General features: G+C 61.6%; 56 protein-coding genes (2 of these 56 only partly in view). 19 read left to right on the forward strand and 37 right to left on the reverse strand.

Annotated features, from left to right (window positions below; genetic code table 11):
* The 9 genes from ACQ4WS_RS07680 to leuS form a co-directional block, all read right to left on the reverse strand.
* Positions 1-190: the 5' portion of a THUMP domain-containing class I SAM-dependent RNA methyltransferase gene (locus tag ACQ4WS_RS07680; RefSeq protein WP_436475090.1), read on the reverse strand. Its footprint begins 1,013 nt before the window's first position; only the first 190 of its 1,203 coding nucleotides appear in the window; it begins with the start codon at positions 188-190; the stop codon falls past the left edge of the window.
* 101 nt (positions 191-291) lie between these two features.
* Entirely contained in the window at positions 292-903 is a 612-nt protein-coding gene (locus ACQ4WS_RS07685; protein ID WP_436475092.1) for a 2-hydroxychromene-2-carboxylate isomerase, read from the reverse strand.
* A 10-nt stretch (positions 904-913) separates the two neighbouring features.
* Entirely contained in the window at positions 914-1,351 is a 438-nt protein-coding gene (locus ACQ4WS_RS07690; protein ID WP_282408301.1) for a CopD family protein, read from the reverse strand.
* Between the two features lie 11 nt (positions 1,352-1,362).
* A complete protein-coding gene (locus ACQ4WS_RS07695; protein WP_436475094.1) occupies positions 1,363-1,968 on the reverse strand; it encodes a DUF4276 family protein in 606 nt (201 codons plus the stop codon).
* Positions 1,962-3,161 carry an AAA family ATPase gene (locus ACQ4WS_RS07700; RefSeq protein ID WP_436475095.1) on the reverse strand — a complete coding sequence of 400 codons (1,200 nt, stop codon included), beginning with the start codon at positions 3,159-3,161 and terminating at the stop codon, positions 1,962-1,964. Before ACQ4WS_RS07700 ends, ACQ4WS_RS07695 begins: the two co-directional genes overlap by 7 nt.
* A 9-nt stretch (positions 3,162-3,170) precedes the next feature.
* A complete protein-coding gene (locus ACQ4WS_RS07705) occupies positions 3,171-4,442 on the reverse strand; it encodes a glutamate-5-semialdehyde dehydrogenase (RefSeq protein WP_436475097.1) in 1,272 nt (423 codons plus the stop codon).
* A 23-nt stretch (positions 4,443-4,465) separates the two neighbouring features.
* Complete coding sequence (gene holA, locus ACQ4WS_RS07710) at positions 4,466-5,482, reverse strand: DNA polymerase III subunit delta (RefSeq protein ID WP_131685764.1); 1,017 nt, start codon at positions 5,480-5,482, stop codon at positions 4,466-4,468.
* 10 nt (positions 5,483-5,492) lie between these two features.
* Positions 5,493-6,092: an LPS-assembly lipoprotein LptE gene (locus tag ACQ4WS_RS07715; RefSeq protein ID WP_436475099.1), complete on the reverse strand. Its 600-nt coding sequence runs from the start codon at positions 6,090-6,092 to the stop codon at positions 5,493-5,495.
* A gap of 2 nt (positions 6,093-6,094) precedes the next feature.
* Complete coding sequence (gene leuS / locus ACQ4WS_RS07720; protein ID WP_436475100.1) at positions 6,095-8,734, reverse strand: leucine--tRNA ligase; 2,640 nt, start codon at positions 8,732-8,734, stop codon at positions 6,095-6,097.
* 150 nt (positions 8,735-8,884) lie between these two features.
* Between leuS and ACQ4WS_RS07725 the strand changes: the two genes are divergently transcribed.
* Positions 8,885-9,673, forward strand: coding sequence for an AraC family transcriptional regulator (locus ACQ4WS_RS07725; RefSeq protein WP_436475101.1), 789 nt, complete (start codon positions 8,885-8,887; stop codon positions 9,671-9,673).
* 40 nt (positions 9,674-9,713) lie between these two features.
* Positions 9,714-10,115: a VOC family protein gene (locus ACQ4WS_RS07730; protein WP_436475103.1), complete on the forward strand. Its 402-nt coding sequence runs from the start codon at positions 9,714-9,716 to the stop codon at positions 10,113-10,115.
* 6 nt (positions 10,116-10,121) lie between these two features.
* Here the strand turns inward: ACQ4WS_RS07730 and ACQ4WS_RS07735 are convergent, their stop codons facing one another.
* The gene (locus ACQ4WS_RS07735; protein ID WP_436475105.1) at positions 10,122-11,027 is read right to left on the reverse strand and encodes a LysR substrate-binding domain-containing protein; all 906 of its coding nucleotides are present in this window, start codon (positions 11,025-11,027) and stop codon (positions 10,122-10,124) included.
* Positions 11,028-11,186: 159 nt separating this feature from the next.
* Here ACQ4WS_RS07735 and ACQ4WS_RS07740 point away from each other — a divergent pair, with 159 nt between their 5' ends.
* Positions 11,187-12,365: an acyl-CoA dehydrogenase gene (locus ACQ4WS_RS07740; RefSeq protein WP_035822683.1), complete on the forward strand. Its 1,179-nt coding sequence runs from the start codon at positions 11,187-11,189 to the stop codon at positions 12,363-12,365.
* Positions 12,365-13,612 (forward strand): CaiB/BaiF CoA transferase family protein, encoded by a 1,248-nt coding sequence (locus tag ACQ4WS_RS07745; RefSeq protein ID WP_436475106.1) that lies wholly within the window; start codon positions 12,365-12,367, stop codon positions 13,610-13,612. The genes ACQ4WS_RS07740 and ACQ4WS_RS07745 overlap by 1 nt, the downstream gene beginning before the upstream one ends.
* 93 nt (positions 13,613-13,705) lie before the next feature.
* On the opposite strand, the gene ACQ4WS_RS07750 is transcribed toward ACQ4WS_RS07745, so the two are convergent.
* The 3 genes from ACQ4WS_RS07750 to ACQ4WS_RS07760 are packed head-to-tail and all read right to left on the reverse strand — an operon-like array spanning position 13,706 to position 15,499.
* Positions 13,706-14,032 (reverse strand): barstar family protein, encoded by a 327-nt coding sequence (locus ACQ4WS_RS07750; protein ID WP_436475108.1) that lies wholly within the window; start codon positions 14,030-14,032, stop codon positions 13,706-13,708.
* Between the two features lie 8 nt (positions 14,033-14,040).
* A complete protein-coding gene (gene dapB, locus ACQ4WS_RS07755) occupies positions 14,041-14,850 on the reverse strand; it encodes a 4-hydroxy-tetrahydrodipicolinate reductase (protein WP_436475110.1) in 810 nt (269 codons plus the stop codon).
* Positions 14,851-14,869: 19 nt separating this feature from the next.
* On the reverse strand, positions 14,870-15,499 hold the full coding sequence (locus ACQ4WS_RS07760; protein WP_436475261.1) for an outer membrane protein assembly factor BamE: 630 nt from the start codon (positions 15,497-15,499) through the stop codon (positions 14,870-14,872).
* A 196-nt stretch (positions 15,500-15,695) separates the two neighbouring features.
* Between ACQ4WS_RS07760 and fur the strand changes: the two genes are divergently transcribed.
* Positions 15,696-16,127 carry a ferric iron uptake transcriptional regulator gene (gene fur, locus ACQ4WS_RS07765; protein ID WP_071075246.1) on the forward strand — a complete coding sequence of 144 codons (432 nt, stop codon included), beginning with the start codon at positions 15,696-15,698 and terminating at the stop codon, positions 16,125-16,127.
* Between the two features lie 60 nt (positions 16,128-16,187).
* Here fur and hrcA read toward each other — a convergent pair whose 3' ends face one another.
* Together hrcA and ACQ4WS_RS07775 are read right to left on the reverse strand one after the other, a co-directional pair.
* The gene (gene hrcA, locus ACQ4WS_RS07770) at positions 16,188-17,204 is read right to left on the reverse strand and encodes a heat-inducible transcriptional repressor HrcA (RefSeq protein WP_436475112.1); all 1,017 of its coding nucleotides are present in this window, start codon (positions 17,202-17,204) and stop codon (positions 16,188-16,190) included.
* 117 nt (positions 17,205-17,321) lie between these two features.
* Positions 17,322-18,047, reverse strand: a complete 726-nt coding sequence (locus ACQ4WS_RS07775; RefSeq protein WP_436475113.1) for an HAD family hydrolase — start codon at positions 18,045-18,047, stop codon at positions 17,322-17,324.
* Positions 18,048-18,288: 241 nt separating this feature from the next.
* Here ACQ4WS_RS07775 and ACQ4WS_RS07780 point away from each other — a divergent pair, with 241 nt between their 5' ends.
* Complete coding sequence (locus ACQ4WS_RS07780; RefSeq protein ID WP_436475115.1) at positions 18,289-18,888, forward strand: hypothetical protein; 600 nt, start codon at positions 18,289-18,291, stop codon at positions 18,886-18,888.
* A gap of 37 nt (positions 18,889-18,925) precedes the next feature.
* A complete protein-coding gene (locus ACQ4WS_RS07785) occupies positions 18,926-19,507 on the forward strand; it encodes a hypothetical protein (RefSeq protein WP_436475117.1) in 582 nt (193 codons plus the stop codon).
* Positions 19,508-19,693: 186 nt separating this feature from the next.
* Here the strand turns inward: ACQ4WS_RS07785 and mmsB are convergent, their stop codons facing one another.
* The 5 genes from mmsB to ACQ4WS_RS07810 are packed head-to-tail and all read right to left on the reverse strand — an operon-like array spanning position 19,694 to position 25,188.
* Positions 19,694-20,596 carry a 3-hydroxyisobutyrate dehydrogenase gene (gene mmsB, locus ACQ4WS_RS07790; RefSeq protein WP_436475119.1) on the reverse strand — a complete coding sequence of 301 codons (903 nt, stop codon included), beginning with the start codon at positions 20,594-20,596 and terminating at the stop codon, positions 19,694-19,696.
* Between the two features lie 23 nt (positions 20,597-20,619).
* On the reverse strand, positions 20,620-21,747 hold the full coding sequence (locus ACQ4WS_RS07795) for an enoyl-CoA hydratase/isomerase family protein (protein WP_436475120.1): 1,128 nt from the start codon (positions 21,745-21,747) through the stop codon (positions 20,620-20,622).
* Positions 21,740-22,525 (reverse strand): enoyl-CoA hydratase, encoded by a 786-nt coding sequence (locus ACQ4WS_RS07800; protein WP_436475122.1) that lies wholly within the window; start codon positions 22,523-22,525, stop codon positions 21,740-21,742. Before ACQ4WS_RS07800 ends, ACQ4WS_RS07795 begins: the two co-directional genes overlap by 8 nt.
* On the reverse strand, positions 22,522-23,682 hold the full coding sequence (locus ACQ4WS_RS07805; RefSeq protein ID WP_436475124.1) for an acyl-CoA dehydrogenase family protein: 1,161 nt from the start codon (positions 23,680-23,682) through the stop codon (positions 22,522-22,524). Before ACQ4WS_RS07805 ends, ACQ4WS_RS07800 begins: the two co-directional genes overlap by 4 nt.
* Before the next feature lie 9 nt (positions 23,683-23,691).
* Positions 23,692-25,188: a CoA-acylating methylmalonate-semialdehyde dehydrogenase gene (locus ACQ4WS_RS07810; protein WP_436475126.1), complete on the reverse strand. Its 1,497-nt coding sequence runs from the start codon at positions 25,186-25,188 to the stop codon at positions 23,692-23,694.
* A 180-nt stretch (positions 25,189-25,368) separates the two neighbouring features.
* On the opposite strand from ACQ4WS_RS07810, the gene ACQ4WS_RS07815 reads away from it, so the two are divergent.
* Positions 25,369-26,754, forward strand: a complete 1,386-nt coding sequence (locus ACQ4WS_RS07815; RefSeq protein WP_436475128.1) for a short-chain fatty acyl-CoA regulator family protein — start codon at positions 25,369-25,371, stop codon at positions 26,752-26,754.
* 1 nt (position 26,755) lies between these two features.
* Here ACQ4WS_RS07815 and ACQ4WS_RS07820 read toward each other — a convergent pair whose 3' ends face one another.
* From ACQ4WS_RS07820 to ACQ4WS_RS07850, 7 genes are read right to left on the reverse strand one after another with little or no spacing between them, the layout of a single operon-like run.
* Positions 26,756-27,811, reverse strand: coding sequence for an adenosine deaminase family protein (locus ACQ4WS_RS07820; protein ID WP_436475130.1), 1,056 nt, complete (start codon positions 27,809-27,811; stop codon positions 26,756-26,758).
* 25 nt (positions 27,812-27,836) lie between these two features.
* The gene (locus tag ACQ4WS_RS07825; RefSeq protein ID WP_436475131.1) at positions 27,837-28,781 is read right to left on the reverse strand and encodes a nucleoside hydrolase; all 945 of its coding nucleotides are present in this window, start codon (positions 28,779-28,781) and stop codon (positions 27,837-27,839) included.
* A gap of 19 nt (positions 28,782-28,800) precedes the next feature.
* Complete coding sequence (locus ACQ4WS_RS07830) at positions 28,801-29,832, reverse strand: ABC transporter ATP-binding protein (protein ID WP_034778812.1); 1,032 nt, start codon at positions 29,830-29,832, stop codon at positions 28,801-28,803.
* Positions 29,833-29,845: 13 nt separating this feature from the next.
* Positions 29,846-30,625 carry an ABC transporter permease gene (locus tag ACQ4WS_RS07835; protein WP_436475134.1) on the reverse strand — a complete coding sequence of 260 codons (780 nt, stop codon included), beginning with the start codon at positions 30,623-30,625 and terminating at the stop codon, positions 29,846-29,848.
* Positions 30,622-31,461, reverse strand: a complete 840-nt coding sequence (locus ACQ4WS_RS07840) for an ABC transporter permease (RefSeq protein WP_436475136.1) — start codon at positions 31,459-31,461, stop codon at positions 30,622-30,624. Before ACQ4WS_RS07840 ends, ACQ4WS_RS07835 begins: the two co-directional genes overlap by 4 nt.
* Positions 31,462-31,482: 21 nt before the next feature.
* A complete protein-coding gene (locus ACQ4WS_RS07845) occupies positions 31,483-32,505 on the reverse strand; it encodes an ABC transporter substrate-binding protein (RefSeq protein ID WP_436475138.1) in 1,023 nt (340 codons plus the stop codon).
* A 57-nt stretch (positions 32,506-32,562) separates the two neighbouring features.
* A complete protein-coding gene (locus tag ACQ4WS_RS07850) occupies positions 32,563-33,678 on the reverse strand; it encodes a porin (protein WP_436475140.1) in 1,116 nt (371 codons plus the stop codon).
* 226 nt (positions 33,679-33,904) lie between these two features.
* Here ACQ4WS_RS07850 and ACQ4WS_RS07855 point away from each other — a divergent pair, with 226 nt between their 5' ends.
* Positions 33,905-34,822: a LysR family transcriptional regulator gene (locus ACQ4WS_RS07855; protein ID WP_436475141.1), complete on the forward strand. Its 918-nt coding sequence runs from the start codon at positions 33,905-33,907 to the stop codon at positions 34,820-34,822.
* Between the two features lie 77 nt (positions 34,823-34,899).
* On the opposite strand, the gene rsmA is transcribed toward ACQ4WS_RS07855, so the two are convergent.
* From rsmA to ACQ4WS_RS07875, 4 genes are all read right to left on the reverse strand, one after another.
* Positions 34,900-35,679, reverse strand: a complete 780-nt coding sequence (gene rsmA / locus ACQ4WS_RS07860) for a 16S rRNA (adenine(1518)-N(6)/adenine(1519)-N(6))-dimethyltransferase RsmA (protein ID WP_326459821.1) — start codon at positions 35,677-35,679, stop codon at positions 34,900-34,902.
* 51 nt (positions 35,680-35,730) lie between these two features.
* Positions 35,731-36,780: a 4-hydroxythreonine-4-phosphate dehydrogenase PdxA gene (pdxA, locus tag ACQ4WS_RS07865; protein WP_436475143.1), complete on the reverse strand. Its 1,050-nt coding sequence runs from the start codon at positions 36,778-36,780 to the stop codon at positions 35,731-35,733.
* A 19-nt stretch (positions 36,781-36,799) separates the two neighbouring features.
* A complete protein-coding gene (locus ACQ4WS_RS07870; protein ID WP_436475144.1) occupies positions 36,800-38,200 on the reverse strand; it encodes a peptidylprolyl isomerase in 1,401 nt (466 codons plus the stop codon).
* 103 nt (positions 38,201-38,303) lie between these two features.
* Positions 38,304-40,547 (reverse strand): LPS-assembly protein LptD, encoded by a 2,244-nt coding sequence (locus ACQ4WS_RS07875; protein WP_436475146.1) that lies wholly within the window; start codon positions 40,545-40,547, stop codon positions 38,304-38,306.
* A gap of 98 nt (positions 40,548-40,645) precedes the next feature.
* Here ACQ4WS_RS07875 and ACQ4WS_RS07880 point away from each other — a divergent pair, with 98 nt between their 5' ends.
* The 5 genes from ACQ4WS_RS07880 (at position 40,646) to ACQ4WS_RS07900 (ending at position 46,115) form a co-directional block, all read left to right on the forward strand.
* Positions 40,646-41,713 carry an aminoglycoside phosphotransferase family protein gene (locus ACQ4WS_RS07880; RefSeq protein ID WP_436475148.1) on the forward strand — a complete coding sequence of 356 codons (1,068 nt, stop codon included), beginning with the start codon at positions 40,646-40,648 and terminating at the stop codon, positions 41,711-41,713.
* Positions 41,714-41,758: 45 nt separating this feature from the next.
* Positions 41,759-42,478 (forward strand): N-acetylmuramate alpha-1-phosphate uridylyltransferase MurU, encoded by a 720-nt coding sequence (gene murU / locus ACQ4WS_RS07885; RefSeq protein ID WP_436475150.1) that lies wholly within the window; start codon positions 41,759-41,761, stop codon positions 42,476-42,478.
* A complete protein-coding gene (locus tag ACQ4WS_RS07890; RefSeq protein WP_436475263.1) occupies positions 42,478-43,800 on the forward strand; it encodes an aminopeptidase P N-terminal domain-containing protein in 1,323 nt (440 codons plus the stop codon). Before murU ends, ACQ4WS_RS07890 begins: the two co-directional genes overlap by 1 nt.
* Positions 43,801-43,809: 9 nt before the next feature.
* Positions 43,810-44,952: an FAD-dependent monooxygenase gene (locus tag ACQ4WS_RS07895; protein WP_436475152.1), complete on the forward strand. Its 1,143-nt coding sequence runs from the start codon at positions 43,810-43,812 to the stop codon at positions 44,950-44,952.
* Between the two features lie 209 nt (positions 44,953-45,161).
* Positions 45,162-46,115, forward strand: coding sequence for a GGDEF domain-containing protein (locus ACQ4WS_RS07900; RefSeq protein WP_436475154.1), 954 nt, complete (start codon positions 45,162-45,164; stop codon positions 46,113-46,115).
* 46 nt (positions 46,116-46,161) lie between these two features.
* Here the strand turns inward: ACQ4WS_RS07900 and ACQ4WS_RS07905 are convergent, their stop codons facing one another.
* From ACQ4WS_RS07905 to ACQ4WS_RS07915, 3 genes are read right to left on the reverse strand one after another with little or no spacing between them, the layout of a single operon-like run.
* A complete protein-coding gene (locus ACQ4WS_RS07905) occupies positions 46,162-47,616 on the reverse strand; it encodes an NAD(P)(+) transhydrogenase (Re/Si-specific) subunit beta (RefSeq protein WP_436475264.1) in 1,455 nt (484 codons plus the stop codon).
* A gap of 8 nt (positions 47,617-47,624) precedes the next feature.
* Positions 47,625-47,939: an NAD(P) transhydrogenase subunit alpha part 2 gene (locus ACQ4WS_RS07910; RefSeq protein ID WP_034778841.1), complete on the reverse strand. Its 315-nt coding sequence runs from the start codon at positions 47,937-47,939 to the stop codon at positions 47,625-47,627.
* A 24-nt stretch (positions 47,940-47,963) separates the two neighbouring features.
* Positions 47,964-49,076 carry a Re/Si-specific NAD(P)(+) transhydrogenase subunit alpha gene (locus tag ACQ4WS_RS07915; protein WP_436475156.1) on the reverse strand — a complete coding sequence of 371 codons (1,113 nt, stop codon included), beginning with the start codon at positions 49,074-49,076 and terminating at the stop codon, positions 47,964-47,966.
* Between the two features lie 412 nt (positions 49,077-49,488).
* Between ACQ4WS_RS07915 and ACQ4WS_RS07920 the strand changes: the two genes are divergently transcribed.
* Both ACQ4WS_RS07920 and mnmA read left to right on the forward strand, forming a co-directional pair.
* Complete coding sequence (locus ACQ4WS_RS07920) at positions 49,489-49,968, forward strand: NUDIX hydrolase (RefSeq protein ID WP_010401817.1); 480 nt, start codon at positions 49,489-49,491, stop codon at positions 49,966-49,968.
* Positions 49,969-49,999: 31 nt separating this feature from the next.
* On the forward strand, positions 50,000-51,121 hold the full coding sequence (gene mnmA, locus ACQ4WS_RS07925; protein WP_436475158.1) for a tRNA 2-thiouridine(34) synthase MnmA: 1,122 nt from the start codon (positions 50,000-50,002) through the stop codon (positions 51,119-51,121).
* Here mnmA and ACQ4WS_RS07930 read toward each other — a convergent pair.
* The 3 genes from ACQ4WS_RS07930 to ACQ4WS_RS07940 all read right to left on the reverse strand — a co-directional run bounded on the left by ACQ4WS_RS07930 (position 51,118) and on the right by ACQ4WS_RS07940 (position 53,082).
* A complete protein-coding gene (locus tag ACQ4WS_RS07930; protein WP_436475265.1) occupies positions 51,118-51,525 on the reverse strand; it encodes a response regulator in 408 nt (135 codons plus the stop codon). The genes mnmA and ACQ4WS_RS07930 overlap by 4 nt on opposite strands.
* A gap of 40 nt (positions 51,526-51,565) precedes the next feature.
* On the reverse strand, positions 51,566-52,339 hold the full coding sequence (locus tag ACQ4WS_RS07935; RefSeq protein WP_034745632.1) for a 5'-3' exonuclease: 774 nt from the start codon (positions 52,337-52,339) through the stop codon (positions 51,566-51,568).
* 71 nt (positions 52,340-52,410) lie between these two features.
* Positions 52,411-53,082 carry a glutathione S-transferase gene (locus ACQ4WS_RS07940; protein ID WP_436475160.1) on the reverse strand — a complete coding sequence of 224 codons (672 nt, stop codon included), beginning with the start codon at positions 53,080-53,082 and terminating at the stop codon, positions 52,411-52,413.
* 164 nt (positions 53,083-53,246) lie between these two features.
* Here ACQ4WS_RS07940 and ACQ4WS_RS07945 point away from each other — a divergent pair, with 164 nt between their 5' ends.
* The 3 genes from ACQ4WS_RS07945 to ACQ4WS_RS07955 form a co-directional block, all read left to right on the forward strand.
* A complete protein-coding gene (locus ACQ4WS_RS07945) occupies positions 53,247-54,299 on the forward strand; it encodes a YjgN family protein (RefSeq protein WP_436475162.1) in 1,053 nt (350 codons plus the stop codon).
* A gap of 1 nt (position 54,300) precedes the next feature.
* Complete coding sequence (locus tag ACQ4WS_RS07950) at positions 54,301-55,314, forward strand: M48 family metallopeptidase (RefSeq protein ID WP_436475164.1); 1,014 nt, start codon at positions 54,301-54,303, stop codon at positions 55,312-55,314.
* A 101-nt stretch (positions 55,315-55,415) separates the two neighbouring features.
* On the forward strand, positions 55,416-55,472 hold the start of the coding sequence (locus tag ACQ4WS_RS07955; protein WP_436475166.1) for an FMN-binding glutamate synthase family protein. Its footprint extends 1,554 nt past the window's final position; 57 of the gene's 1,611 nt are visible here — the first part of the coding sequence; its start codon is at positions 55,416-55,418; its stop codon lies beyond the right edge, outside the window.

Raw genomic sequence — 55,472 nt, forward strand, 5'->3', positions numbered from 1 at the left:
TCAGCACGCGCGAAGCGATGCGCGAATGCAGGTTGATGCGGTAGGAATCGAGCAGGTCGCCCGAGCAGTGTACGCCGCCCGGTACCTGGTTATGGACCTTCATGGTCGAACTATCCTGGGCGATCTCGCCCAGTTCCTCGGCCAGCGCCGCTTCCATGCCGCGCGGGCATGGGCAAAAATATGAAGCCATGGTGTACCTTTTATCCGTTGAAAAACAATTTACTAAAACCCACAAGCAAAAACTGGGGTCAGACCCGCCGGGTCTGACCCCGGCATTAAAAATTAAACTTACTACTCCAGCGCCCGCTCGACAAAATCGAGGCGGTCCTGGCCCCAGTACCCTTCGCCATCGACGATGTACCACGGCGAACCGAAGACGCTGGCGGCGGTGGCCGCCTCCGTATTGGCGTCGTATTCGGCCTGCACGCTGGCCGTTTCCGACGTTTTCAGCAGCTGGCGGCCATCGAAACCGGCATCGAGCGCGATCTGCACCAGGGTTTCCTCGTCGCCGATGTTGCGCTCCTCGGCCCACAGGCCGCGCATGATGGCGTGCGCCAGGTTCAAGGATGCTTCCACGCCGTGCGCCAGGCGCGTGGCGATGATCAGCTTGGCCGAGGCTTCCGGCGACACGGGGAAGAACTTCGGCTGCAAGGTCAATGGCACTTGCAAAAAGGCCGACCAGCGCGCCAGTTCGGCCAGGCGATACGCCTGGCGCTGCGGTGCGCGCTTGGCCAGCGGCAGGCCGCCCGAGACGCTGAAGACCTTGCCCAGATCGAAGGGGCGCACGTCGATCTGCGCGCCCGTCTTCGCGGCGATGGCCAGCAGGCGCGCGTGACCCAGGTAAGTCCATGGCGAGTGGGGCGCGAAGAAGTACTGCACGACTTTGCTCTGACTTGCACTCATCTCGACTCCCTTAGAAAGGCTTGACCACGACCAGCACGACGACGACCAGCAGCATCACCACCGGCACTTCATTAAACCAGCGGAACCAGGTGTGGCTGCGCTTGTTGAGACCTTTTTCAAACTTGCGCAGGATGGAGCCGCAGGCGTGGTGATAGCCGAGCAGCAGCACCACGAACGTCAGCTTGGCGTGCATCCATCCCGGCATCTTCATGCGGCCTTCGCCCCCACCGTACAGCATCCACATCAACGCCAGCCCCAGCACCATCGCCGGCAGCGCCAGCAGGGACATGAAACGGTACAGCTTGCGCGCCATCAGCAGCAGGCGCTCGGTGGCGACCGTTTCCGTCTCCATCGCCAGGTTCACGAAGATGCGCGGCAAATAAAACAGGCCGGCAAACCAGGACATGACGAAGATGATGTGGAAGGCTTTGGTCCAGAGAAAGAGCATGGGAATTATTCTTATGAAATATCAATCAGATGATCAATGAGTTGTTGTGCCGCTGGACAAGATGCCTTTACCTTCTGCGGATCGATCAATCCGATCAATTGAAAGGAATGTCCCCCTTTGCTATAAGATTTTTTAGTGGTATTTTCCGTTGCCCGCCTAAGCGATTCGTACATTGCATTCTTCCCCAAGGATTCAATTGGATTTTGAATTGAAGGCAAGGCGGAAGCATTAAAATTATTGCCGTAATAATTTTGCAAAGCCATTCGATCTGCAAGCAACCAGGCCTCCATTGTTTGAATCATTAGATAAACATGTTCTTCACCAACCTGCAAAGGCTTATCCCATCCATCGCGCTTCTTTAGAAAATCCCATTTCGGAGTATTAGGTGGAACTGGGTCCTCACTATCGATCAGAAGTAAAATCATCTCATCTGGATGACTTTTCAATGCAGAACAAAAATCCTGAAAGGCAGAATTCCTGGAGCCGCAAACCACAGTTTTAGGTTTTTTCCCTTTCAATCCTGCTCTTTCCCAAAAAGCAGAAAATCCTTGTCGAAATTCCGCTTTTTGAGCAGCACCATCACCACCACCCTCAATATAAATTCGTACACTTACCATCGAGTACCACCTAACTCCCCCATTGTCCATAATTGTCCAAGGCGATATTTCGTCAACCAGTCCTCTAAAGTAGCCGATTTAAGGCGCGAAAGCGATGTCTCTCCATTTTTCTTTTCACAAATCAAAACAGATTCAGGGCTATCACTTAAAGAATCAATCAGCACTTCCGAGTGAGTAGTTACAAATAGTTGGCAACGCGTAGAAGCTTCCTTTAATAACTCCCCGATTGTAGGAATAATATCTGGGTGCAATCCCATTTCTGGTTCTTCGATACAAATGACAGCAGGAGGTTGAGGGTGGCATAAAATTGCCAAGAGACATAAATATCTCAATGTTCCGTCGGACAAACGCGTTGCAGGAATTGGCTGTTGAAGTCCCTGATAAGACAGAAAAACTTGAATTTCATTTGAGCCGACGATATCAACAGAAAAACCAATGATATTTTCGTCCAAACGCTCAAGCAATTCCAAAAGCCGTTGTCGAACACCCGAAAAATGGGTATTCATATGACTCAGCACCAATGCTAGATTACCCGCATCCTCTTCCAAAAAAGTTCTTGGCAGATCAGTTTTTTGAGATTTACGGGGCATTGTCCCCCTACCCAGATGCCACTCCCGATATATCTTCATTGAAGAATAATTACTTTCCACATAAGCAAGCTCTGGATACAAATCCGGATCTTTCCTCTGGGAAAGAATAGATTGATCGATAGATATATCTTCTCGTTTAAGAGCACGTGACGGCGGTTTAGCTTCTTTGCTTGTATTTTTCTTTGGGTCAATTGTAGTTAATACAGGCCATCCTCGATTGTATCGATAGAAAAAATATACATCTGCCTGATTAGCTTTTCGCTTTTCCGAATTCTCAATCGACTCATCTATTAATTCCAGCCGCCCTCCGCGCTCGGATAAAATCAGTTGATGCTTAATCGGCATTGAACCCTGAAACGGAGTAAGCCACAATTCAATTTTAGCCTCCGGCTGCACAGTACCCTTCCATAAGAAATCTGATACTGAACCAATTGATGCTGCCAAATTTTTTGGCGCAGCTTGCATAACCGCCAAGCACTCGATTAGATTTGACTTTCCAGAACCATTAGGGCCAATAATTACATTTAGCGAACGTAGTTCTAGAGGCGAATTTTTTTCACCATAAGACAAAACATTTCTCAGATGAATTTTTTGTATTAACATAATTGACCTTTATTTACGTACTTCGCCGTGGCCAAATACCACGTACTTGAGCGATGTCAGGCCTTCCAGTCCCACCGGGCCACGCGCGTGCAGCTTGTCGTTCGAAATCCCTATCTCGGCGCCCAGTCCATATTCAAAACCATCGGCAAAACGCGTCGATGCGTTCACCATCACCGAGGCGGAATCGACTTCGCGCAGGAAGCGCAGCGCATCGCTGTAGTCTTCCGTGATGATGGATTCGGTGTGCTTCGATGAATACTGGTTGATGTGGTCCATCGCTTCGTCGATGCCGTCGACCACCTTCACCGACAGGATCGCGGCAAGGTATTCCGTGGACCAGTCTTCCTCGGTGGCGGGCACCAGATGCGGATACGCAGCGGCGGCCAGGATCGCATGGCTTTCCGGATCGGCGCGCAGTTCCACCTGCTTGCTCAGGTACAGTTCGGCCAGCTGCGGCAGCACGGTAGCGGCGATGGCGCGCGACACCAGCAGGGTTTCCATGGTGTTGCAGGTGCCGTAGCGGTGGCACTTCGCGTTGAAGCCAATATCGATCGCCTTCCTGATATCGGCCTTGGCGTCGATGTAGACGTGGCAGATGCCATCGAGGTGCTTGATCATCGGCACGGTGGCCTCGCTCATCAGGCGCGCGATCAGGCCCTTGCCGCCGCGCGGCACGATGACGTCCACGTACTGCGGCATGGTGATGAGGGCACCGACGGCGGCGCGGTCGGTGGTGTCGATGACTTGCACGGCATCGGCAGGCAGGCCGGCTCCCAACAAGCCCTCCGCCACCAGCTTGGCCAGCGCGCGGTTGCAATGGATCGCTTCCGAGCCGCCGCGCAAAATTGTCGCGTTGCCGCTCTTGATGCACAGGCCGGCCGCGTCCACCGTCACGTTCGGACGCGCTTCATAGATGATGCCGATGACACCCAGCGGCACGCGCATCTGGCCCACCTGGATGCCCGTCGGGCGGAATTTCATGTTCGAGATTTCGCCGATCGGGTCGGCCAGCGAGACGATTTGCGTCAAGCCTTCGACCATGGTGGCAATGGCTGCGTCGGACAGGGTCAGGCGGTCCAGCATGGCCGGCGCCAGGCCGGCGGCGGCAGCCGCATCGAGGTCGCGCTGGTTGGCCGCGCGCAGCAGATCGGCATCGCGCACGATGGCGGCGGCGATCAGGCTCAAGGCACGGTTGCGCGTGGCGCTGTCGGCACGCGCCATGGCGCGCGAAGCGGCGCGCGCGCGCACGCCCACGTCCTGCATATATTGATTGATGTCCATGCTCGTATCCATAGTGTAAAAACCTAGCCTCGGGCGATCTTCAGGCCCAGCTGCAGCATGGCATCCCAGGCATCGCCCGCGTAGCCCTTGGCGCGCAAGCCCTTGATCATCTTGTCCACCTGCGCCGCCTGCTGCAGCGCCGCTTCCAGCACGGGCAGCGAAATGCGCCGCAGGGCCGGCTCCATCATCCGCTCGCGCGGCCCCCAGATGCGGTATTCCTTCAGCAGCGCGCCCAAAGGACGCCCTTGCGCCATACCGGCCTTCAATTTTAACAGCGTGCGGATTTCTTCGGAGACGGCCCACAAGACCAGCGGCAGTGCCTCGCCCTCGCCTTTCAAGCCTTCGAGCATGCGCACCAGGCGCGCCGGGTCGCCGGCCAGCATGGCTTCGGACAGCTTGAAGACATCGTAGCGGGCCACGTTCAGCACCGCGTCCTGCACTTGTTCGTACGTCAGCTTGCCCGCTGCATGCAGCAAACCCAGTTTCTGGATTTCCTGGTGCGCCGCCAGCAAGTTACCTTCCACCCGTTCGGCGATGAAGTCGATGCTGGCCCGTTCGGCGCTTTGCCCCTGCGCCGAAAGGCGCTGGGATATCCAGGCAGGCAACTGCGCCCGCTCCACATTCGGAATGTCGATATACACGGCCGCCTGCTGCAGGCTGGCGACCCAGGCTGCCTTCTGCGTCGCCCAATCCAGCTTGGGCAAGGTGATCAGGGTCAGGTTGTCGGGACTGAGGTTTTTCGCGTAGCTTTGCAGCGCCGCGCCGCCATCCTTGCCCGGCTTGCCGGTGGGGATGCGCAGCTCGATCAGTTTCTTGTCCCCGAACAGCGACAGCTCCTGGTTCGCCGCCAGCAGTTCGCCCCACTTGAAGCTGCGCTCCACCGTCAGCACGTCGCGCTCGGAGTAACCCTGCGCGCGCGCCGCGCGGCGGATCTTGTCGGCCGCTTCCAGCGCCAGCAGGTGTTCGTCGCTGGTGATCACATATAGCTGCGCCAGCGGCTTGGCCACATGCCCATCGAGCGCGTCTATCCGCAATTGCATGGCGTCCCCGTTACTGCTGCGGGGCTGCCGGCGCGACCGGCGTCACGGACGCCACTGGCGCCACCGACATGGCCGGCAGCACCGGCTTGATGGCGGCCAGGCGGCGCATGATCTGCTGCACCAGGTCGTTGCGCATGTCGCGGTATAGCGCCGCTTCCTCGGTTTCCTTGGCCAGTACCTGCGATTCGTCGAAGGTGATCGGGCGCACCAGGCTGATGGTAGTCGGTGCCAGCAACTGGTTGCCGGCCTTGTCCACCACGCGGAAATTGATCGAATAGCCGAGTTGGTACTCTTGCACCCGGCCATTATTGTTCAGCGACAAAATGGTCTTGGTACGATTCCTCTCCGGGTCGGCGAGAACCTCAAGAACGGCGTCGGCGCCATCCTTGGTTCCCACCACCTCCGTGCTGCCAATGGCACGGATATAGCGCTTCAGGCCGATCGCCAGCGGCGACGTGTCGGGCAAGCCGATGTACATCGTCGCGAACGGCAGCATGAAACTGCCGTTCGAACCGCGCAAATGAAAGCCGCAGGCCGACAGCAAAACAGTCAGGCCCAAAGCCAGCACGGCACGGCGGCCCAGCAGCGATACTTGAGAGGAAGTCGTCATGATTACACCACGATGCTGATTAACTTGCCCGGCACGACGATGATCTTCTTCGGCGTGGTCTCGACGTACTTCTGCACACTTTCGCACGCCAGCGCAGCCGCTTCGATGCTGGCCTTGTCCGCATCCTTGGACACCGTGATCGAGCCGCGCAGCTTGCCGTTCACCTGGATCATCATCTCGATCTCAGACTGCTCCAGCGCTTGCGGGTCGACTTGCGGCCACGGCGCGTTGAGCAAGTCGCCCTGCACGCCAGCGTAACCCAGTTCCTGCCACAGCACGTGGGTGATATGCGGCGCCACAGGGTTGAGCAGGCGCAGGAAGATGGAGAAACCTTCCGCGATCAGCGCTTTCGACTGCGCGCTATCGTCTAACTTGGCCGATTCGAGCGTATTGAGCATCTTCATGCAGGCCGACACCACGGTGTTGTACTGGATGCGCTTCAAGTCGTAATCGGCTTGCTGCAGCAGCTTGTGCAATTCGCGGCGCAGGTTTTTCTGCGCGTCGCCCGTGGCAGGTGCGGCGCCGCCAGCCAGCGCGGCTTGAATCGTCGCCGACTGGGCGTAGCCGAAGTTCCACACGCGGCGCAGGAAGCGGTTCGCGCCTTCGACGCCACTGCCCGACCATTCCAGCGTCTGTTCCGGCGGCGAAGCGAACATGGTGAACAGACGAGCCGTGTCGGCGCCGTACTGCTCGATCTGCGCTTGCGGGTCGATGCCGTTGTTCTTCGACTTCGACATTTTTTCCGTGCCGCCGATTTCTACCGGCTGGCCGTCGGCCACCAGGACGGCGCTTTGCGGACGGCCCTTGTCATCCAGGGACAGGCGCACGTCGTCCGGGTTGAACCAGGTGGTCTTGCCCACCGCGTCCTTGCGGAAGTAGGTTTCGTTGAGCACCATGCCTTGCGTCAGCAGATTGACGAATGGCTCGTCGAACTTGACCAGGCCGAAGTCGCGCATGATCTTGGTCCAGAAGCGCGCGTACAGCAAGTGCATGACGGCGTGTTCGATGCCGCCGATGTACTGGTCCATCGGCATCCAGTAATCGTTGCGCGCGTCGACCATGGCGTCGTTCGAGCCTGGCGAGGTATAGCGCATGTAGTACCACGACGAATCCACAAAGGTATCCATGGTGTCCGTCTCGCGGCGCGCCGGCTTGCCGCACTGCGGGCAGTCGCACTGCAAAAACGCTTCGTATTTGTTCAGCGGGTTGCCCGTGCCGTCCGGCACGCAGTCTTCCGGCAGTACCACTGGCAAGTCTTTTTCCGGCACCGGCACCACGCCGCAGTCGGCGCAATGGATCATCGGGATCGGCGTGCCCCAGTAGCGCTGACGCGAAATGCCCCAGTCGCGCAGACGGAAGGTGGTTTTCTTTTCGCCCAGGCCCAGCTCGGCCAGGTCGGCGGCCACGGCATCGACGGCGGAAGCGAAATGCAGGCCGTCGTATTTGCCGGAGGCGACACAGACGCCATCCTTGCTGCCATACGATTCCTGCCAGGCATCCGTCGAAAATTCCTGGCCCTTGACTTCGATGACTTGCTTGATCGGCAGATTGTATTTCTTGGCAAAGCCGAAATCGCGTTCGTCGTGTGCCGGCACGCCCATCACGGCGCCATCGCCGTAGGTGATCAGCACGTAGTTGCCGACCCAGACTTCCACCTGCGCGCCCGTCAGCGGATGCGTGACGAACAGGCCGGTCGGCATGCCCTTCTTCTCCATCGTTGCCATGTCCGCTTCGATGACGGAACCGAGTTTGCATTCGGCGTTGAAGGCGGCCAGCGCAGGATTGGTTTGCGCGGCGTGGATGGCCAGCGGGTGCTCGGCGGCCACGGCGCAGAAGGTCACGCCCATGACGGTGTCCGGACGGGTGGTAAACACATACAGCTTGCCGTCGCCGATCAGGGCGCCTTCGGCATCCTTGATTGCATGCGGGAAGGCGAAGCGCACGCCCGTCGACTTGCCGATCCAGTTGGTCTGCATGGTGCGCACGCGCTCGGGCCAGCCCGGCAGCTTGTCATCCACATAGGCCAGCAATTCTTCCGCGTAATCGGTGATGCGCGCGTAGTACATGGGGATTTCGCGCTTTTCGATCAGCGCGCCCGAACGCCAGCCGCGGCCATCGACGACTTGTTCGTTGGCCAGCACGGTCTGGTCGATCGGATCCCAGTTCACGGTACCGGTCTTCTTGTAGATGATGCCTTTTTCCAGCATCTTCAGGAACATCCACTGGTTCCACTTGTAGTATTCAGGCTTGCAGGCGGTCATTTCGCGCGACCAGTCGATGGCCAGGCCCATCGATTCCATCTGCTGCTTCATGTGAGCGATATTCGAATACGTCCATTGCGCGGGCGGCACGTTATTGGCCATGGCCGCGTTTTCCGCCGGCATGCCGAACGCATCCCAGCCCATCGGCATGAGCACGTTGTAGCCGTTCATGCGCAGGTAGCGGTACATCACGTCATTGATCGTATAGTTGCGCACGTGACCCATGTGCAGCTTGCCCGAAGGGTAAGGCAGCATCGAGCAGGCAAAATACTTGCCCTTTGGGAAACGCGGGTCGTGTTCGACGGCTTTATAGGCGTCGATCGCCTTCCAGTGCGATTGGGCGGCTTGTTCGACGTCGGCGGGACTATATTTATCTTGCATAATGGATGTGCGACCAGCGTGGCCCGGCCAATAGTGGATATAAACCGAGCATTATACTGGTTGTCGCCGCCCGATAGCGCGGCGCGCTGACGGCCCGGGCTGGCATATTTTGGCCGGCGCACAATTATGCTGTGTAATATATATACAATCTTGTTCTTTGCATCAAAGCTGGCCATGATCGTCTACCAGGAATATCTGCCCATCCCCGCCCTGCGGCCCTGGCTGGACTGCGTCTGGACCTGCCGCGTGCAAACGGGCGCCACGCCCCTCACGCACCAGATCTTGCCGGACAATTGCATCGACATCCTGTGCCAGGACCAGCAAGATGCCAGCTTTGCCGTGGGCATGATGACGGCGCCGGTCGCCGTCGTCAGCCAGGGCCTCGTGCAGACGGTGGCGGCCCGCTTCAAGCCGGGCGCGGCAGCGCGCTTCTTCCAGCTGCCCTTGTGCGAGCTCAGCGATGGACGCACAGGATTGCAGCAACTGTGGGGCCGCGAACTGGCGGCGCGCCTGGGTGACGCCCTGTGGAGCGAGCCCTTGTCCAACCCGCAAAGAATTTCTATCTTGCAAGATTATCTACTGCTGCGCCTGCGCACCGCACCGCCACGGCGCCCGCCCGGCGCGGCCGAACACGCCATCGCGGCCATCGAGCGCGCATGCGGCCAGGTGCGCGTGGATGGGCTGGCGCGGCAACTGGGCGTGTCGCGCCAGCACCTGGCGCTGCAATTTCGCCAGCAAGTGGGCATCAGCCCGAAACTGTTTGCCCGTATCTGCCGTTTTCGCGCCGCCAGCCAGAGGCTGACTAGCCTGGCGGGACAGCCAGACTGGGCACAAGTCGCCTTGCAATTTGGCTATTTCGACCAGTCGCACCTGATCCACGACTTCCAGGATTTCGCCCGCAGTTCGCCCGAGGCGTGGTTCCTGCGCCGCCACCATTGAAACCTTCCATTTTTACAATCACGCGCCGCGCGCCGGTGGCATGATGACGTCATTCTTCATTCATCAGGAGCAGAACATGATCAAGGGCTTGCGCACCGTCACCTATCCCGTCCCCGACCTGGACAAGGCCAAGGCCTGGTACAGCCAGGTATTCAATACCACGCCCTATTTCGACCAGCCGTTCTATGTCGGCTTTGCCATCGGCGGCTTCGAGCTTGGGCTGATGCCGGGCGGCGAACCAGGCACGCAGGGCAGCGTGACGTACTGGGGCGTGGACGGCATCGAGCAGGAAGTTGAACGCATCGTTGCGCTGGGCGGCAGCCTGCACCATCCGATCACGGATGTGGGTGACGGCATCCGCACGGTGGAATTGCTCGACCCGTTCGGCAACCAGATCGGCCTCATCGACAATCCCCATTTCGATACCGCCAAGGTGATGTAAGTTGCCTTAAGCGGCTTCGCCTTGCAGCCACAGCCGGAATTGCTGCAAGGCCGTCTTTTCATGCGCCGTTTCGGGCGTGATCAGGTAATACGCCCGCTGCCCGCGCAGTGGGCGCTCGCATGCGATGCGCAGTTCGCCGCGCGCCAGTTCCGCTTCGACCAGCATGCGTGGCAGCAAGACCACGCCTTGCCCTTGCACGGCCGCCATGGCCAGCATGGAAAACAATTCGTAGCGGGCGCCGTAGTGCGCCCTGTCGCGCCCCTCTCCCTCGACCTGCATGGCGTCAAACCATTGGCGCCAGGCGCCCGGGCGCGTACTTTGTTGCAACAAGGTCAGCTCCAGCAAATCCTGCGGCTGCCACTGGCTGCGCGCCGCCAGCAGGCGCGGGCTGGCGACGGGCACGATTTCTTCATGCATGAGCAGGGTGGCGCGCGTGCCGGGCCAGCGCGCCAGCTGCTCGGGCGTACCCGCGTACAGGGCGCCATCGTATTCCGTATCGGCAAACATGAACGGTTTCGTGTAGGCGTCGATATGCACGACGATGTCCGGGTGCAAGCCGGCCAACGAAGACAGCCGTGGCATCAGCCAGCGCGTGGCAAACGTGGGCACCGAGGCCAGCTGCAAGGCGCCGCCACCGCCCTGGCGCGCCATGGTGTCGAGCGTGTCGCGCTCCAGGCCATCGAGGCGGGCGGCGATTTGCCGCGCATACGCGGCGCCGGCGCTGGTCAGCAACACGCCATGGCGCGTGCGCTGGAACAATTGCACGCCAAGAAAAGTTTCCAGGGAGGAAATCTGCCGCGACACGGCGCTTTGCGTCAGCGACAGTTCGCGCGCCGCATGCGTGTAGCTCTGGTGCCGCGCAGCCGCCTCGAAGCAGTTCAGCGCTTGCAGCATGGGAATTTTGCGTGACATGGGAGTATCCGGCTGGTAAAAGACCCTAGTATGCCGCAAGATATGCGTAACGCGCATGTCTGGGTGCGAAAAAATCGTTTGCGCAAGGCTAGGCAAAAACCTACCATGAGCCATATTCAATCTTGCGCCGATCACCGGCGCTCACCTGCGAGGCCTGTGATGAGCAAAACCGTATTCGACTGGAATTCCCCCCTGCTGCTGGAAGAACAACTGACGGGCGACGAACGCGCCGTGCTGGAAGCGGCGCGCGATTATTGCCAGGGCAGCCTGGTGCCGCGCGTGCTCGAATCGTTCCGCCATGGACGCACGGACGCCGCCATCTTCCGCGAAATGGGCGAACTGGGCTTGCTGGGCACGACGATACCCGAAGAATACGGCGGCGCCGGCCTGAACTACGTGTGCTACGGCCTGGCCGCGCGCGAAGTCGAGCGCGTCGATTCGGGCTACCGCTCGATGATGAGCGTGCAATCGTCCTTGGTGATGGTGCCGATCAACGCCTTCGGCAACGAAGAAACCAAACAGAAATACCTGCCGAAGCTGGCAACGGGCGAATTCATCGGCTGCTTCGGCTTGACGGAACCGAACCACGGCTCCGATCCTGGCAGCATGGTCACGCGCGCGCGCAAAGTGCCGGGCGGCTATAGCCTCTCCGGCGCCAAGATGTGGATCACCAACAGCCCGATTGCCGACGTGTTCGTCGTCTGGGCCAAGGATGATGAAGGCGCCATCCGCGGTTTCGTGCTGGAAAAAGGCTGGAAAGGCCTGTCGGCGCCGGAAATCCACGGCAAGGTGGGCTTGCGCACCAGCATCACGGGTGAAATCGTCATGGATGAAGTGTTTTGCCCAGAGGAAAACGCCTTCCCCGACGTGCGCGGCCTGAAAGGCCCGTTCACATGCCTGAACAGCGCCCGCTACGGCATCGCCTGGGGCGCGCTGGGCGCGGCCGAAGACTGCTACCTGAAGGCGCGCCAGTACACGATGGACCGTCAGCAATTCGGCCGCCCACTGGCCGCGAACCAGCTGGTGCAAAAGAAACTGGCCGACATGTTGACGGAAATCACCATGGGCTTGCAAGGCTGCTTGCGCCTGGGCCGCATGAAGGATGAGGGTTCGCCCGCCGTGGAAATCACCTCTATCATGAAACGCAACAGCTGCGGCAAGGCGCTCGATATTGCCCGCGTGGCGCGCGACATGATGGGTGGCAACGGCATTTCCGACGAGTTCGGCGTCATCCGCCACCTGGTCAACCTGGAAGTGGTCAACACCTATGAAGGCACGCACGATGTGCACGCGCTGATCATCGGCCGCGCCATCACCGGCATCGCCGCCTTCAACTAATGGACGCCTTGGCTTCCACCTTGCGGCCCGCGCCGCTGACCGGCTTGCGCGTGCTCGACCTGTCGCGCGTGCTGGCCGGCCCGTGGGCCGGACAAATGCTGGCCGACCTCGGTGCCGACGTGGTCAAGGTCGAACAGCCGGGCCGCGGCGACGACACGCGCTCGTGGGGCCCGCCGTATCTGAAAGATGAAGACGGCCGCAATACGGCCGAGGCGGCCTACTTCCAGTGCGCCAACCGCAACAAGCGTTCGCTGTGCATCGACCTGGCCGCCCCGGAAGGGCAAGCGCTGGTGCGCCAGCTGGCGGCCGAAGCGGATGTCTTGCTGGAAAATTTCAAAGTAAACGGCTTGCAGCAATACGGTTTGGACGCGGCCAGCTTGCTGGCACTCAATCCGCGCCTCGTTTACTGTTCCATCACAGGCTTCGGCCAGGACGGGCCGTACGCGGCGCGCGCCGGCTATGACTTTTTGATCCAGGGCATGGGCGGCCTGATGAGCATCACGGGCGTGCCCGATGGCCAGCCGGGGGCCGGGCCGCAAAAAGTGGGCGTGGCGCAGACGGACATCCTGACGGGCCTGTACGCCACCATCGCCGTGCAGGCGGCGCTGGCCGAACGGGAACGCTCGGGCCTGGGCCAGCATATCGACCTGGCCTTGCTCGACGTGCAAGTGGCGGCGCTGGGCAACCAGGCAGCCAACTACTTGTGCGGGGGAAAAGTGCCGCAGCGCATGGGCAATGCGCATCCGAACATTGTTCCATATCAAGACTTTCCCACGGCCGATGGCGACATGATTCTGGCGATCGGCAACGATGGGCAGTTTTCGCGCTTCTGCGCCGTCGCCGGCCACCCGGAATGGGCGCAGGATGAACGCTTCGCTACCAATCCGCAGCGCGTGGCGCACCGGGCGATCTTGATCCCCCTGATGCGCCAGACCACGGTCATGCGCACGACGGCCGAGTGGATCAGCGCCTTCGAGGCGCAAGCCGTGCCGTGCGGCCCCGTCAACCGCATCGACCAGGTCTTTGCCGACCCACAAGTGGTGGCGCGTGGCTTGAAAGTGGAGATGCCGCATCCGACGGCGGGCACGGTGGCGCTGGTGGCCAATCCCGTGCGCCTGTCCGGCTCGCCGGTGCAATACCGCTTGCCGCCACCGTTGCTGGGCCAGCATACGCAGGAAGTGCTGCAGCAGTGGTTGGGATTGGAGAGTGGGGAGATTGACGGCTTGCGCGAACGCAAGGTGGTGTGACTCACCCCAACGGCGGAACGGCTGGGGTCGGACCCTGAGGGGGAATGCGCCCGAATCGGGCGCATTCCGATCGCGAAGCGACTGACCCCGGAATTACTTCAGCGTCAATTTCAACGCCGGCTTCTCGCCATAATCGTCATAGCGCTCATTGATGCCAGCGATACAGAAGGTGATTTCTTCCAGTAAATCCGGCACTTGCGCCTTCATTGCCTGCGCGTCTTGCACGACGATTTCCAGCACTTCATTCGGCTTCAGACGGAACTTGCTCATGCCGTCTTCGTCGCGCAGGTAGCTGAGGCAATCGACCCAGGCATCCATGCTGTTGCCGTAGAATTCGGGGAAACCGAAGGCTTGCACGCATTGGGCGTGAAAGCTCGCTGCGTCGGTGATGTCTTTTCCATTCAGGATGGCAGTGGCCATGGTCTTCCTCAGTTCTTCAGCGACAACACGTCCTGCATGTCGAACAGGCCGGTCGGCTTGTCGGCCAGGAAACGCGCGGCGCGCAGAGCGCCGTGGGCGTAGGTGACGCGGCTGCTCGACTTGTGGCTGATCTCGATGCGCTCGCCGATGCCGGCAAACAGCACCGTATGGTCGCCCACGATATCGCCGCCGCGGATGGTGGCAAAGCCGATGGTCGACGGGTCGCGTTCGCCCGTCACGCCTTCGCGGCCATACACGGCGCATTCCTTCAAGTCGCGGCCCAGGGCGCCGGCCACCACTTCACCCATTTGCAGGGCGGTGCCCGATGGCGCATCGACCTTGTGGCGGTGATGGGCTTCGATGATTTCAATGTCGTAGCCTTCGGACAGGCTTTTCGCGGCCAGCTCCAGCAGCTTCATGGTGACGTTCACGCCCACGCTCATGTTCGGCGCGAACATGATGGCCGTTTTTTCGGCGGCGGCGGCAATGGCGGCCTTGCCAGCGTCATCGAAACCGGTGGTGCCGATGATCATCTTGATGCCGTGCTCGGCGCAATACGCCAGGTGCTGCAAAGTGCCTTCGGGACGCGTGAAGTCGATCAGGTAATCGGCGCCGGCCAGGCCGGTGGCCAAATCGGACTCGATCAGCACGCCGGCAGGTTTGCCGAGAAAGGCGGCAGCATCCTGGCCAACGGAGGGCGAACCAACACGGTCCAGCGCGCCGGCCAGCACGGCGTCGGGCGCATTGCTGACCGCTTCGATCAGGATATGGCCCATGCGGCCGCTGGCGCCAGCGATGGCAATTTTCATTTCAGTCATTTTATTCTCTTACGGCAACTTATTTGGTAGGTTCGGCAGCAGGTGCAGGCTCGGCGGCAGGCGCGGGTGCAGGTACAAGCGCAGGCTTGCTCACAGGAATGGCTGGCGCGGCATCGGCCGGCACCGGCACGGCGCTTGGCGCCACGGGCGATGGCACGGTGGCGGCAGGCACGCCGGCCTTGGCGACCTTGGCGAACGGCGACGGACCGGCGATGCGGTCGATGTATTCTTTCTCCGTTGGCAAGTTGCCGCCTTCGAAACGCTCAACCTTGCCATCCTTGCCGAAGTACACGACCACGCGGCTGCTGGTGGTTTCACCACTGCCCCGGGCCAGGCGGAATGGGTAATCCCAGCGGTCGGCATGGAAGATATCGGTCAGCAGCGAGGTGCCGAGGACGAAGCGCACCTGGTCGCGCGTCATGCCCACTTTCAACTGGGCCAGCATCTCCTCAGAGACAAAGTTGCCTTGTTGAATGTCAGGACGGTATGGCGAGAAAAACCACATGAATTTTTGCAGCGGCGTAATGGTGGTCGTTTGTGCGCCCTGTTCGGGGACCAGTTCCTTGCCTTCTTTTTGAGCAGCTGCAGGCTTTTCACCCAGGATGCCTCGGCTGGCGCAGCCGGACATGGCCAGCGCGACACAGACCATGCCTGCCACGACTGGTGCTCGAAATGAAATACGGTGCCAGAGAGATGGCAATACAGCCGGTGTTACGCGCATAAATGACCTCAATTGGATGAACAAAACGCCAGGAGTGACCGGCCCGCCAAAAAAAAGCATATTTTGGCACTCCCCGACAAAACGCTATATGATAAAGCACCTGACCCACATACGAGCAACAAACATGAGTAACAATCCTAGTGATCTCAAGGCAAGCGGCCTGAAAGCCACCTTGCCACGGCTGAAGATACTCGATATCTTCCAGAGTAGCCCGGTACGCCACCTGACCGCGGAAGACGTCTATAAAATTCTGCTGGCCGATAATATGGATGTCGGCTTAGCAACCGTCTACCGCGTCCTCACCCAATTCGAACAGGCAGGCTTGCTCAACCGCAACCATTTTGAAACCGGCAAGGCGATTTTCGAGCTCAACGAAGGCTCCCACCACGACCATCTGGTGTGCCTCGACTGTGGCCGGGTCGAAGAATTCTTCGACGAAGACATCGAAATCCGCCAGCAAAAAGTGGCCGAAGAGCGCGGTTTCAAGATCGCCGAACACGCTTTGGCCATCTATGGCAACTGCATCAAGACGGCTTGCCCGCACAAGACCGCCTGAGGTCTGACACATTCCGCCGGTCGTTCCCACGGGAGCGGCTGGCGCGTCAGCGCCGTAAGCTCAATTATGGCTGAGTGCGCTTGACAGCAACTTGGCCGTGATATCGACAATCGGAATGACGCGCTCGTAGGCCATGCGCGTCGGTCCGATCACTCCCAGCGTGCCCACGATCTTGCCGTTGACTTCATACGGCGCCGTCACCACGCTCATCTCATCCATCGGCACCAGGTTCGATTCGCCGCCAATGAATATCTGCACGCCCGTCGCCTTGCTCGACACATCGAGCAGCTGCATCAAGCCCGTTTTTTGCTCGAACATGTCGAACATCTGGCGCAGCGAATGCATATTCGATGACAGATCGCTCACGCTGAGCAAGTTGCGCTCGCCGGAAATCACCATGTCATCGCTATGGTCGGCCATCGCTTCGCTGCCCGCTTCCACGGCCGCCTGCATCAGGCTGCCCATATCGTCGCGCAACTGGCGCAATTCGCCCTGCAGGCGCACGCGTACGGCGTCGAAGGACAGGCCGCCATAATTCTGGTTGATGTAATTGGCCGACTGCACCAGCTGCGCTGGCGTATAGTCGGCCTCCGTCAGCAATAAACGGTTCTGCACGTCGCCGCCGGGGGCAACGATGACGAGCAGGATGCGTTTTTCCGACAGGCGCAGGAATTCAATTTGCTGGAACACGGATTCGCGGCGCGGACTGAGCACGACGCCGGCAAACTGCGACAGCGAGGACAGCATCTGCGCCGCGTTGGCGATGGTTTTTTGCGGCTGCGGCGTCTGCAGGCGCATGCGCGACTCCACCAGGTGCTCGTCCAGATGCCTGACAGTCAGCAAGGTATCGACAAAGATACGGTAGCCGCGCGGCGTCGGTATGCGTCCGGCCGAAGTGTGCGGACTGGACACATACCCGAGTTCTTCCAGATCGGCCATGATGTTGCGGATCGTGGCCGGCGACAGGTCCAGGCCGGAGATTTTCGACAAGGCGCGCGAACCGACCGGCAGGCCGTCGGCGATATATCGCTCGACCAGGGCTTTCAGCAGTGTTTGGGCACGTGTATCGAGTTGCATGGTGTCTTAGGTAAGCAAATATTCTTTAAACAAACATATTGTTAGGCAAGCGGCAACGAAAGCGGCCGAACATGCAGCAACAGCGCCTATTATGCACGTTCGCCCGTCCAGCGGTGTTCAATCTTCCAGTTGCTGCTGCAGCCATCGCAGCAACTCGTCAAAGTTGGCGCAGATGGCGTCGGGCTGCACCCCGGCGGCCAGATGCGCGTCGCTGCCCTTGCGGTTCATCCAGACGGCACGCATGCCGGCCCCCTGCGCTCCCGTCACGTCGAAATACAAATCGTCGCCGACATACACGGCTTCATGCGGCGCCACGTCCAGCGCGGCGCAAGCGGCGAGGAAGATGCTGGCGTCGGGCTTGGCCACGCCAAAGTCGCTGGCGGCTATCGATACCTTGAAATGCTGCGCCAGACCGATAATTTCAAGGTCTGCATTGCCATTCGAGATGGAACCGACCAGCATGCGCTGGCGCATCCAGGCCAGACCCGGCAAGACGTCGTCATACGGCTGGACGCGATTGCGCGCGGCCAGGAAGTGCAGGATAGCTCCGTCGACGAGGGCGGGATCCTCGCCGGCCGCCTCGAATGCGGTCAGCAAGCCGGCGCGGCGCAACTCGATCAGATTGCCATGAAAATGCGGCTGCGCATTGAGCATGGCCAGACGCTGCTGGCGCAGCACCTCGATGGAAAACTGCTGCGCCACCTTGGGCGCATGCGTGGCCAGCCAGTCGTGCAGCAGGGTTTCCGCGGCGGCAATCACGGGCGCGATGGGCCACAAGGTATCGTCGAGGTCGAACAGGATGGCCTTGGGCGGCACGGCGGATTTTACAGGGGCAAGGGACATGGGACTCACAATGGATGCTGCGTCACAGTGCGCAGGGTGCAGCTATTGTCGCACCGATCGCCGCCGGCATGGCAGTGCCCCCGTGAAATGGGGCCGGGCCAGCACTTCCCGGCGAAAAATTGTTACAGGGTGATACAAGGCAAGATCATCCAGCTTGCCAGATAGACTAAAATAGGCGCCATTCCAATGCGGCGCCAGCGTCCGCGTTGCGCTACCCAACCTAATTCGTTTTGGAGAATGTATGAAAAATTTGTACCTGCGCTCGATGCTGGCGGCGGCTTGCGCCGTCACACTGGCAGCCTGCGGCGGCAGCGGCGGCAACCTGTATCTGCAAGTCGCAGTCAGCGGCCTGGCCAAGGATGGCCTGATTCTCCTGAATGACGGGGAACGCTTGCCGGTTACTGCGGGCCTGTCCAGCGCTGTTTTCACCAAGCTGGTCAAGACCGATGACCGCTACGATATCACCATCGCGCAACAGCCCAAGGGCGCCGTTTGCACCATTATCAATGGCGTTGGCAAGGCATCGAGCTACTCCGTGACCACGGCCCAGGTGAACTGCAAGACCAATACCTACCCGCTCAGCGGCACGATCACGGGCCTGACCGCCGATGGCTTGCGCCTGGTGATGGCCCCCAACCGCACCAGTCCACTGAAAGGCGTCACCGCCTACGAATTCACAAGCGTTGATGACGGCGCCGCATACGGCATTTCCATATTGGATCAGCCAACGGGCCTGACGTGCCGCTTCCAGGGTTCAAAGAGTGCCGACGGCAGCGATACGGTCGGCACGATGGGTTCTGCCGCCACGACCGCGGCCACACTTGACTGCACGCCGCAGTAATCCTTGCGATCCGTCACCTATTTTTTTGGAGAAATACATGAAGTTATCCTGCTTGCGCCCACTCGCCGCGCTGCTGCTGACCCTGGGACTGGCCGCTTGCGGCGGCAAGGCCTCGTATGAGGTCGCCGGCACGATCTCAGGCTTGAACAATGAAGGACTGATACTCGCCAACGGCAGCGACACCCTCCCGGTTCCTGCGGGCAAAACGTCGTTTACCTTTGCCAAGCGCATCGACTATGGCACCGACTACAACATCACCTTCAAGCAACAACCGGCCCACATGACTTGCGGCATCAACGGTGGTTCCGGCTCGGCTGGTCATTACATCAATATCAGCGCCGCTGTTACTTGCTCGCAAAACAGATATACCGTAGGCGGCACGGTTTCCGGCCTGACCGTGGAGGGCCTGGTGCTGATTAACGGTAGTGCAACAACAACGGTGGCCAAGGACGCCACGACCTTCACCATGGCCAGCTCAGTCGCCTATGGCGATCCTTATGGCATCAGCGTCTCCGTTCAGCCGAAGGGTCTGCAGTGCGTCGTACAGCCAGGCACCGAAAAAGGCACCATGGGCGAAGCGAATGTGACGACGGTGAAGGTCGCCTGCAATCCAGTCTGAGGTACAGAAACGGCAGCCGCTGCGCGGCTGCCGGGAAGAGATATCACGGAAATCTATACTTGATATTTCAAAGATAAATTGGAGTTATATGTGGCGATGCAGCATAATGCATCTGTCTCCTCCAACTCTTCCAAGAATTGGATTTAGCCCGCTTTTACCAGCGGGCTTTTTTTTGCCCAAAATTCCTCAAACGGGTTTGTTCAACCCGGGCTGCAGCATGTGCACGATGCTGGAGAAATCCTGCTGGGCATAACCGGCTTGCGCATGCATCTGGTACATCTGGCGCACCAGGCCACCCAAGGGCGTGGGCGCGTTTGCCGACAGGGCCGACTGCTGCGCCAGGCCCAGGTCTTTCAGCATCAGCGCCGTGCCGAAGCCGCCAGTGTAATTGCGCGACGCGGGCGTGCCCTCCATGACACCAGGCCACGGGTTATACACTTCCAGGGTCCAGTTGCGGCCCGAACTCTTGGCCATGATGTCGGACAACACTTTCGGGTCCAGGCCATGCGCCACGCCCAGGTTCAGCGCCTCGGCAGTACCCGCCATCAAGATCCCCAGCAGCATGTTGTTGCAAATCTTCGCTACCTGGCCCGCGCCCGCCTCGCCCGCATGGAAAATGTTCTTGCCCATTTTCTCCAGCAGGGGCCGCGCCTGCTGCAAGGCCGCCACGCTACCACCGACGATAAAGGTCAGGGTGCCGGCCGCCGCCCCCGCCGTACCGCCCGAGACGGGCGCATCGAGCATGGCAAAGCCCCGCGCGCTGGCCGCCTGCGCCACTTGCCGTGCCACGTCGGCGGCGATGGTGCTGCAATCGATGAACAGGGCGCCCGGCTTGGCCGAGTCCAGCACGCCACCGGCCGCCAGGTACAGTTCCTGCACGTGTTTGTTGGCTGGCAACATGGTGATGACGGCGTCAGCCGTCTGTACGGCCGCGCTGGCGGATGCAGCAGCCGTGGCGCCTGCCTCGACGAGGGACGCCACTGCCGCTGGCGCCAGGTCGAAGACGGAGACGTGGAAGCCGGCGGCTACCAGGTTGCGGGCCATCGGCGCGCCCATGTTGCCCAGGCCGATAAAAGCGATATGTTGCATGGTGAAAATCTCCTGTTGTTCTTTTAATGCAGGTCGCGCAAAGGATGGCTATCCCATGGCGCAGTGAAATACTCGTCCAGATACGTGGCGCTGACCTCGGCCAAGCTGGCCGGCTGCCACTGCGGCACGTTGTCCTTGTCGATCAGCAAGGCGCGTACGCCTTCGCTGAAATCGGCATGGGCACAGCATTGCACGGCAACAATCAATTCCAGCTGGAACACTTGCGCCAGGCTCAGATGCCGCGTGCGTTCGCGCATGGCCCAGACCAAAGCGGCCGAGCTGGGCGCGCCCTTGTGCAGCGAGTGGGCCGCCTTTTGCAGCCACACCGAATCGCCGTCGTAGGCGGCAATGGCGGCCACCACTTCGGACAAGGTGGGCGCTTGCGTCAAGGCGGCGATAGCGTCGAAGTTGGCGCGCACTTCCGAGACGGGCAGCATGGATGTCGGCGCCGAGAAACCGCGCAGCAAGCGATTCAGTTGCTGGTGATTCGCCAGCGGGCTGGCTTGCCATTGCGCCAGCGCCAATGCATCAAGCAGCATGGCGCGCTCTTCCTGGCGCAGGAAATAGTCACCGAGGCCCGCGAACAGGGCGTCGGCCGCATTCAGGGGCGCACCCGTCAAGCCCAGGAACAGGCCGCTGCGCCCCGGCATGCGGCCCAGGAACCAGCTGCCGCCCACGTCGGGGAACAGGCCTATCGTGATTTCCGGCATGGCGATGCGCGTGCTTTCCGTGACCACACGGTGGCTGGCACCGGCCATCAGGCCCAGGCCGCCTCCCATGACGATGCCGCCGCCCCACACCAGCAGCGGTTTCACATACGTGTGGATACGGTGGTCGAGCCGGTATTCCTCGGCAAAGAAAGCCAGCGCCTGCGGGTTCGGCACGACGTCCGGCTGCCCGACCACGGCCGTGCGCAGGCTGCGCACATCGCCACCGGCGCAAAAGGCCTTGTCGGTCGACGATTGCAGCACCACACAGGCGATGGCAGAGTCACTGGCCCAGCGCACGAGGGCGCCATCAATGGCGCGTATCATCTCCAGGGTCAGGGCATGCAAGGACTTCGGCGCGTCGAGGGTGATGACGCCCAGCTTCATGCCGCCCGGGCAGTCGCGTTCCTCGATCTTCACGGTTTCAAGCAGTGTTTCAACCATTCTTCCACTCCGCCGGACGTTTTTCCAGGAACGCTTGCACGCCCTCTTTCTGATCTTGCGTATCGAACAAGCCCAGGAACAAGGTGCGTTCATCGGGCAGGGAATTGACCAGCGGATGGCTGCGCGCGCCCTGGATCAGGGTCTTGCACGCCGTCACGCTGCTGGGGCTCTGGCGCGCCACCTTGGCCGCCAGGGCCAGCGCCGTGGCGGGAGCCTTGCCGGTTGGCACGACTTCCTCAACCAGGCCGATGGCCAGGGCCTTGGCCGCATCGACGCGCTCGCCACATAAAATCATGCGCTTGGCCCAGCCTTCGCCTACCAGCCACGGCAAGTGCTGCGTGCCGCCCGCGCACGGCAGCAAGCCGACGGATGCTTCCGGCAAGGCCATCTGCGCATGTTCCTCGGCGATGCGTATGTCGCAAGCGAGCGCGCATTCGAGCCCGCCGCCCATGGCATAGCCATTGATGGCGGCGATGCTGACGCCGCGAAACGCGGACAGCGCTTCGAAGGCCTCGCCAAAGGCGGCGGCCATGGCAAACGCCGTGTCCTTGTTGCCATCGGCAAACACTTTCAGGTCGGCTCCCGCCGAGAAGAACTTGGCGCCGCCGCCCGTGATCACCAGCGCATACACGTCCGGATCGGCATTCAGGTCGGCCACCAGCTGCGTCAGCGCATTCAGGCTGGCCAGGGTCCACGTGTGGGCGGGCGGGTTGTCGAGGGTCACCAGGGCCGTATGGCCGCGGCGTTCCAGCAGCAGGTTGGTATACACTTTGCTCATCGTAAGGTCTCCGTGGCGCCATCTTTCAAAATCGCTCGCGCGACGATCAGGCGCATGATTTCATTCGTCCCTTCCAGGATCTGGTGCACCCGCGTGTCGCGCACGTGGCGCTCAAGCGGATACTCGCGGATGTAGCCATAGCCGCCATGCAATTGCAGCGCATCGTTGGCAACATTAAAACCTACATCCGTGGCGAAACGTTTTGCCATGGCGCAATACGCCGTCGCGTCCGGACTTTCCTGGTCGAGTTTCCAGGCCGCCAGGCGCACCATCTGGCGCGCCGCCACCAGCTCCGTCAGCATGTCGGCCAGCTTGAATTGCAAGGCCTGGAATTGCGCCAGCTCGCGGCCGAACTGCGTGCGCTCCTTCATGTACGCTTGCGCCCGCGTGAGCGCTGCCTGCGCCGTGCCCACCGAGCACACGGCGATATTGATGCGCCCGCCATCGATGCCCTTCATGGCGATGGCAAAGCCTTCGCCTTCCACGCCCAGCAAGTTAGCAACCGGCACCTTTACCTGGTCGAAACTGATGATGCGCGTGGGCTGGCTGTTCCAGCCCATCTTTTCTTCTTTCTTGCCATACACGATGCCGGGCAGATTGGCCGGCACGGCAAACGCGGAAATACCCGCCGCGCCCTCGCCGCCGGTTCTCGCCATGACGATCAGCATGTCCGTCTGGCCCGCGCCCGAGATAAAGGCTTTCGTGCCATCGAGTACATAAAAGTCGCCGTCCCTGACGGCTTTGGTGCGCAGGGACGCCGCATCCGATCCCGACTGCGGTTCCGTCAGGCAATAGCTGGCCAGCTTCTGGCCGGCGGCCAGGGCCGGCACCCACTCGTCGCACAGGGCTTCCTGCCCCCAGCGCGACAGCATCCAGGTGGCCATGTTGTGGATGGTGATGTAGGCCGTGGTCGAGGTGCAACCACCGGCCAGCTCTTCAAACACGATGGCCGCATCCTGGCGGGAGAGGCCCAGGCCGCCCAAGCGCTGCGGCGTGTACAGGCCGCAAAATCCCATCTCGCCCGCCTTGGCTATCGTTTCCACGGGGAAGATCGATTCCGCATCCCAATGCGCCGCGTGCGGCGCCAGTTCGCCTTCGGCAAACGCGCGCGCCGCCTGCTGGAACTCGCGCTGCTCGTCGCTCAGTTCAAAGTCCATGGCAGCTCCTTATTTCAGGCTGATGGTGGTGTTGACCTTGCCCACCGACGCCGCGTCCGTGAACCAGCGCTGGGTGATGGTTTGCGTCTGCGTGTAGAACAGCACGACTTGCTTGCCGAACGGACCCAGATCGCCCAGTTTCGAGCCGCGCGAACCCGTAAAGCTGAACAGGGGGACGGGCACGGGGATAGGCACGTTGATGCCGACCTGCCCCACGTCGATTTCTTCCTGGAAATAGCGTGCCGCCGCGCCGCTTTGCGTAAACAGTGCCGTGCCATTGCCGTTCGGATTCGCATTCACCAGGGCAATCGCTTCATCGAGCGTGTCGACTTCGACGACGATCAAGACGGGGCCAAAGATTTCCTGGTCATACACGACCATGCCGGGTTTCACGCCAGACAAAATCGTCGGTCCGACGAAGTTGCCGTTCGGATAGCCATCGACCTTCACATCGCGGCCATCGAGGGTCAGCACGGCGCCCTGTTCGATGCCCTTGGCGACCAGGCTGTGCACGCGCTCTTTCGCCGCGCAGGAAATGACCGGGCCCAGGTCAGGATTGTCCTTACCCGCGCCCACCGTCAGGGTTTGCGCCTTGGCGGACAGTTCCGGCAGCCATTCGCGCGCTGCGCCCACCAGCACGGCGACAGAGGCGGCCATGCAGCGCTGACCGGCCGCGCCAAAGCCCGCACCCAGCAACTGGTTCAGGGTCTGTTCTTTATTGGCATCCGGCAAGACGACGGCATGGTTCTTGGCGCCCATCATGCATTGCGCGCGCTTGCCGTTCAGACTGGCGCGTTGATACACATGCGTGCCCACCTTGCTGGAACCGACAAACGAGATGGCCTTGATGTCCGGGTGGTCGCACAGGGAATTGACCACGTCTTCGCCGCCGTGAATCACGTTCAGCACGCCAGCAGGAATGCCCGCCTGCAAGGCCAGGCGCACGAGTTTTTCCGTCACCAGCGGGTCTTGCTCCGATGGTTTCAGCACGAAGGTATTGCCGCAGGCAATCGCCATCGGGAACATCCACAAGGGGATCATGGCGGGGAAATTGAACGGAGTGATGCCCGCACACACGCCCAGCGGCTGCATCACGCTGTAGGTATCGACGCCGCCCGCCACGTTTTGCGCGTATTCGCCCATTTGCAGGGTGCCGATATTGGCTGCGTGTTCCACCACTTCCAGACCACGGAAGACGTCGCCTTCCGCGTCGAGCAGGGTCTTGCCCTGTTCCATGGTCAAGGTGGCGGCCAGGTCGGCCATGTTTTCGCGGATCAACTGCTGCAATTTCAGGAAAATGCGCGCACGGGCGCCGATCGGCGTCTTGCGCCAGGTTTTGAAGGCGCGCTGGGCAGAGGCGATGGCCGCGTTGACTTCGGCCGGCGTGGCGAACGGTACCTTGGCCAATACTTCCTGGGTAGCGGGGTTGACGACGTCGCGCCAGACGGTGGTCTGGGATTCGACCCACTCGCCGTTGATCAAGAGGGGAACGGTCGGAATAGTCATAGCTGCAGCGTTTTGCGTGGTCACTCGGTGTCTCCTGGTGTGGGTATAGTCTGTTTGCATTATTCGCACAATACGGGCCGCAAACAAGGCGTGAAAATGCGAGATAATGCAAAGCTGAATCTGTTAATCTGCAAATGTTGTAAATTTGCAGATTCCACAAACCGGGGAAGAGGAAACGCGATGGCAAAGGTTTTCATGGGCGTGCGCCTGCAGCGGCTGCGCGAGGAACGGCGCATGACGCAGGTGGCGCTGGCCAAGTCCCTGGGCATTTCGCCCAGCTATCTGAACCAGATGGAGCGCAACCAGCGCCCGCTGACGGTGCCGATTCTGTTGCGCATCGGCACGGTGCTGGGGGTCGACCCACAGATCTTTTCCGAACACGACAGCGCCAGCCTGGTGGCCGATGTGCGCGACGTGTTTGGCGAATTGCCGGACGCGCCGCCCACCTCGATGGCGGAACTCAAAATGCTGGTAGAAAACATGCCGGAACTGGCGCGCTCGATTTTGCTCTTGCAGCGGCGCTACCGGGTCATGGCGGAGCGGGCCGATACCCTGGCCGCGCGCCTCGACGACGGCAGCCGCGGCGCCAGTTCGGCGGCACCCTCCACGGACGAGGAAGTGCGCGAATACCTGAACCGGCGGCAAAATTATATCGATGAGCTGGACCGGGCAGCGGAGCTGGTGGCGGGTGAACTTGACCCGCAGCAGCGCACGCTCGACGCGTTGCAAAGCCGGCTGCTGGAGCGGCACGGTATTCAGGTGCAACTGTCCGATGGCGACGCGGGCATGGTGCGCAAGCACCGCTACGATGCCCAGCAACATATATTGTGGCTGCCCGACACCCTGACGGGCGGCCAGCGCGCCTTCCAGATGGCAGCGCAAATCAGCCTGCTCGAACACAGCGACCTGATCGACGCCCTGGTGCTGGCGGCGGGATTGTCTGGCGCGGCCGCGCAAACGAGCGCGCGCCTGGCGTTTTCCAATTATTTCGCGGGCGCCCTGTTGATGCCGTATCAACGCTTCCTGCAGGCGGCGGAAACACGGGCCTACGATATCGAGCGCCTGGCGCACCAGTTTGGTGTGGGTTTCGAAGCCGTGTGTCACCGCCTGAGCACCATGCAGCGCCCCGAGGCGGCGGGATTGCCGTTTTTCTTTGTTCGCGTCGACCGCGCCGGCAATGTCTCGAAGCGCCAGTCGGCCACGGACTTTCACTTTTCCAGGGTGGGCGGCACCTGCCCGCTATGGATAGTCTACGACGCCTTCAGCCACCCGGGCCAGGTGCTGACGCAAGTGGCCAGCATGCCCGACGGCTGCACGTATCTGTGGATCGCGCGCCAGGTGAGTACGGCGTCACCAGGCTTCCGGGCGCCAGGCAAGACTTTTGCAGTAGCGCTCGGTTGCGACATTTCGCAGGCGCACCGCCTGATTTACTCGAAGGGACTCGATTTGCACGACCCGAGCAGCGCCACGCCCATCGGCACGGGCTGCAAGGTGTGCGAGCGGCAGGCATGCCCGCAGCGGGCGTTTCCTTCGCTGCTGGCACCGCCGCCGCCAGCATCCGCCTGATTTACTCGACGACTCTTGCGCGCAAGGCGTCGAATTCACGCGTAAATTCCACGCGCCAGTCGCGCCGCGTGGACTCGTCGACCCAGGCCGCATCGAGGCCATTCAACATGAAACCGCGCATGTCGTCGAGGCCAAAGCCGAATTCGCGCATCATCATCCAGGCGCCAGTCGGCGTCACGTGGTGCAGGGTCGGGTCGTCCGTGTTCGGATGCAGTTTCAAGCCCAGCTTGGCCATGGCGCGGATCGGGTGGTCCAGCGCCCAGCGTTCGGGCGCCAAGGTGCGCAGATAATACGAATTGGTCGGCACGACCGTAAACACCAGGCCGCGCTCCACGCAGCGCTGCGCCAGTTCCGGGTTATCGACAATCGTGTAACCATGGTCGACCCGGTCCACCTGCAATGCTTCAATCGCCGTCGCCACATTCATCCACGGCATGCCGAATTCACCTGCGTGCGCCGTGCATTTGAAGCCGGCCTCGCGCGCGGCGCGGTAGGCTTCGATGAAGAGTTCCGGCGGGCGGTCGTTTTCCCGGTAGTCGATGCCGATGCCGATGACTTCGGGCGCGCGGTGCGCCTTCATCCATTCCACCATCTGCACGGCTTCGGCGGGAGCGGCTTCGCGGTCGATGCTGGGAATCAGGCGCCCGATCACGCCGAAGTCGCGCTGCGCGTCGCGGATGGCGGCGACGATGGCGTCTTGCGCCGCGTCATAGCGAATGCCCGAGACGCGCACCGTGCCGGTGGGATTCCAGAAGAACTCCGCGTAGCGCACGCCGTGGCCATGCACGTCTTCCAGGTATTCGTAGGCGAGACAATACAGGTCCGTCGGCGAGACGATCAGGTGCGCGTCGAGTGCGCGCAGCACGCGCAGCACGCCGACGGGCTTGTCGCCACGCGTATAAAACGCGTCAATTTCCTCGGGGGTGACGACATTGCCCGTCTTGGCGGCCAGCGCGCGGAAAGTGGCCTGGCGCACCGTGCCGAACAGGTGGCAATGCAGCTCCACTTTTGGCATGGCGCGTAAAAACTGTTCGATGCTCAGGGGTGAATTAGACATGAAGCTCGTTTCGTAGTGAAGTGGGTCAGACGAGAATGGCGGCCAGACGGCGCATCAGGCGCTCGATGGCGGCCGGACCATCGGCCAGCATCGCCACCTGCGTGTTGATGGGCGCGCGGCGCGGCACGCGGAACTCGCACACCGTCATGCCACGCGTCAGTTCGCCCGTCAATTCGATGGCCACGTGGGCGCTCTGGAACTGGAACAACTGCGGCGCTTCCAGGTACAGGGCCACCACCGGGTCATACATGGGCATGGGCACGGAACCGTCCGTACTGCGGATGCGCACATACGCTTCCAGGTAGCCGGCCAGGCGCAGCGCGCGCGGCGTGCCGATCGCGCGCAGGCGCGCCACTTCCGCGTTCGTCACCAAGAGCTGGCGGCACAGGTTCAAGCCGAACATGCGCAGCGGGATGCCGGACTTGAAGACCTGGGCGGCCGCTTCCGGGTCCGCATAGATATTGAATTCGGCTGCCGCCGTGTGGTTGCCCTGGTCGGTCGAGCCGCCCATCAGGATGATCTCGACGATTTTCTCGGCGATGTCGGGGGCTCGGGTCAGTGCGGTCGCCAGGTTCGTCATCGGCGCGATGGCCATGATGGTGATCTGGCCAGGGTGGGCGCGCACGGCGGCGATCAGCGCATCGACGGCGTGGCCGGCAGCGTCAACGGCGGGGCCGGGCGGCAGGATCTCGCCTGTCGTCGGCATGCCGCTGTCGCCGAGGATGCGCTGCGCCGTTTCGATGACGCCGGCCAGCGGTTCTTCGCAGCCGCGGTAGATGGGCACCGTCAAGCCATCATGCGCCTTGATGCGCAAGGCGTTGTCGTAGGTGATATCGACGGGTGCATTGCCCGCCACCACGCTCACGCCCAGCCACTCGATGTCGGGATTGCTGCCCAAGAGCAGCATCGTCAGCCAGTCGTCGAAACCGGGATCGGTATCGAGCCAGATTTTTTTCAAGGCTTGGGTCATGATGCTTTCCATTCAGAAATCACGCGCCCAGCCACAGGGCGCTGTCGGACGGCAGCACGAAGGACACGGCCGTGCCTTCGCGCCAGGCGGCGCCGCCGGCCGCGCAAATACCCTTGACCTGGCCCAGCGGCGTTTGCAGCAGGTATTCGACGGTGTCGCCGAGGAAGCCCCGCGCCAGCACGGTGCCCGGGTACTGGCCTGCCGCGTCGTCTGCCGCGCAGACGCGCACCTTGTCCGGACGCCAGCCCAGCACCGTGGTGCCGGCAGCGACGGGGGACGTGTACGGCAGGCTGGCACCCGCGTGGTGCAGCGCGCCGTCGCGGTAGTCGAACAGGTTTTCAAAGCCCATGAAGTTGGCAACGAAGCGCGTCGACGGCGTATTGAAGACGGCTTCCGGCGCGGCCAGCTGCTCGATGCGCCCGCCGTTCATGACGACGATGCGGTCGGACAAGGCCAGCGCTTCTTCCTGGTCATGCGTCACGTACAGCATGGTGATGCCCAGTTCGCGCTGGATGCGGCGCAGCTCGGCGCGCATCTGCACGCGCAGCTTGGCATCCAGGTTCGACAGCGGCTCGTCCAGCAGCAGCAGGGCCGGCTCGACGACGATGGCGCGCGCCAGCGCCACGCGCTGCTGCTGGCCACCGGACATCTGCGCCGGCAAGCGGGTTTCGAAACCGGTCAATCCCACGGCGGCAATCACGGCTTCCACTTTCGTTTTCAGCAAAGCTGGCGCGACCTTGCGCAGGCGCAGGCCGAAGGCGATGTTGTCGTACACGTTCAGGTGCGGGAACAGCGCATACGACTGGAACACCATGCCGATATTGCGTTTATTTGGCGCCAGTTTGCCGATTTCGCGACCGTCGAGCACGATGCGGCCCGACTGCAGCGGCATCAGGCCGGCGATGGCGCGCATGGTGGTGGTCTTGCCGCAGCCGCTGGGGCCCAGCAGGGAAATCAGCTCGCCCTGCTCGACGTGCAGGTCCAGGTCTTTCACGGACGTCGTGTTCTTGGCGTAGCCGAGGTTCAGCTTGTGCAGTTCCAGATAACTCATGGTGTATTGCCTCTTACATGTATTTAGAAATGCCCAGCACCTTCTCGGTCACCATCACGAAGGCCATGGTGAACAAGACCAGCAAGGTCGACAGGGCAGCGATCGATGGATCGAAGCTGTTTTCCATATGCCCCAGCATCTCGATGGGCAAGGTGCTGATGCCCGGCCCCGTCAGGAACAGCGAGACGGGCACCTGGTTGAACGAGGTGACGAAGGCGAGGAAGAAGGCGGCGATCACGGCGTTGCGGATATTCGGCAGCACGATCATGAAAAACGCCCGCAGGCGCGATGCGCCCAGCGTGATGGCGGCATCCTCGATATCCACACGCAGATTCACCAGGCTGGCGTACACCACGCGCACCGAGTACGGGATCAACAGCGCGATATGGCCGATCAACAGGCCCGCGTACACGGGCGCATTGATGGTCAAAACGAGGTGGTGCAGCAAGCCCAGGCCGACCAGGATGGCGGGAATGATCAGCGGCGATGTCAGGATTTGCCGGATGAAGGCTATGCCCGGCGGCGGCATGCGCGAAAACGCATACGCGACGGGTATGCCCAGCAGCAGCGCGATGACGGTGGCGATCAGGCCGATTTCCAGGCTGGTCTGGAAGGCGCGGCGGAACTCGGGCGCCGACCACACTTCGAGGATCCAGCGCAGCGAGTACGACTCGGGCGGGAAGGCCAGCGTTTCGCCGCCGGAAAAGCCGGCCAGCACGACGATGGCGAAAGGCCCCAGCAGGAACAAAAACACCAGCCATAAAACGGCACGCGAAAACAAGCTTTCTTTCATACGGAACTCCGGCTCGAGGAAATACGTTTAAGGCCGGCATTCACCAGCAGGGTCATGCAGACGAGAATGACGGCGATCACATTGGCCGCGCCAAAATCGCTCTCCACGCTGACCTTCTGATACAGCAGGGTTTCCAGCATCAGCACCTTGGTGCCGCCCAAGAGGGCCGGCGTCACATAGGCCGTCACGCAGCCCGTAAACACCAGGGTGCCACCGACCACCAGGCCTTCCTGCGTCAGCGGCAGGGTGACCTTGCAAAACACTTGCCAGGGATTCGCGCCCAGCGTCGCTGCGGCCGGTTCCACATCGCGCGGCAGGTTTTCCAGCGCGCCCGCCAGCGACATCAGCATCAGCGGCAGCAGCAATTGCAGCAGGCCCACAAACACGGCAAATTCGCTGAACAGCAAACGCAGCGGCTCGTCCGTGAAACCCATGTTGACGAGCGCCGCGTTGACGGCGCCGTTGCGGCCCAGCAAGACGATCCACGCGTAGGTACGCGCGATCGGCGAGACCATCAGCGGCAAGATCATCATGCCCACCACCAGCCCGCGCCACTTCGGCGACACACGCGCCACCGCTTGCGCGGCCGGATAGCCGAGGATGATGGCCGCCAGCGTGACCAGGGCAGCGATGCGCAGGGTACGCCAGAAGATGGTGCGGTTGAATTCCTGCGAGAAGAATTCGATGAAGCGGTCGACACCCCACTGCATGCCGTCGCCGACGCGGAAGGCGTCGACCAGCAAGGCCAGCACGGGCAGCAGGAAGCAGACGACGATAAAGATCAGCGCCGGCAGGACCAGCAGCAGTCCCAGACGCTTTTTTGGATCAGCAAACATGGTGTTCTCTCCTCGTCACCACTATTTGCTCATGGCCTTGTTCCACTGCGTCATCCAGTTCGTGCGCTGCTTGATGATGGTTTCCGGCTTGACGAATTTCAGCGAATTGATCTGCTCGGCGCCATAGGTATTGAATTGCGCGGCGGCCACCGACAGGCGCACGTCCTTGTTGGCGGGCGAATCGACCAGGTTGGTCGCCAGCTGCGTCTGCACTTCCTTGGACAGCCAGAAATCCATCAGCTGATACGCCAGGTCCGCATTTTTCGAACCGGCAACGATGCCCATCACGTTCATGCCGGCCGCCTGGCCTTCGGCCGGGATGCTCCACTTCAGGGGCAGGCCCGTCTTGAGCATTTGCGACCACGTAAAACGCGCCACGGGCGCGGCCCAGATTTCATCTTGCGCGAACAGGGCGGCCAGCTGCGCGCTGTTTTTCGAGAACGTGACGACGTTGCCCTTCATGCCAACGATCTTGGCAAAGCCGGTGGCGTAGTCGTCCGTCTTGCCGCCCCAGGCCGCATCGGCCATGCGCAGCATCAATGGGCCCTGCGTGGTGCTCACGTCGGGGAAGGCCACGCGGCCCTTCAGTTCAGGGCGCCACAGGTCCTTCCAGGACGTCAGCGGGGCGATCTTGTCGCTGCGGTACACCAGGCCCACCGAGTACAAGGTGTAGCCGACGGCGAAGTTGCCGCCGATGGGGTTTTTCGCCACGTCGTAGAGGGCCTTGTAATTGCTCAGCTTGGCGTAATCCATGGGTTGGATGACGCCCTTTTGCGCCGCTTCCAGCATGCCGGAATCGGACAGCAGCACCAGGTCGATCACCGGGTTCTTGCTGTGCACCACCAGCTTGGCGATGCGGTCCGCGTTATTCCCCGTTTCCACCTTGATATCGCAACCGCATTTGGCCTTGAACGGCTCGTACACATACTTCATGAACAAGGGCTGGGCAATCGGATAGGCCGAAATGACCAGCTCGCGTTTTTCCGCGTGGGCGGCGTTAGCCAGCAAGCCTAGGCTCAACGCCAACATGAGGTGCTTTTTCAAGATGCTTCCTTTCAGGGGACGGCGCTGCGGGACAGCGCCTGTAAAGATGAATCAGACTCAGAAATAATGTCGCATGCCGACAATCAGCACGCTTTGCGTCTTGCCGCCCGAGGCGCCGAAGCCGAACACGCGGGCGAACGTCGCATCGCCTGCCGCTTTCTGGTAGCTCCAGGTGATGGCGACATCGGTGCGCTTGGACAGGAAGTAATCGGCCTGGAAGTTGACCTGATGCCATTTCGGCGTCTTGTTGATCACGTCATATTTACCGGTGGTAAAGAAATACGACGCGCCCAGGTTCAACGCTTCCGTCAGCTTGTGGTTCACGTTCAGGTCCACGTTTTGCAAGGTCAGATTGCTTTGATCCAGGTAGTGGTAGCGCACGTTGGTGTACAGCGCGCCAAACTTGGTCTTGCCGACATTATAAAAGCCTCCCGTGCCGGCGATGGCCTGGCTGTTCACGCCGGCGCCGCTGACGGCGCTCTTGTTGAATATCAACAGGGAACTGCCGTAGTCATTGCCAATGGCGCCATTCGGCGCATCCGGGCTGTTCGGATGGTCCATCTTGGTATAGGCGACGGCCCAGCTGAAGGCATCGACTTTGTAGCCGGCGCCCATGCTGTAGACGCGGTTGCGGTTGGAATCTTCCGGGTTTTCGCTGAAGCCGTACAAGCCCGTGAACGACAGGTTGCTGATGTTCGGGCTGACGTACTTGACGGCATTTTGCACGCGCAAGTTGTTGTAGCCATTGTCGTTGTCGCCGATATGCACGCCGTTGCTGGCAATGACCACCGGGCCCAGCAGATCCTTGACGGCTTCGTACTGGCGGCCCAGGGTCAGGGTGCCCTTGTCATTGCTGGACAAACCCATATACGCCTGGCGGCCAAACAAACGGCCGCTTTGCGCAGCCGCGCCCGTCATCACGTTAAAACCGTTTTCCAGCACGAAGACAGCCTTGGTGCCGTTGCCCAGGTCTTCCTGGCCGCGGAAACCGATGCGGGGATTCTGATTCGTACCGCTCAGCGCATGCGTGCGGCTGCCGTTACCCTCATCCGACACATAGCCGATACCGGCCGACAGCAAGCCATACACTTGCACGCTGCTTTGCGCCTGCGCGGCGCCCTGCGCCGCCAGCAAGCCACCCACTACCATCGTTCCCGTCATCCATTTGTTCATTGCCGCCACCCTAAAAAGAATAAACCCTGAGTTTTTTTGGAATTATTTTATTGATGCGTCCCTTGCATGGCGTGCTAGCGCGCATAGCGGCGCCGCCTGGCAAGCGCTTCTCTGAATATTGTTGCCTTCAAGACAAGTAAAGACCAGTCCAGAATATGGTAAATTGCGGGATAAGAAAATTTGTTTATTTTTATAAATCCATTACTTTTTCTAATAAGCAGCGTCCATGCATGAGTTGAGCAAGAAGATTTCCTTACGACATTTACAAGCGTTTGCCACCCTAGCCCGCGTAAACAGCTTCAGCAAGGCTGCACAGGAATTGTGCGTGACCCAGCCGGCGCTCAGCGCCTCGATCAAGCTGCTGGAAAATCAACTGGGAAAAAAGTTGTTTAACCGCACAACCCACCAGCTGGAACTGACGCGCGAAGGCAAGCTGGCGCTCGACTACGCCACGCATTTATTGAATACGGCAAGCAACACTTTTGCCGATATCCAGCGCGCCATCGGCAGCGGCCGGCACCGCATCCGCATCGGCGCGATCCCCTCGGCCATGGCGATGACGGCCGTCGTCGTGGCGCGCTACTGCGAGCAGCATGGCGATGAAGTGGAAATCGTCCTGTCGGACATGCCCAACGATGGCTTGCTGCACGCGCTGCATTCGGGCCAGCTGGACTTTTGCGTGGGCATCGAGGTGCCCGGTTCCGTGTCGCTGGAAAGCGTAGGCCTGTTCGAAGACGAGCTGGTACTGGTGACGGCGGGACGCCATGCGCTGGCGCCGCTCAAGGAAGTGCGCTGGGAACAGCTGGCGGGGCAGGAAATCGTCGTGTTCACCAAGGGCAGCATCTGGGAATTCGCCTCCAGCGCCCTGCGCCAGCATGGCTTGAGCCCGTCAAGCCTGTACCAGATGATCCACAGCGAGTCGCTGTACGGCGTAGTGCGCGCCGGCATCGCCGTGGGCATCATGCCCAGCCTGTACACGACGTTCCTCAACGACGAGGATCTGCATGTGGCGCCCCTGCGCCAGCCCACCTGCAAGCGCAAGATCGCCTTGATGCGGCGCAATGAAATCAGCCGCAACTACCATGTGGACGACTGTTTTTCAGCGCTGCGGCAGGATTTGCAACAGGTCGACCAGTGGTTTTAAATAACCCCAACAGATGAGCAGCCGGGGTCGGACCCTCAGGGTCCGACCCCAGTCCTAGCCCTTGGGTTTGACAACGTTTACGCAGGTGCCTTCAGCAGATTCGCCAAGGCAACATACTGCTCCAGCCCCACGGTTTCCGGGCGCAGGGTCGGGTCGATGCCGGCCGCCTTGATCTGCTCTTCCGTAAACATGCCGGCCAGGCAGTTGCGGATCACCTTGCGGCGCTGCGAGAAGGCCTTCATGACCACCGCTTCCAGCGTCGCCTGGTCGCACGCCAGGCGCTCGGCCACGGGGATCATGCGCACGATGGCCGATTCCACTTTCGGCGGCGGATCAAACGCCGTCGGCGGCACGATGAACAGCAAGGACATGTCATAGCGCCATTGCAGCATCACGGACAGGCGGCCGTAGGCCTTGCTGCCCGGTTCGGCCACCATGCGTTCGACAACTTCCTTTTGCAGCATGAAATGCTGGTCTTTCACCAGCGGCGCAAAGTCCGCCAGGTGGAACAGCAAGGGGCTGGAAATGTTGTACGGCAAATTGCCCACGATGCGCAGCTTCTGGCCGGCCGGTACGGGGATTTGCGCGAAATCGAATTTCAGCGCGTCACCCGAGTGTATCGTCAGCTTGGCCGGATTGAAGGTCTTTTCCAGGCGCACGATCAGGTCGCGGTCCAGCTCGACCACATGCATCTGCTTCAAATGGCGCAGCAACTGCTCCGTCATGGCGCCCAGGCCGGGGCCGATCTCGACCATGGCATCGTCCGGCTGCGGCGCGATGGCGGCCGTGATGTCGTCGAGGACGAAGCGGTCATGCAGGAAGTTCTGGCCAAAGCGTTTGCGGGCAACGTGTTTCATATTCTGTTTTTCTATTCTAGAGGCGGTGTAGCGGGGTAAAACCGGTGGGTATCAGGCGCGGGTGCTGGCGCGCAGCATGTCGAGCGCCGTTTGCAGCGCTTGCTCCATGCTGTGGCAATCGGCCAGCCCCAGCCCTTGCGCGGCCAGGTCCAGCGCCGTGCCGTGGTCGACCGAGGTGCGGATCAGCGGCAAACCCAGGGTGATATTGATGCCGCGCCCGAAGGTCGCGTATTTCAGCACGGGCAAGCCCTGGTCGTGGTACATGGCCAGCACGCAGTCGGCATCGGCCAGATACTTGTGCTGGAACAAGGTGTCGGCTGGGTACGGCCCGCGCGCATCGATGCCGCGCGCTTGTGCCGCAGCAATCGCCGGAGCGATGACATCGATTTCCTCGCGTCCCAGATACCCGCCCTCGCCCGCGTGCGGGTTCAGGCCGGTGACCAGGATGCGCGGCGCGGCGATGCCGAATTTCTGTTGCAGATCAAGCTGAATAATATCCAGGGTGACGGCCAGGCTATCCATCGTGATGGCGGCGGACACGTCCTTCAATGGCAGATGTGTGGTGGCCAGCGCCACGCGCAGGGTCGGTTCGTCATGGCCGGGTTCGCCGGCCAGCATCATCACCACTTGCGGCGTGCCGGTTTTTTCTGCCAAGTATTCCGTATGGCCGGAAAAAGCCACGCCGGCGTCGTTGATCGTGCTTTTTTGCAAGGGCGCCGTGACCATGGCGCCAAACCAGTCGGCCTGGATGCCTTCCACGGCCGCATCCAGGGTCGCGAGCACGGAACGCCCGTTTTCCTTGTCGAGCACGCCAGGGATGACATTGTTAACAGTGGGAATATCGATCACGGCCAGGCGGCCCGGTCCGAACTGGGGCAGGCCGCTGTTGCGCACGGCTTGCAGCGACAGCGCTGCCAGGCGGATGTCCGGGTCGATCAGGCTGGCTGTCAGCGCCAGGAAGGCGGCGTCGCCCAGCAGGATGCAGTTGACTTCATTGCGCATGGCCCAGGCCGCGCGTATGGAGATTTCCGGGCCGACACCGGCCGGTTCGCCACAAGTAATGGCGATGGCCGGACGGCGGACAAGGGGCAAGTTACTCATGCGCAATGAATCAGCAGCATTACTGCTCGTCCGCGCGGAATTCGACATAAGCACGGTCGCGCACTTCGCGCGCCCAGTTTTCCGTCGCTTCTTCCAGCTTGCGTTCGCGCAAGGCATTGCGTGCGGCGGCGCGCTTTTTCTCTTTCGAGACGTCGTCGCTCTTGCGTTCCAGCACTTCGATCAGGTGGAAGCCAAAGCTCGATTCGATCGGCTCGCTCACTTCGCCCGGTTTCAGGGCATTCATCGCCGTTTCGAATTCCGGCACGGTATCGCCAGGATACAGCCAGCCCAGGTCGCCGCCCTTGGCCGCCGAACCGTCGTTCGAGAACAAGCGGGCCAGGTCTTCAAACTTGGCGGCCTTGTTATCGAGACGTTCTTTCAATTCCAGCAATTTGCGCTTGGCTTCGGCCGCCGACAAGGTCGGCGTTATCTTCAGCAAGATATGGCGGGCATGCGTCTGCTGCACGGCAGCGACGGCTTGCGCCTCGGCTGCACTGCGGCGATCCACCAGCTTGAGGATGTGGAAACCGGTGTTGCTCTTGATGATAGGCGTGATCTGGCCCGGCTTCAATTTCAGCAACTGTTCCGTGAACAGGGGCGGCACGCGGTCGCTATGGCGCCAGCCGATATCGCCGCCGCTCAGCGCATCGCTGGCGTCGGAATAGGTGGCGGCCATCTTGGCGAAATCGGCGCCCGTACGCAGCTGACGGCTGACTTCTTCTGCACGCGCGCGGCGCGCAGCGATCTGTTCTGGGCTGGAATTTTCCGGAATGCGCACGAGAATCTGCGCCAGGTTCAGCTCCACCTGTTCGCTGGCGGCCGCTTTTTCCGCTTCCAGGAAGTTATCCACTTCGGAATCGGAAATCTGGATCTTGGCGTCAACTTCATGCTCGCGCAGGCGCTGCATGATGATTTCATCGCGGATTTCTTCACGGAAGGTCGCAAACGGCGTGCCTTCTTTTTCCATCTGGTTGCGCAGCTCTTGCACCGTCATTTTTTGCTGTTCAGCAATACGGCCAATCGCGCGGTCGAGAGTCAGGTCATCCACGCGCACGCCCATTTCCTTGGCCAGCTGCATTTGTGCGCGCTCAACAATCATGCGCTCAAGCAATTGACGACGCAGGTCGGCAGGATCGGGCAAGGGCACGTTCTGCGCCTTCATGCGCTGCTCCACGCTCTTGATGCGGGCCGCCACTTCATTGCGCGTAATCACCTCGTCATTGACGACGACGGCGATGGAGTCGATGCTCTGGCCACTGCTCGACGCGGGGGGCGTGAAGCCCTTGGCCGGTGCGGGTGCCGCCGCTGCGGCAGCGGGCTTGGCCGCAGGCGCTGGCGCAGCCTGTTGCGCCCAGACACTACTGGTCGTGGCGCCGAAAATGGCGCACAACAAGACCGTTGCAATTTTGAGTTGGTGCATACTGGCATTACGCATAATGTGTAGAGCGCTCATGAGTTCAGGTGAATAAAAAAACCGGTTTGTGCCAGCGCCGGGAACACCGGCGGCGGCAACGGTGCCTATCTTAACGGAGTGGCTGGCTCAATGTCTGGTAACCGGGGATGGTTTTTGTAAAAGTTTCCAGGCCATTCGCGCCCAGACCCAGGCCATTCGACAAGCCCGTCAATTCCAGCTGGAAGAAGATCGGCGTCGAAACAGTCTTGGACGTCGTCACGAAACGCTGCGCTCCCATGCGAAACACCCAGCAGTCGCCCTTGTATTCCAGGCCGACCAGGCTTTCCAGCATGCTGCGATCCTTCACCGAGTAACTGATGCGGCCCACGCCATACAGGCGGTCCGTCAACGGCCATTGGGTCGACACTTCAACATTGCGCCAACCAGTATCTCCACGCTGGAAACGACTGCCAAAATTCAATACTTTCTTGGCACCGGGCTGATATTGCAAGGTGTAGTTGTAGCTGACCAGCTGGCGATCGCTGGGATTGTACTGTACCAGGCTGTCGGCGGTCCAAGTCTCGGACACGCGGCCCGTTGCCGCCAGCAGGATATCCGAACGCGACTGGTTGACGGGCATGCTCGAATCGAGTTGCACGCGCTGGTCGGCAAAGTAGAAACGCTGGCCGAAAGTCAGGCGCATGCGCTCGGTACCGTCCGCTTGCAGGAAACGCGATACCAGGGCGGCCGTGACCTGGTTGGCATCGCCGATACGGTCGCTGCCGACAAAACGGTTTTCCGTGAATATCTGCGTCAGGTTGAACGTGCCGGCGGCCGTATCGAATTTCGGAAACTTCGACTGGTCGCGGTACGGCGTGTAGACGTAGAACAGGCGCGGCTCCAGGGTTTGCGTGCCGCCCTTGGCGCCAAACAGATTCGTGTCGCGTTCAAATACCAGGCCACTATCGACCGAGAAAGTCGGCACGACGCGCGTAAACGACGTATCCGCAAACTTCGCCTTGGTCCTGGCGTCGTTATCGAGCTGATACGCGCTGGCATTGAGCATCAGCTTGGGCGTGACGAAATAAGCAGGGCGCACGATGGGGAAACTAACCTGCGGCACGGCCACGAGGCGCGATCCCTGCACCTCGGTCGGGTGGGCGAAGCGCGTCGCTTCCGCGTCGAAGGTCCAGTCGAAACCGCCCCAGACGTCGTATTTGCCAGCATGGAAGTTCACCGCCGGCAAGCGGTCATACGGGCGCGGCACGGTCACCGTGGGATCGGGATCCTGCAGCACCTGGTAATTCTGCACGCGCGCCGTCAGGCTCCAGTCCTCGGTGCGGTAATCGGTGCGCAATTCGCGCAGCAGCTGGCGCTCGGTGGCGGTGGCGACAGTTTTCGAAAAATCGTTCGGGTAATTATTGTCGGACGCCTCGCGCAGATCCCAGCCGTAACTCCAGCCCTTGGCCAGCGCCTGCTCATGCTTGGACTTGATCATGTAGCGGTTGGTCTTGGTCTGCTTGTCGTTAGGCAAGAACTCAAACGACGTTTCGCCCTGATACAGGCCCGCATCCGTCTCGCCCATGTAACGGCCCGTCGCACCGAGCTGGATGCCGCGCCGCTGTATGTAGCGCGGGAACAGGGTCAGGTCGCGGTTCGGCGCGATGTTCACGTAATACGGCATCAGCAGCTCGAAACCGTTCTTCGAGGCAAAGCCAGGCGTGGGCGCCAGCCAGCCCGAGCGGCGCGCACCGGACAACGAAAACGAGATGCCCGGCGTGCCCAGGATCGGCACGTCCTTGAAATAGATGATGGTCTTGCTGCCGGTGCCCACGTCGCGGCCCGTATCGAGGTTCAAGGTGCTCGATTTCAGGTACCAGTCCGGATTCGGCCCTTCGCAGGTACTGTACGTGCCGTCGATGACAGTGGCTTCGTCGGGGTTGATGAAGTCGACGCGCTCGGCTTTGCCCTGGCCGCCGCCCACTTCGAAGCGGTACGTCGGATTGAGCAAAAAACCCTTGCCGGTCTCCATGTTCAGCTTCAAGACATCGCCCGTGTAGTAATCGCCGAAACGCCACATCTTGATGTGGCCCTCGGCGTCGAACTGATCTTCAACTTGTTTGTAACAAGCTGTATCTGCCGTCATTTTTGTGGTTTTTCCGCGCTCAATCACGACATTTTTATCGAGATTGATCTCCCTTTCGGGCCGACCGTTCATGCTGTTCGCCGTCATGACGGTGGGGGCATCGGGATCTTCCACATGAACCGGGCGCGGCGCTTTCTGGGCGTGGACAGGCACCGTCGTGGCGGCGACGAGCGCGCTGATGGCGAAAGCCCAGCGCTGCGAAGGGGGGGAGGCCGAAAACCAGCTCATGAATTGGAAGGGGAAAGCACCATGACAGGCGATTTTTTGATTTGAATCCCTTATTATATGGGAATCTGCATCATCAACCCGATTCCACAGGCCGCTTAATGTCATTCTCTTCCAATTCCTCCACCGCGCCGGCTCAAGCCGACGCTCGCCTGACCCTGTTGAAAGCCTGGTTGACCTCGCTTAACCTCGTCGCGCCCGAATCCGCCCGCCCCGCTTCCAGCGATGCCAGCTTCCGCCGCTACTACCGTCTCGATGTGCTGCCTGGCAATACAACATTACCAGGAAGTACACTCATCGCCATGGATGCGCCGCCCGAGCGCGAAAACGTGCCCGCCTATGTCAAGGTGGCTGGCTTGCTGAAAGGCGCTGGCGTGTCCGTGCCCGAGATCATCGCGCAAGACCTGGACAATGGCTTCCTGCTGCTCTCCGACCTGGGCACGACCACCTATCTCGACGCCCTGAACCACGACAACGCCAGCGTGCTGTACGCCGAAGCGCTCGAGTCGCTAATGAAAATTCAGCTGGCCAGCCAGCCCGACGTGCTGCCCGAATTCGACCGCGCCTTCATCTTGCGCGAAATGCATCTGTTCCCGGAATGGTTTATCGGCAAGTACCTGGGCGCCACCTTGACGGATGTGCAACAAACCCAGCTGGACAAGGTCTTCGAAGCCATCACGGCGAATATCTTGTCGCAGCAGCAAGTATTCATGCACCGCGACTACCATTCGCGCAATTTGATGCACATCAACGATGGCTCCATCCCCAATCCCGGCATCCTCGACTTCCAGGACGCCGTCTTCGGTCCCGTCACCTACGACATCGCCTCGCTGCTGCGCGACGCGTATATCCAGTGGGATGAAGAACTGGTGCTCGACTGGGTGATCCGCTACTGGCAGCGCGCCAAGCAGCTGAGCTTGCCAGTCAATCCCGACATCGACGCCTTCTATCGCGATTTCGAATTCACGGCCCTGCAGCGCCACCTGAAAATTCTCGGCCTGTTCGCGCGCCTGAATTACCGCGATGGCAAGGATCTGTACATGGGCGACTTGCCAACCGTACTCGACTACGTGCGCAAGACAGCCAACCGCTACACGGAACTCAAGCCGCTGGTGCGTTTGCTCGATGCCCTCGAGAATAAAACGCCGCAGGTCGGCTACACATTCTGATCACTTCAGAGCAATGTACAAAATAAATCAGAAAACGAGTATTCCATGAAAGCCATGATCTTTGCCGCAGGCCGCGGTGAACGGATGCGTCCGCTTACCGATACCTGTCCCAAACCGCTGCTGAAAGTGCGCGGCCGTCCGCTGATCGTCTGGCATGTGCTGAACCTGGTGCGCGCCGGCATCACGGACATCGTCATCAACCATTCGCACCTGGGCCACCAGATCGAGGAAACCCTGGGCGACGGCAGCGCGTATGGCGCGCGCATCGCGTACTCGCCCGAGACCACGCCGCTGGAAACGGCGGGCGGCATCGCCCAGGCGCGCCACCTGCTGGGCGATGAACCGTTCCTGGCCATTTCCGGCGACATCTATTGCCCCTACTTCGACTTCAAGCAAGTACTCGACGTGCTGGCCGACAAGGATGTGCTGGGCACGCCGTATCCGGCCGACCAGCGCGACATCGCCTGGACTTACCTGGTGCCCAATCCCGACTTCCACCCGAATGGCGACTTCGGCCTGACCTTGTTCGCGATCAACAATACGGACGACACCAAGTGGACCTTCGCCAATATCGGCGTGTACCGCCCTGAGATGTTCGACGGCATCACGCCCGGCAGCCACGCCAAACTGGGCGATTTGCTGCGCCGCTACGCGGACCAGGGCCGCGTGGGCGGCGAAGTCTATACTGGCGAGTGGACCAATGTGGGCACCCCAAAGCAGCTCGACGCGCTCAATGGCGTGACAGCCACGGCCAGCGCAACATGATGGCCAACTACGCGGCCCGGCGCGCGGCGCTGCTGGCGCAGATGCTGCCGGGCAGCGTGGCCATCCTCGCCACGGCGCCCGAAGTGCCGCGCAACAGCGATTGCGATTATCCGTATCGCCACGACAGCTATTTCTATTACCTGAGCGGCTTTACTGAACCCGACAGCGCCGTGGCGCTGGTGGCCGCCAGCGCCACGGCACCGGCGCGCGCCATCCTGTTTTGCCGCGCCAAGAACACGGAGCGCGAAATCTGGGACGGTTTTCGCCACGGCCCCGAGGCGGCGCGCGCCAGCTTCGGTTTTGACAGCGCCTTCCCCATCGAGGAACTCGACGTGGAAATGACGCGCCTGCTGGCCGACGCTCCCGCCATTTACTACGCGCTGGGCGGCAGCCTCGATGCGCAAGTCAAGGTCTGGCGCCACAACGTGCGGCAAAAGGCCCGCAGCGGCGTCACGGCGCCCGCCATCGCGCACGACATCCATGACATGCTCGACGCCATGCGCCTGCTGAAAGACACGCAGGAACAGCAGCTGATGCGCCGCGCGGCCGCCATTTCCAGCGCGGCCCACGCGCGCGCCATGCGCGCCACGCGGCCCGGCATGCACGAATACGCGCTCGAAGCGGAGCTGCTGTACGAATTTCGCCGCAGCGGCGCGCAGTTTCCCGCGTATTCCTCCATCGTGGCCGGCGGCGACAACGCCTGCATCCTGCATTACAGCGCCAACAACGCCGTCCTGCAGGATGGCCAACTGGTGCTGATCGACGCCGGCTGCGAACTCGATGGCTACGCCTCCGACATCACGCGCACCTGGCCCGTCAACGGCCGTTTCAGCGGCCCACAGCGGGCGCTGTATGAACTGGTGCTGGCCGCGCAACAGGCGTCGCTGGACATGCTGCGCCCCGGTTTGCCGCACAGCGCCATCCACGAGGCGGCCGTGCAGGTGCTGGCGCAGGGCATGCTGGATTTGCAATTGCTGGACCGGCAAAAATGCGGCAGCGCGCAGGACGTCATCGCCGACAAGGCCTATATGCCCTTCTACATGCACGGCACCAGCCACTGGCTGGGTATGGACGTGCACGACGTGGGCGCCTACCGCGACACGGGCGCCCCCGGCAAGCCATGGCGCGCTTTGGCACCGGGCATGGTGCTGACGGTGGAACCGGGCATCTATGTGCGCCCGGGCGCGGGCGTGCCGGAACAGTTCTGGCATACCGGCATCCGCATCGAAGACGATGTGCTGGTCACGCCGCAAGGCCATGAAGTCTTCAGCACGGCGCCCAAAAGCGTCGCTGAAATCGAACAACTGATGTCACAGGATTAACGCCGCCGCATGCATACACCGTCCACTTTCGAGCTCGCCATCTGCGGCGCCGGCCCCGTCGGCATGGCGCTGGCCGCCCTGCTGGGGCAGCGTGGCAGCCGCGCCGCCGGCATCGCCCTGCTCGACGCCAAATCCATCGAACAAGCCAGGCGCGACCCGCGCACCATCGCCCTGTCGCACGGCAGCCGCCAGATTCTCGAAGAAGCGGACGCCTGGCCCGTGGCGGCGACGCCTATCCACCAGATTCACGTCTCGCGCCGCGGCCAGTTCGGGCGCAGCCTGATGGACCGCAGCGAGCATGGCGTCGAGGCGCTCGGTTATGTTGCCCGTTACGGCGCCGTCGTCAGCGCGCTGGCCGACGTGTGCGAGCGCCTGGGCGTGGCCAGCCTGCGCCCGGCCCTGGTCACGGGCAGCGCGGAAGACGCCGATGGCGTCAGCGTGCAGATTGAGCAGGCTGGTGCCGCGTCGAGCTTGCGCGCCAGCCTGCTGGTGCAAGCCGAGGGCGGCCTGTTCGGCCAGCAGCCGGAACGCGCCGTCAGCCACGATTATGGCCAAAGCGCCATCATTGCCCATGTGCGCACAAGTGCCCCCATCGCGCACCGCGCGTATGAGCGCTTCACCGACGAAGGCCCGCTGGCCCTGCTGCCGCAGGACGATGGCTATGCGCTGGTGTGGTGCGTGCCGCCCACGCGCGCCGAACAGTTGCTGGCCCTGGACGACGCTGCCTTCCTGGCCCGCCTGGGCGCCGCCTTCGGCAGCCGCCTGGGACGCTTTACCCACGCGACGGCGCGCCTGGCCTATCCGCTGGGCCTGAACGCCCAGGCGGGCGGCACGCCGCGCACGGTCGCCATCGGCAATGCGGCGCAAACCCTGCATCCGGTGGCGGGACAGGGCCTGAACCTGGGCTTGCGCGACGCCGCCGTGCTGGCCCGCGTGCTGGCGCAGGACAGCAGCCCGGCCGGGCTGGAACGCTACGCCAGCCTGCGCCAGGCCGATCGGGGGCTGACCGTACGCGTCACCGACACCATGGCGCGCATCTTCACGGGCAGCGCGCCCACCCAGGGTTTTCTGGGTTTGTCGCTGAGCTTGCTGGACGTTGTCAGCCCGGCGCGCAAAAGCTTAGCGGAACTGATGATGTACGGCCGCCGCTGAGGGCGCACAAGGGGCCATGGCGTTGTTGCCATGCCTTGCCGTACTAATCGTACTGTCTTCGGCAAGGCGCCTAGCCCTGCCCCCCCCTGTGCAACCCTCAGTCGTAACGAGCAGGCACGGGCAAAAAAGAAACAGGCGAGCTATCCGGCATGGAATAAACGGCCCGCGGATGCGACAATGGCTGTCACCTGGCTTTCGGCGACCGTTCCATGACAGATGCTTTGCCCGCAGCACCGCCTGCCGCTCTTCCCGGAGTACTTTTTTCCCGCCTGCTGGAAGATTCCCTCGACGCCGTGATCATCATCGATGAGCATTGCCGCATCCGCTATATCAATGGCGCCATGCAGGCACTGTCGGGCTATGCCAGCGGAGAATTGCTGGGCCAGACCCTGAACGGCCTGCTGCCCGACGCCGTCGGCGCGCAGCACGACAACCACGTGGTCAACTACATCCGCAGCTCGCGCAGCTCCAGCGTGCTGGGCAAGATACGCGAATTCGCCATCCGCCATCGCGACACGCAAATGATCCCCATCGAAATGAAGGCGCTCGACCTGGGCGTGATCGACGGCATGCGCTATTTCGGCGCCTTTTTGCTCGACGTGCGCGAACGGCGCGAACTGGCGGCGAAAAACGCCAGCCTGCTGGCGCAGCTGGAACAGCAGGCGCTGCACGATGCGCTGACGTCGCTGCCCAACCGGCGCGCCTATGAAGCGCAAGCCGAGCAGGCGATGGCGCGCGCGGCGCGCAGCGGCGCCGCCCTGAGCGTGGGCGTGGCCGACCTCGACCACTTCAAGAAGATCAACGACCGCTATGGCCATGCCGTGGGCGACGCCGTGCTGCGCACGGTGGCGCAGGCGCTGCGCGACACGGGACGCATCACCGACGTGGCGGCGCGCCTGGGTGGCGAGGAATTTGGCCTGCTCTTCCCCGACGCCAGCCTGCAGCAGGCACACCAGGTGGCCGAGCGCATCCGCGCAGCCGTGGCAGCGGCGGTCACCGTGCTGCCCGACGGCCGGCCGCTGCACGTCACCATCAGCATCGGCGTGGCGCCGCTGGTGCAAGGCGCCAGCCTGGACGCGGCCATATCGGATGCCGACAAGGCCCTGTATGTCGCCAAGCACCAGGGACGCAACCGGGTCGTCGCGGCAGCGGCAGCCCAATAAAAAACGGCCCGCGCAAGGCGGGCCGCTCCTCCTGCAGCGAGAGACTTTATTCGATTGCCTTGAGCATATCCTCGATCACCTTCTTGGCGTCGCCAAACACCATCATCGTGTTCGGCTGGTAGAACAGGTCGTTGTCCAGGCCCGCATAGCCGGACGCCATCGAACGCTTGTTGACGATGATGCTCTTGGCTTTATAGGCTTCCAGGATCGGCATGCCGGCGATCGGCGATTTCGGGTCTTTCGCCGCCGGATTGACCACGTCGTTCGCGCCCAGCACCAGCACCACATCTGTCTGGCCGAATTCGCCGTTGATGTCTTCCATCTCGAAGACCTGGTCGTACGGCACTTCCGCCTCGGCCAGCAGCACGTTCATGTGGCCCGGCATGCGCCCCGCCACCGGGTGGATCGCATACTTGACGGTGATGCCCTTGTGCGTGAGCTTTTCCACCAGCTCTTTCAACGAGTGCTGCGCGCGCGCCACGGCCAGGCCGTAGCCTGGCACGATGATGACGGTTTCCGCATTGCCCATGATGAAGGCGGCATCGTCGGCCGAACCCGATTTTACGGGACGCTGTTCCTGCGCGCCCGCCACGCCGGCGGCCGGCGCATCGCCGCCGAAGCCGCCGAGGATGACGTTGAAGAACGAGCGGTTCATGGCCTTGCACATGATGTACGACAGGATCGCGCCCGACGAGCCCACGAGCGAACCGGCGATGATCAGCATCGAGTTATTCAGCGAAAAACCGATGCCGGCCGCGGCCCAGCCCGAGTAACTGTTCAGCATCGAGACCACCACCGGCATGTCGGCGCCGCCGATGGGGATGATGATCAGCACGCCCAGCGCAAAGGCGATGACGGCCATGATGACGAAAGGCGTCCAGGCCGACTCCACCCCGTCGGCAAAGCAGAACACCAGGCCCAGCGCGATCATCACCAGCGCCAGCACCAGGTTAAGCATGTGCTGGCCCTTGAAGCTGACGGGCGCGCCCTGGAACAGGCGAAACTTGTATTTGCCCGACAGCTTGCCGAAGGCGATCACCGAACCGGAGAACGTGATGGCGCCGACAAAGGTGCCGATGAACAGTTCGAAGCGGTTACCGATGGGCAGCGCCTCTCCCTGTTTGGCGATATTGAAGGCCCACGGTTCCGACACTGCCGCCACGGCGATGCACACGGCCGCCAGGCCAATCAGCGAGTGCATGGCGGCCACCAGTTCCGGCATCTTCGTCATTTCCACGGTTTTCGCCAGGTAGGCGCCGATGGCGCCGCCCGTGACGATGCCGATGATGACGAGGGTCAGGCCCATGCCGCCCGTTTGCTGTTCCTTCAGTTTCAGGATCAGCGCCACGGTGGTGACGGCGGCAATGGCCATGCCGCTCATGCCGAAGGCATTGCCGCGGCGCGCCGTCGAGGGCGATGACAGCCCTTTCAAGGCCTGGATGAAGCACACCGAGGCGATCAGGTACATCATCGTCACCAAATTCATGGTGACGAAGCTCATGGCGTGACTCATTCTTTTGCTCCTTGCTTGGCTTTCGGTTCTTTTTTACGGAACATCTCGAGCATGCGCTGCGTGACGAGGAAGCCGCCAAACACGTTGACGGCGGCCAGCGCCACGGCCAGGGTGCCTGCCGCCTGCGCCAGCGGGCCTTGCGTCAGGCCAGCCGCCAGCATGGCGCCGACGATGATGATGGCGGAAATGGCATTGGTGACGGCCATCAGCGGCGTATGCAGCGCCGGCGTGACGGTCCAGACAACGTGGTAGCCGACATAAATGGCCAGCACGAAGATGATCAGGTTAATGATGGTGTGACTGATTTCCATGATGTTATTCTCTCCGGCGCCGCGTTATTTACGTAAGATTTCGCTACCTGCGCAGACCAGGCTGGCCTTGATGATTTCATCCTCGCGATCGATCAGCAATTGGTCGTCCTTGTCGATGATGAGCTTTAAAAAGTCCAGCACGTTGCGCGCATACAGGGCCGAAGCATCGGCCGCCACCAGGGTCGCCAGGTTCGGCTCGCCCACGATGTAGACGCCGTGTTTCAGCACCGTCTTGCCCAGTTCGGACAGGGGGCAATTGCCGCCCTGCTCGACGGCCAGGTCGACGATGACGGAACCGGGTTTCATGGCTTTCACCGTCTCTTCGGAGATCAGGATGGGCGCGGCGCGGCCGGGGATCAGGGCGGTGGTGATGATGATGTCGGCCAGTTTCGCCCGTTCATGCACCAGTTCGGCCTGGCGCCGCATCCAGTCGGCCGGCATGGCGCGCGCATAGCCGCCCGAGCCCTTGGCGATTTCCTTTTCTTCATCCGTGAGGAAAGGCACGTCGAGGAACTTGGCGCCCAGGGATTCCACTTGTTCCTTGACGGGCGGGCGCACGTCGGACGCCTCGATGACGGCGCCCAGGCGCTTGGCCGTGGCGATCGCCTGCAAACCTGCCACGCCCACGCCCATGATCAGCACGCGGGCTGCCTTGACGGTGCCGGCCGCCGTCATCAGCATGGGCATGAAGCGCTGATACGTATTCGCGGCCACCAGCACGGCCTTGTAGCCGGCGATATTCGCCTGCGACGACAGCACATCCATCGACTGCGCGCGCGTGATGCGCGGCACGGCTTCCAGCGCGAAGGCGGACAGCCCGGCCGTGGCCATGGCGGCAATATTGTCAGCGTCAAACGGGTTCAACATGCCGATCAGCACCGTGCCGCTGGCCATCAGGGCCCTTTCTTCGGCATCGGGTGCGCGCACCTTGAGCACGATGGCGCAGCCATAGGCTTCCTGGGCGCTGCCGATCTGCGCGCCGGCGGCGGCATACGCGTCGTCGGGAATCGAGGCTTGCAGGCCCGCTCCCGACTGCACGACGATCTGATGCTTGGCTGCCAGCTTCTTGACTGTCTCGGGCGTCGCTGCCACCCGCGTTTCACCAGGCCGTGTTTCGGCCGGTATGCCTATCCTCATGATGCCTCCGCTAATTGATAAACTGACTAGAATCTAACACGGAAAGCAGCGCGTTAAACGTTTGTGAACCAGCAACTTTTAGTTGTACGACACTAATTCCATCCCCATCCCCGTATTCGTTTCACCATGCGGCGCAGCGCCCATATTGTGGGAAAGGTGTGTCAATCTCACCACAGTCGAGCACGAGTGCGCGCTTGTTTTGACCACGGGGAAAGCCTATATTAGCGGGCGTTTCCTGCCATCTTGCCGCCTCAGCCCCCATGCTAGTGCGCTCCCCGGGAAAGACGTAAGTATTTCCCACCGCTATTTGCTAAAACGTTGTCATTTATCAATATGTCCGCGCAACAGAAGGCCGGGTTCCAACCCCGCGCGCAGAACAAGATAAAATGTCGGCTCTTTCAAGGATGGAATCATGCCGAGAATCTGGAAACCCTCTGTCACCGTTGCCGCCATCGTCGAGCGCGACGGCCTGTTTTTACTGATTGAAGAAGAGACCAGCGAAGGCATCAAGCTCAACCAGCCGGCCGGTCATCTCGACCCGTTCGAGTCGCTGGAGCAGGCGGTGATCCGCGAAACGCTGGAAGAAGCGGCCTACGATTTCATCCCCACGGCACTGGTCGGCATGTATATGTCGCGCTATCAGTCACTGCGCACGGGTGAGGACGTGACTTATTTGCGCTTCACCTTTTGCGGCACGGCCGGCGCCGAGCATGACCGCCCGCTGGACGAAGGCATCATCCGCACCCTGTGGATGACGCGCGACGAGCTGGCGGCGTGCCAGGAGCGCCACCGCAGCCCCCTGGTGCTGCAGTGCGTGGACGAATACCTGGCCGGCCGGCGCGCGCCGCTGGCCCTGCTGCACACGCATGCGTCCGTTTTCAATAGCGCATAGCAATATTATCTAAAAGTAACTGGAAAGCAAGATGAGCAAGAAGAAAGTCGTTATCGGCATGTCGGGCGGGGTCGATTCCTCGGTCGCGGCATGGATGCTGAAGGAACAAGGCTATGAAGTCATCGGCCTGTTCATGAAAAACTGGGAAGATGACGACGATTCGCAATACTGCTCCACGCGCCAGGACTGGATCGACGCGGCCAGCGTGGCCGACGTCATCGGCGTCGATATCGAAGCCGTCAATTTCGCCTCCGAATACAAGGACCGCGTGTTCGCCGATTTCCTGCGCGAATACCAGGCCGGCCGCACGCCGAACCCGGACGTGCTGTGCAACGCCGAAATCAAGTTCAAGGCCTTTCTTGACCACGCCATGACCCTGGGCGCCGACCTGATCGCCACCGGCCATTACGCGCGCGTGCGCCAGGCGCCCACCGATGCTGGCCGCTATGAACTGCTGAAAGCCGTCGACGCCAGCAAGGACCAAAGCTACTTCCTGCACCGTTTGAATCAGGCGCAATTGTCTAAAACCCTGTTTCCGCTCGGTGAAATCCCGAAGACGCAAGTGCGCCAGATCGCCGAAAAGCTGGCCCTGCCGAACGCGCAAAAGAAAGATTCGACGGGCATCTGCTTTATTGGCGAGCGCCCGTTCCGCGAATTTTTGAACCGCTACCTGTCCTACAAGCCGGGTCCGATGAAAACGGCCGACGGCAAGACGGTGGGCGAACACGTGGGACTGAGTTTTTATACCCTGGGCCAGCGCAAGGGCATCGGCATCGGCGGCGTGAAGTCGTACCAGAATGCCGACGGCAGCAGCGACGCCTGGTATGTGGCGCGCAAGGATATCGCCAACAACACCTTGTGGGTGGTGCAGGGCCATGACCACCCGTGGCTGCTGTCACCTGCCTTGACGGCCGACCAGGCCAGCTGGGTTGCCGGTGTGGCGCCGCAAGCGGGCGCCTTGAGTGCCAAGACGCGCTACCGCCAGGCCGACGTGGCTTGCCAGCTGTTGCCGGAGGGGAATGAACACTTCAGCCTGGCGTTTGATCAGGCGCAATGGGCCGTCACGCCGGGCCAGTCGGCCGTGCTGTATGACGGCGATGTCTGCCTCGGTGGCGGCATCATCGCCAGCGCCACAGGTTTGGCCGGCAGCTAGGCGTTGCCCTGCGCGGCAGCGGCCAGGGCCTGCTGCTTGCGCACCATGGCAATGACCGTGTTGCGCACGGTTTTCAGGACCGTGTCGGCCATGAAGGGTTTCACGATGAAGCCCGACACGCCCATGGCGTGGGCCGCCTGCAGCGAGGCGGCGTCGATGCCGCCCGACACCATGAAAATGAGCGTCTTCGGATACTGGGCGCGGATGGTTTGCACCACATTCGTCCCATCTTCCACCTGCTCGCGCGCGATGCACACGAAATGCGGGTGGTGCTTGACCAGCAGCGCCAGCCCCAGCGCGCTGGTATGCGTCTGCCCGCAGACATCGTAGCCGCCATCGGTCAGGACCGTGTTCAGCAGCCCGCGCGCCACGGCGCTGCTATCGATCAGGACTGTCTTTAACATCATGATTGCTTCCCTTGCTTGATTGGTCTTGCCTGGCGCTCTATTTTTCCCACACCAGCTTGTTCCAGGTAACACCTAAAGTCACGTCCGTCTTGAGTTCGACTAACTTTCTTGAAAGATACAGTATTTCCCGCTCTTTTCGCAGGCTTTCGCCCAGCGCACCGGGCAAAATCCCCGCGCCGGCCATCACGGCGTCGATATTGCCGTAAGCGCGCAACAGTTTCGCGCCCGTCTTCAGGCCGATCTTCGACACGCCGGGGATGCTGTCGGTGACGTCGCCCATCAGCGCCAGCAGGTCGGGCAGCAGTTCCGGCGGCACGCCGAACTTTTTCTCGACCCAGGCATGGTCGTGCCAGACACCCTTGAAGTGGTCCCATACCAGCGCGCCATGGGCGATCAGGCCATGCAAATCCTTGTCGGTGGTGGCAATGACGGCCGCGCCGCGTCCCTCGTGCAGCCAGCGCATGACGGCCGTGCCGATCACGTCGTCAGCCTCGACCTCGGGAATGCTGACGACGTGCATGCCGAAGCTGGCCAGGGTGGCGTAAAAGCCGGGCAAGGCGTCGCGCAGCACCTGCGGCATGGGCTGGCGCCCTTCGCGGTAGCCGGCATACAGGGCGTGGCGCCAGGTCGGGCCGCCGAAATCGAAGGCCGGCAGGATGTGCGTCGGCTCGTGGTCGTTGATGAGGGTGCGGAACGACGACAGCGCATGGCGCAGCGCGATCTCCGCCTTCAGGTCGGAATCGGGTTCAGGACTGGCTTCGTAGACGCGGCGTACGATATTCAAGCCGTCGATAGCGAGGAGTCTGGCCATGCGGTTAGTCGATACTGGTTGAATCGGGCATTTTACCGTATGCTTCCCCGCACATAGCCCTTGAATGCCCCTTATTTGGCGAAATCGTAGGGCCCGCCACGTTCGAGCGCCCGCTGGTAGGCCGGGCGCGCGTGGATGCGCTGCAGGAACGCCGTCAGCTTCGGCAGGCGCTCGTCGAGTCCGCCGCGCATGGCCGCCGCTTCCAGCGGAAAGCTCATCTGGATGTCGGCCGCCGTGAATTCATTGCCGGCAAACCATTTGGTCTTCTCCAGCTCCGCTTCCATGTAGGCCAGCTGGCTGTGGATATTGGGCAGGATGAAGCTGCTCTTGACCTTGTTGGCGATGCCGCGCGCAATCGGTTTGACGAAAAACGGCATCGGCGACGATTCGACCTTGTCGAACACCAGCTTCATCAGCAGCGGCGGCATGGCCGAGCCTTCCGCGAAATGCAGCCAGTAGGTCCAGCGCAGCTTCTCCGGCGTGCCCGCCGCCGGTATCAAGCGGCCATTACCGTAGCGCTCGACCAGATAGTCGATGATGGCGCCCGATTCGGCGATGGTGTTGGCGCCATCCGTGATCACGGGCGACTTGCCCAGCGGATGCACGGCCTTCAGCGAGGCGGGCGCCAGCATGGTTTTCGGGTCGCGCTGGTAGCGCTTGACCTCGTAGTCGAGGCACAGCTCTTCAAGCAGCCAGAGCACGCGCTGCGAGCGCGAGTTGTTCAGATGGTGGACGACGATCATGGTTTTCCCGTTAGGCGATGGTTGAGTTCCAGTATAGCCGGGACGGCCGGATCGGGTCGGCGCCAACGGATCGGCAAAAAAATTGCGAGAAACAGTATTTTCAATTGATAACTTTTCAATCTTCCCTTATCTTGTTTTGTTTCCAATAAGTAAGGAATTTCCACGTGCATGTCGATGTCAACAACACCAGCCCCCAACGCGAAGCCATCACCTTCAGCGCCACCGGCAGCGAATACTTCCGTATCTGGATCGTCAACCTGCTACTGAGCATCGTCACCCTGGGCATTTATTCCGCCTGGGCCAAGGTGCGCCGCAACCGCTATTTCTATTCGAGCACCCACCTGGCGGGCGGCAGCTTCGAATACCATGGCAACGCCGTCGCCATCCTGAAAGGCCGCATCGCCGCCGTCGTGCTGATCGCCGGCTACAACATCGCCTTCCAGGTTTCGCCCATCGTCGGCCTGCTGATGTTCGTGCTGCTGGCCGCCGTCCTGCCGTGGCTGGTCTGGAAAAGCCTGCAATTCAAGCTGTACAACACCAGCTACCGCGGCATCCGCTTCGGCTTTGACGGCAGCGCCAGGGAAGCCTACAAATACTTCCTGTGGCTGCCCATCCTGAATACCTTCACGGGCGGCCTGATGACGCCTTTCCTGCACCAGCGCCTGAAGCGCTTCCAGCACACGCAAAGCCGTTTCGGCGCCACCCATTTCAGCTTTGACGCCACGGTCGGCAGCTTCTACAAAACCTATCTGCTGTTCTTCGCGCTGCTGCTGGGCGGCTTGCTGGTGCTGATTTTCGTCGTCTTCGGCAGCGTGTTCGCCTCGTTTGCGGCGAATGCGAATGACAAGACCAAGGTTGGCAGCCTGCTGTTTGCCATCGGCGCCTTGTACCTGTGGGCGTTCACCGTGCTGCCGCTGTTCCTGACCATGATTCAGAACCTGATCTGGAACCATACGCGCTTGCAGCAGCACCAGTTCCAGTCGCAGCTGACATGGGGCCGCACCACCTTCGTCATGCTGAGCAATCTGCTGGGCATCGTCGTCACCCTGGGCCTGTTTACGCCATTCGCCCATGTGCGCTGGCTGAAATACCGCCTGGAAGCGACCTCGATGCTGGTGCATGGCAGCCTGGACGAGTTTGTCGCCGCCACGGGCCAGCAAGTATCGGCCACGGGCGAAGGCATGGTCGACCTGCTGGACTTCGACCTGTCGCTGTAGCATGACGCCCGATCACCACGCGCCGGGCGCGGCCCCCGTGCCCGCGCGCTATTTCGACGGCCAGACTTCGCGCCTGTACCACGTGACGCTCAGCGTGCGCGATGGCCAGGCCGTGCTGGCCGGCGACATCGAGCGCAGCTGCCCGCTGGGCGAGCTGCATGTATCCGAACGCAGCAGCCACGCCGTGCGCAAGGTCAGTTTTGCCGATGGCGCCTACCTGGAAATCGCCGACCAGACGGCCTTCAACAGCCTGCTGCACGACACGGGCCACCGTGACGGCTGGGTGGTGCGGCTGCAGCAAAGCTGGCGCGGCGCCCTGCTGGCCACCGTGGCCACCATCGTGGCCCTGTGGCTCAGCTATCAATACCTGCTGCCGCTGGCGGCCAAGGGCATCGCGTATGCCTTGCCGCAGTCGGTCGAACGGCAGTTGGGCCAGGGCGTGCTCGATATGCTGGACCGCCATGTATTCGCGCCCAGCCAGCTCGATGGCGCGCGCCAGCAAGCCTTGCGCGCCCGGTTCGCGCGCCTGGCCACGCCCGGCGACAGCACGCCCGGGCACCGCATCGTTTTCCGCAAGAGCAAGATCGGTCCGAACGCGTTTGCCCTGCCGTCCGGCGACATCGTGCTGACGGACGAAATGATCGAACTGCTACCGGACGACCAGGCCATCATGGGCGTGCTGGCGCATGAACTGGGGCATTTGCAGCAGCGCCACCTGACGCGGCGCATCATCCAGACCTCGGCCGTGGGCGCCGGCGCCGCGCTGCTGTTCGGCGACGTCTCGACGGTGGTGGCGACCCTGCCGCCGCTGCTGCTGGACTTGAAGTATTCGCGCGATGTCGAACGCGACGCGGACGACTACGCGATCGCCATGCTGCGCCAGAACGGCATCCCGCTGGAACACCTGGCGCAGGTGTTTGTCGCCCTGGGCAAGCTGGACGAGGGCACGCCGTACCTGTCGAGCCATCCGGCCAGCGCCGAACGGGTCGAGCGCATCCGCGCCGCACAGCAGTAATCCTGCGCGGCGTCCAGTGGGCGCCGCGTTCTTTCCCACCAGCACGTTGCGCGAATCGAAGGTAGACTCGGCTTTATCAGTCTGACTTCACCGGAGTGCCCATGCACCTAGTACCATTTCGCTACCTGGCCTTCATTGCGACGGCCGCCATCTTTGTC

The sequence above is a fragment of the Janthinobacterium leeuwenhoeki genome (genome assembly GCF_051380795.1).
Classification (GTDB): domain Bacteria; phylum Pseudomonadota; class Gammaproteobacteria; order Burkholderiales; family Burkholderiaceae_D; genus Janthinobacterium.

Coding starts and splice junctions, on each gene's coding strand:
- ACQ4WS_RS07685 (WP_436475092.1), bottom strand. CDS start 903: ATGAGTGCAAGTCAGAGCAAAGTCGTGCAGTACTTCTTCGCGCCCCAC.
- ACQ4WS_RS07690 (WP_282408301.1), bottom strand. CDS start 1,351: ATGCTCTTTCTCTGGACCAAAGCCTTCCACATCATCTTCGTCATGTCC.
- ACQ4WS_RS07695 (WP_436475094.1), bottom strand. CDS start 1,968: ATGGTAAGTGTACGAATTTATATTGAGGGTGGTGGTGATGGTGCTGCT.
- ACQ4WS_RS07700 (WP_436475095.1), bottom strand. CDS start 3,161: ATGTTAATACAAAAAATTCATCTGAGAAATGTTTTGTCTTATGGTGAA.
- ACQ4WS_RS07705 (WP_436475097.1), bottom strand. CDS start 4,442: ATGGACATCAATCAATATATGCAGGACGTGGGCGTGCGCGCGCGCGCC.
- holA (WP_131685764.1), bottom strand. CDS start 5,482: ATGCAATTGCGGATAGACGCGCTCGATGGGCATGTGGCCAAGCCGCTG.
- ACQ4WS_RS07715 (WP_436475099.1), bottom strand. CDS start 6,092: ATGACGACTTCCTCTCAAGTATCGCTGCTGGGCCGCCGTGCCGTGCTG.
- leuS (WP_436475100.1), bottom strand. CDS start 8,734: ATGCAAGATAAATATAGTCCCGCCGACGTCGAACAAGCCGCCCAATCG.
- ACQ4WS_RS07730 (WP_436475103.1), top strand. CDS start 9,714: ATGATGACGTCATTCTTCATTCATCAGGAGCAGAACATGATCAAGGGC.
- ACQ4WS_RS07735 (WP_436475105.1), bottom strand. CDS start 11,027: ATGTCACGCAAAATTCCCATGCTGCAAGCGCTGAACTGCTTCGAGGCG.
- ACQ4WS_RS07740 (WP_035822683.1), top strand. CDS start 11,187: ATGAGCAAAACCGTATTCGACTGGAATTCCCCCCTGCTGCTGGAAGAA.
- ACQ4WS_RS07745 (WP_436475106.1), top strand. CDS start 12,365: ATGGACGCCTTGGCTTCCACCTTGCGGCCCGCGCCGCTGACCGGCTTG.
- ACQ4WS_RS07750 (WP_436475108.1), bottom strand. CDS start 14,032: ATGGCCACTGCCATCCTGAATGGAAAAGACATCACCGACGCAGCGAGC.
- dapB (WP_436475110.1), bottom strand. CDS start 14,850: ATGACTGAAATGAAAATTGCCATCGCTGGCGCCAGCGGCCGCATGGGC.
- ACQ4WS_RS07760 (WP_436475261.1), bottom strand. CDS start 15,499: ATGGTCTGTGTCGCGCTGGCCATGTCCGGCTGCGCCAGCCGAGGCATC.
- fur (WP_071075246.1), top strand. CDS start 15,696: ATGAGTAACAATCCTAGTGATCTCAAGGCAAGCGGCCTGAAAGCCACC.
- hrcA (WP_436475112.1), bottom strand. CDS start 17,204: ATGCAACTCGATACACGTGCCCAAACACTGCTGAAAGCCCTGGTCGAG.
- ACQ4WS_RS07775 (WP_436475113.1), bottom strand. CDS start 18,047: ATGTCCCTTGCCCCTGTAAAATCCGCCGTGCCGCCCAAGGCCATCCTG.
- ACQ4WS_RS07780 (WP_436475115.1), top strand. CDS start 18,289: ATGAAAAATTTGTACCTGCGCTCGATGCTGGCGGCGGCTTGCGCCGTC.
- ACQ4WS_RS07785 (WP_436475117.1), top strand. CDS start 18,926: ATGAAGTTATCCTGCTTGCGCCCACTCGCCGCGCTGCTGCTGACCCTG.
- mmsB (WP_436475119.1), bottom strand. CDS start 20,596: ATGCAACATATCGCTTTTATCGGCCTGGGCAACATGGGCGCGCCGATG.
- ACQ4WS_RS07795 (WP_436475120.1), bottom strand. CDS start 21,747: ATGGTTGAAACACTGCTTGAAACCGTGAAGATCGAGGAACGCGACTGC.
- ACQ4WS_RS07800 (WP_436475122.1), bottom strand. CDS start 22,525: ATGAGCAAAGTGTATACCAACCTGCTGCTGGAACGCCGCGGCCATACG.
- ACQ4WS_RS07805 (WP_436475124.1), bottom strand. CDS start 23,682: ATGGACTTTGAACTGAGCGACGAGCAGCGCGAGTTCCAGCAGGCGGCG.
- ACQ4WS_RS07810 (WP_436475126.1), bottom strand. CDS start 25,188: ATGACTATTCCGACCGTTCCCCTCTTGATCAACGGCGAGTGGGTCGAA.
- ACQ4WS_RS07815 (WP_436475128.1), top strand. CDS start 25,369: ATGGCAAAGGTTTTCATGGGCGTGCGCCTGCAGCGGCTGCGCGAGGAA.
- ACQ4WS_RS07820 (WP_436475130.1), bottom strand. CDS start 27,811: ATGTCTAATTCACCCCTGAGCATCGAACAGTTTTTACGCGCCATGCCA.
- ACQ4WS_RS07825 (WP_436475131.1), bottom strand. CDS start 28,781: ATGACCCAAGCCTTGAAAAAAATCTGGCTCGATACCGATCCCGGTTTC.
- ACQ4WS_RS07830 (WP_034778812.1), bottom strand. CDS start 29,832: ATGAGTTATCTGGAACTGCACAAGCTGAACCTCGGCTACGCCAAGAAC.
- ACQ4WS_RS07835 (WP_436475134.1), bottom strand. CDS start 30,625: ATGAAAGAAAGCTTGTTTTCGCGTGCCGTTTTATGGCTGGTGTTTTTG.
- ACQ4WS_RS07840 (WP_436475136.1), bottom strand. CDS start 31,461: ATGTTTGCTGATCCAAAAAAGCGTCTGGGACTGCTGCTGGTCCTGCCG.
- ACQ4WS_RS07850 (WP_436475140.1), bottom strand. CDS start 33,678: ATGAACAAATGGATGACGGGAACGATGGTAGTGGGTGGCTTGCTGGCG.
- ACQ4WS_RS07855 (WP_436475141.1), top strand. CDS start 33,905: ATGCATGAGTTGAGCAAGAAGATTTCCTTACGACATTTACAAGCGTTT.
- rsmA (WP_326459821.1), bottom strand. CDS start 35,679: ATGAAACACGTTGCCCGCAAACGCTTTGGCCAGAACTTCCTGCATGAC.
- pdxA (WP_436475143.1), bottom strand. CDS start 36,780: ATGAGTAACTTGCCCCTTGTCCGCCGTCCGGCCATCGCCATTACTTGT.
- ACQ4WS_RS07870 (WP_436475144.1), bottom strand. CDS start 38,200: ATGCACCAACTCAAAATTGCAACGGTCTTGTTGTGCGCCATTTTCGGC.
- ACQ4WS_RS07875 (WP_436475146.1), bottom strand. CDS start 40,547: ATGAGCTGGTTTTCGGCCTCCCCCCCTTCGCAGCGCTGGGCTTTCGCC.
- ACQ4WS_RS07880 (WP_436475148.1), top strand. CDS start 40,646: ATGTCATTCTCTTCCAATTCCTCCACCGCGCCGGCTCAAGCCGACGCT.
- murU (WP_436475150.1), top strand. CDS start 41,759: ATGAAAGCCATGATCTTTGCCGCAGGCCGCGGTGAACGGATGCGTCCG.
- ACQ4WS_RS07890 (WP_436475263.1), top strand. CDS start 42,478: ATGGCCAACTACGCGGCCCGGCGCGCGGCGCTGCTGGCGCAGATGCTG.
- ACQ4WS_RS07895 (WP_436475152.1), top strand. CDS start 43,810: ATGCATACACCGTCCACTTTCGAGCTCGCCATCTGCGGCGCCGGCCCC.
- ACQ4WS_RS07900 (WP_436475154.1), top strand. CDS start 45,162: ATGACAGATGCTTTGCCCGCAGCACCGCCTGCCGCTCTTCCCGGAGTA.
- ACQ4WS_RS07905 (WP_436475264.1), bottom strand. CDS start 47,616: ATGAGCTTCGTCACCATGAATTTGGTGACGATGATGTACCTGATCGCC.
- ACQ4WS_RS07910 (WP_034778841.1), bottom strand. CDS start 47,939: ATGGAAATCAGTCACACCATCATTAACCTGATCATCTTCGTGCTGGCC.
- ACQ4WS_RS07915 (WP_436475156.1), bottom strand. CDS start 49,076: ATGAGGATAGGCATACCGGCCGAAACACGGCCTGGTGAAACGCGGGTG.
- ACQ4WS_RS07920 (WP_010401817.1), top strand. CDS start 49,489: ATGCCGAGAATCTGGAAACCCTCTGTCACCGTTGCCGCCATCGTCGAG.
- mnmA (WP_436475158.1), top strand. CDS start 50,000: ATGAGCAAGAAGAAAGTCGTTATCGGCATGTCGGGCGGGGTCGATTCC.
- ACQ4WS_RS07930 (WP_436475265.1), bottom strand. CDS start 51,525: ATGTTAAAGACAGTCCTGATCGATAGCAGCGCCGTGGCGCGCGGGCTG.
- ACQ4WS_RS07935 (WP_034745632.1), bottom strand. CDS start 52,339: ATGGCCAGACTCCTCGCTATCGACGGCTTGAATATCGTACGCCGCGTC.
- ACQ4WS_RS07940 (WP_436475160.1), bottom strand. CDS start 53,082: ATGATCGTCGTCCACCATCTGAACAACTCGCGCTCGCAGCGCGTGCTC.
- ACQ4WS_RS07950 (WP_436475164.1), top strand. CDS start 54,301: ATGACGCCCGATCACCACGCGCCGGGCGCGGCCCCCGTGCCCGCGCGC.